Raw genomic sequence first — 57671 nt, 5'->3', positions numbered from 1 at the left:
ATAGCGATGATGTCACAGAAATTGCCGTCTCGAGCTCCATCGTCTTTCACCTGTTTTTTGGATTTTACGGTATTCAGAGTTTCGTGACGACAATGCTTCAGTCGATGGGGAGAGCGCGCCTTAGCGCGGTGGTCTCTTTCGCCAGGCAGGGGTATCTCTTCATACCGGCCGTACTCCTATTCCCTGTTATATCGGGGTTCAGTGGATTGTTGGTCAGTCAAGCCGTTGCTGAGCTCGGCGCTGGAATGATCGCGCTATTCGTCATGTTGCGCCTGTTCGCTGAGTTCAGGCGAGGGGAATTAGCGCATTCCGCCAGGAATCGAGAGTGCTCCTTGGTCTCATCAGGCATCATCCCGACCAAGTGATACAATCCAAAGCGAGCGCGGCGTGCGATCGTGGTGCCTGGATTGGCGGCAAGGTCAGCCCTTCAAAGATCCAATGTGCGATCAGCGAACGAGCAGAGTACGCTTGATGCTGTTACTCAAGCGCGTCTTGACGGCTTATCTGGATTGGTCATTTCGCTAACAAGCTCTTGATCTCCGCGACAGCGGCATCGCATGTAGTGATGCTTTTACGGGCATTAAGCGATTTGGAGCCACTGGCGGCTTCGCTGCTTCATTGCGCGGTAGGCGCGAGAGCTCTTGTGAGAATTTACCGTGTCATTGTGAAGCTCGAGACATCCTTAGCATCTCTACTTGCGGTGCCGCTTCCGCTGACGTCACGATCGTGGGGCATTCTCCTCCTCTACGAAGGGGCGATCATTGATGCTGAAGATGGCGTCAACGAAGTGCCGGCCTCAGTCAGTGCGAAACCTTGAAGCGGCCGTTGCACACGCAGAAAAAACTGGCAGTAATCCAGCGATCGGCGGCTGAAAAGCGCGTTCTTGACCTCTCTGGAAGCTACTCGTGGTCGCTCCAAACTTCGCGAGCATTGCGCGGCATCGATCTTAGGATCGCTCTTCTATCTTCAACTGCAAATTTTCGTACGGCCTCAGCATGGAAAATTGCTAGGAGGAAGTTTACCGCTGCTGTCATCTTGCGGAGACACGAAAGCTCGGCCGCGGCTGTCTGGTCGTCGTATTGAAGTTTCTTGAGCGCCGTTCGCATCTCGAGGTCTCGAACGCTGCGTCCATGCACTCCGCCGGAGAGATCCTTGTACAAGCTAATCAGTTGCTCGATTGCAGCAACTTTGCGTTCTGTCTTAACATATTCAGGGTGGCGCTTCGCGTAACTTGCCAATTCGTCAAAAGGCAGAAACCACTTTTTGTCGCTATTCATGTAGCCGAATTCAATTGGATGGTCTGCGAAGTAAATGTGTCGAAGGACATTTTCAATGATCCCTCGGATGAGCAATTTTGCTGTTTTGCTGTAGCCCATCATGATTTGAGGCAAGATCTGCAACGCATCTGAAGCAATTTCTTCAATAAAAACCTTCGAGTGCTCCGGAAGTCCTTTCAGCCTAAAGCGCCACAAGATGAGACTGTATGTCAATTCGTGAATATGCCGGGCATTTACGAGCAATGTTGCAGAGGGGGAGTGGCTCACGATCTGCTTTTGCTTAAGATAAGCGACAACGTCCTCGAAATCGCCGGCGATGACGTTGATAGGGCCCTTCGCCATCTACAGCTCCAGACCTTTGATTATTCTCTCCCATCTGGACAAGAAGCTTGCGCGATCACCTCGCGCGGGAGGCCGGCTGTTTATGTGTGCGAGCGCTTCTCGCATCGATTGCTCTAGAGCGCGCTGTGCACGTGGATCGCTTTTTTCAACGTACTCAACAATCCGGGCGGCGATGTCGCTACGCGCCATCTTTTCGAAGCTATATGACCGCATATCCGGGAGCACGCGGGCTGCAAACCGGGCCAGGTCTGAGTTGCGAGGGAAGAACTTCTTCTCCCGCAGCAAATCAAACAGATGCATCTGCGCGATGCGGCTGTGCTTGAACGAAAGCGGGGACGCTGACCGTTCGCCGGCTCCTGTCTCTGCCCTCCGGGCAAGGTGCAAATATTCTTCGATGATCCGCGACAACGACGGGTTTTGATCTCTTGAGAGGCTCCGAAATTCTCGCAGGTCGTCGATCGTATAGTTCGCGGGAACATCGAGAATTTTACGTTGAAAATCGAGCCAAGCCTTATGTCTGTTCCGCGGTGCCACTCACTTCTCCGTTCTGCGGACAAACTCGGCGGTTATGTCCAGCACTTGCATTCGCAGTTTTGAGGACGCTTTCTTATACAAAAACACCGGTTGGTGCTCAGTAACAGATTTCGAAACATTGGTTGAGTGGCTTAAGTAATCCATGAAGACGTCGCCCTTCCGCTCTCGGCGGATTTGATCCATGACGGATTTCATAGCTTGAGGGACGTTGCCGGTCACCATCGTGAAAACCATGCCGACTTGCGCCAGCTTGATGCCATTGTCGTCGGTGAAGTCCTCGATATACCGCTCAAGCAGAGGGAGCCCGACGACAGACAGCCAATCTGGCTTTAGCGGAACAAGGTATTTGTCACTGGCGAGCATGGCAGCCTGTGTGAAAAGGAAATTGTCGGAGGGCAGTCGATAATTACGTAGTCATACCTCGACGCTCTCTCTTTCAAATAAGCCTTCAGTCGCTTCTCGGCGCCGCGCGGCGTCATTTCGGCTTCAATGATTGAGAGGTGGTTGGGCAACAAATCGAGACGTCCTCCCTTTCCGTGTTTTCCCGTGAAGATCTCGACTGTACAATCCGCGAGATTCATTTTTGCTTTGCTGATCGGTTTCGCAAGACCGGTTGTGGTGCTTACGTTGCCCGGGGCCGCGGTATGAAAATGTCCTTCAGTGTTCCTTTGTTGGCCTTTATGTGGGCGAGGTAATGTATCCCTCCATTGAGGGCCGCCTTGTTTGACGGGCGCGATGGCTGCAGGTCCTAGGGGTAATCCTAGGAGAAGCGCTATGACGATTTCGAGGGCGGAGGTGATCACATCGGTCGAGCGGCGGCGCCGGTGGTCGCAAGACGAGAAGGAGCGGCTTGTTGCGGCGTCGCTCGCGCCCGGCGCCAGCGTTTCCGAGGTAGCTCGCCTGGCCGGACTTCATGTGAGCCAGCTGTTCAGGTGGCGCAAGGAGCTTTGCAGGCACGGCGAAGCGAGCATAGCTCCGTTTGTTCCGGTCGAGATTGGGCCGTCTGCGTCACCGCAGGAGGTGGCCGAAGCGCCGTTGACGACGACGGCGCGGCGACGCAAGAGCCATGGCATCATCGAGATCGATCTTGGTAGCGGGCATCGCATCCGGGTCGATGGCGAAGTTGATGGAGACGCGCTACGTCGGGTTCTCGATGCTTTGGCCCGCCGATGATCCCGATTCCGACGAGCGCGCGAGTGTGGCTCGCGACAGGCTACACGGACATGCGCCGAGGCTTTCCGTCGTTGGCACTTCAGGTGCAGGAGGTGCTGCGCAAGGACCCGCTCAGCGGTCATTTGTTCGTCTTCCGGGGGCGCCGCAGCGATCTTGTGAAGGTGATCTGGCACGATGGCCAGGGGGCCTGCCTGTTCACCAAGAGACTGGAGAGAGGAAAGTTTATATGGCCATCCGTTGCGGGTGAAGCTGTGACGATCTCGCCTGCGCAGATGAGCTATCTGTTGTCCGGAATTGATTGGCGCAACCCGCAAGAAACCCAGCGTCCGACGCGGGTCGGATAGGTGTTTTGGGTTTGAGTTTGCGGCCTGATCTGATTCAATGGCTTCATGATATCGAAGCCGGACGATCTTCCATCGGACCTTGCGAGCGCCTACCTTGCGCTGCTGGCCGAGCGTGAGGCCTTGCAGGTCGAGCGCGATGTCGCCGTCGCGGATGCCGCCAGTGCGCGGGCGGAGCTGTCGGACAATGAGGCGCTCATCGCGCATCTTGAGCTGCGGATTGAGAAACTCAAACGCGAACTGCACGGGCAGCGATCCGAGCGCTCGGCACGGCTGCTCGAGCAGTTGGAGTTGGAGCTCGAGGAACTCGTCACTACGGCGAGTGAGGATGAGCTCGCCGCGCAGGTGGCGGCAGCGAAGACGCAGAACGTCCGTCCGTTCACGCGTAAGCGGCCGGTTCGCAAGCCTTGGCCGGACGATATCGAACACGAGCGCGTCGTCGTTGAAGCTCCAACGACCTGCGCCTGCTGCGGTGGATCGCGGCTGGCGAAGGTCGGCGAGGATGTGACCAAGACCCTGGAGGAGATTCCCCGCCGCTTCAAGGTCATCGAGACGGTACGCGAGAAGTTCACCTGCCGCGATTGCGAGAAGATCAGTCAGCCGCCCGCGCCGTTCCATGCCACGCCGCGCGGCTTCATCGGCCCGCAATTGCTGGCGACGATCCTGTTCGACAAGTTCGGCATGCATATCCCGCTCAACCGCCAGAGCGTGCGCTTCAGGGCTGAAAGGATCGATTTGCCGCTGTCGACGTTGGCCGACCAGGTCGGCCACGGGACCTTCGCCGTCATGCCGCTGTTCCGGCTGATCGAGCACCATGTGCTCACGGCCGAGCGCCTGCATGGCGACGACACCACCATCCGCATCCTGGCGAAGGGCAAATGCACGACTGGGCGGATCTGGACGTATGTGCGGGATGATCAGCCGTTCGCCGGGCCTGCACCGCCGGCGGCGGTTTATTACGCTTCGGGTGACCGTCGCGGCGCGCACCCCCAGAAGCATCTGGCCACCTTCAGCGGTATCCTGCAGGCGGATTGCTATAGCGGCTTCGAGCCGTTGTTCGACCCGCAAAGGAAAGCGGTGCCGATCACGCCCGCATTTTGCCTGGCGCATGCGCGGCGGGGCTTCTTCGAGCTGGCTGACATCGAGAAAACTGCCCGCGACGGACAGAAAGGCAAACCGATCTCCCCGATCGCGCTGGAGGCGGTCAGGCGTCTAGACGCTCTGTTCGAGATCGAGCGCGCCATCAATGGCCGCAGTGCCGACGACCGACGCGCCGTGCGCCAAGAACAGAGCAAGCCGCTTCTCGACGACATGCACGACTGGCTGCTCCGCGAGCGAGAGACCCTGTCGAGCTCCTCCGAGGTCCTGAAGCCCATGAATTACATGCTCAGGCGCTGGGACGACTTTGCCCGCTTCCTCCACGACGGCAGGATCTGCTTGACCAACAATTGCGCTGAACGCGCATTGAGAGGTATCGCCTTGGGTCGGCGCAACTGGACCTTCGCTGGCAGCCAGCGTGGCGCGGACCGTGCCGCCATCATGCTGACGATGATCACAACCTGCCGCCTCAACGACGTTGATCCTAAGGCCTGGCTCGCCGATGTCCTCGCCCGTATCGCCGATCTCCCTAGCTCGCGCCTGCACGAACTGCTGCCTTGGGAATGGAAGCTCCTGCACCAAACCGACAAGCCCGCCAGTCAGCAGGCCGCTTGACCTTCACCCAACCGATCATAGAGCTCGCTCTGCCCGCGCGCATGCGTCAATCTGGCGGTCTTCATCGTATGCGTACGTGTCATTCACCATCGCTGGAATACTGATCGGCTCTGAGTCGGAGGCAACCAGAGCCTATTGCGCGTGATCTGTAATAGTTGAGGCCCTCGACGATATGCGACTCGAACCGAGAAGATCGCCGCCCATCCGGGAGAATGACAGGCTGGTCGTTGTGGCGCTGGGCGGTGCGGGAATTATCAGCTACGGCACGCTTTACTATTGCGTGGCGTCCATTGCAAAAGAGGCTTCCCGTGACCTCGCAGTCACAGAGGAGTGGCTACTCGCTTGTTTCTCCTTTGCCTTGCTTGCTAGCGCGCTGATGTCGCTGGTTGCCGGTCGCTTCATGGACCGATACGGCGCAGGCAAGACAATGAAAGTCGCCTCTTTCGTTGGAGCTGCTAGCCTGGGAATTGCAGCAACTTCTTGGAACGCGGTCGTTTTTGCAATTGCCCTATTCGGTATGCAACTTGCGTCGGCATTTCTCTTTTACGAGGCTGCGTTCGTGTTTTTGGTACAGCGAGATGCGGTTCATGCGAAACGGCAAATGGCTGCCTTGACATTGATCGTGGGTTTCTCGTCAACGCTGTTTTGGCCGTTAACCTCGCTGTTGCTCACGTCGATATGTTGGAGGCAAGTCTGTTGGATCTATGGAGGTTGCAATGTTCTCCTCGCCTTCCCTTTAATACAATTGGCTCTTGGGAAGTCCTCCGCAACGCTTGGGGAGCAGAACACGGTCTGTGGCTCGCAAGACCAGTCCTCTTCCAAGCCGATTGACCTCGTCCTCATAACGGTAGGCTTCTCACTGACGACATTTGCTTTTTCTGCATTACTCGGTCGAATGATTCCCATCCTTTCGTCAATCGGCTTAGACCTGCAGGAGACAGCCTTGGTTTCCACACTCTTCGGCCCGTCACAGCTCGCAGTACGGTTGTTTGCAGGATGGTTTAGCGAGAGGATATCTCCCATTCAACTCACCATTTTCTCATGCCTTATGCTTTCGGCGGCCACAATCGTCATTGTGCCGGCGTCTCACTCTCTCGTCGGAATTGCAATCTTCGTTGCCTTGGTTGGGTTTAGCTCTGGTCTAAACAGCATCTGTCGAGGAAGCTTGCCGCTGTCAGTCTTCGGGCCGGGCGGGTATGGAACACGAGTCGGGTTGATCACGACTTTCCGATTGTCGACGGCGTCGTTTGCGCCGTTCTTCTTCAGCTTCATCCAAAACAACTATGGAATTGGGCTTGCCTTGGGTTCACTAACCGTCTGCGCAGTAGGAAGCACGCTTTCATTCGCATTCGTGGGTGTCCGATCAAAGGCGGAGCCAGGCCAATGAAAAGTGGGCTGATCGGCCTGGTTGCGAGCCCGACGTGAACCGGATCGTCAATAAGTGTTCGCCACCTTAGATCAACGATCGCAAGTGTCTGAGTCTAGGCCATCACGCGGAGCTCGACGTTCGCGCGCATTCTGGAAGCGTGGTGCGGGCGAGGGGGGATCAACTGAGCGGTCCAACTGCAGCCCCGAATGGGAGACGTATCTCGGCTTCGCCGGGCCAGAGCTCAAAATGACAGATGTCGCCCCGCTGAGGAGTTGCACGTTGGGAATATCTGGACGCTAGACTTGGTCATCGCGATCGCGACCGCCATTTGCCGCGGTGTTCGGCCCCATTTTGCGTCCTGCCTTGGGCATGTCAACAAGCGCCCGCTGGCGGTCCTTTCGAGGCGATTGAACAGCAGCGGCTATGGGAGAGAACGTCAAGCTGGCCGACCACAGCTCGAGTCCGCCTCGCCCCACATTTGCATGAAGGGAAGAGCTGCCGTCTTCGCTCGCGGAACCACTAAGCTGACCCACTAGAACCGGTAGTTTGCGGACATTTCGGGCCCCGCCCAATTTAAGTTGCGGCCGCCAACCAGCCGCTTGGGCTCAGGTTTCGATCGCTCTCGGCAGAAAGAGCAACATCGGGGTTCGATGATCGCATATTTATCTGACCGCGCAAATGCCGTTACTGCCGTGGGGCTCCTGTGCTGCGGTGCAGCGATGGGGCTCGTGGTGAAAGGGCAGTATGAGGCGGGAGTAGCGCTCGGGCTCTGGGCGATCATCGCTGATGATGTGGATGGCGAAATTGCCCGGCGCACCAAAGGTCGAACAGTGGCTACCAAGGCCATTGGTAAAGCTCTCGATGCTTTCTCTGACCTCTCGTTTGGATCAGTCATCCCGGCGATTGTCATCGCATCTTTTATCGAGTTTCCAGCATCTGCGGTGTTCACAGCGTTCGTGATGCTGATCGGAGCTCTTCGTCTGGCATATTTTGACTATTTCGGATTGGACGAGCGTGGTCGTTCGACCGGTCTACCTCTCTCTTACGCTCTGCCGATACTTGCCGCGATCTTGCTGGTTGACCACACTATCGCGCCGCTTGAGTTGGGTTTGGTTCTTCCCGCATTCTTTGTACCGCTATCGTTGCTGCACATCGCCCCGTTCAAGATCAAAGCCTCTGGCAGTCTTGTGCATGTGATAACCATCGGCGTGGCGGCCACTGCGTCTGCCGGATTATTGATGACGAGTAGAGCGCTTCAATAAGCGGGCTTGCAATGTCGTAAGGACGAGAAAATGTCGAGCTCAATCAACCGCGTGGTATTTGCCGGCACCAGGGGGCTTGCGACCCGCTGTCTTTCGTTCGTTATCGAGACGAGCGGCAAAGACCACATCGCCGGCATTCTCGGCGCTTCCCGGTACGAGAGAACTTGGTGGAGGCACGAAACCAGTGAGGAGCTTTGGGAAGTCGCAGACCGCTTCGGAGTACCCTTTTTCGAGTCGATAGATGATGTTCCTCCTCTCGGAACGTTTCTCGTAAGCGTCATGTGGAATAAGATTTTCCCGCCCCATATCCTCGCACGGTTCGATGGAGGGGGTATCAATCTTCATCCAGGCCCACTCCCTGAATATCGCGGCAGTTTTGCGCGGACACATGCCATACTAAATGGCGAGAAGAGCTTTGGGGTAACGGTCCACTATCTCTCAGAGCGGGTCGATAGGGGGGATATTATCGGCGAATTGCGGTTCCCCGTGCTGCCGTCCGAGACAGCCCTCTCTTTAGACACCAGAGCGCAACTTTATGGCTACGCTCTCTTCTGCCAAGTGTGGCTGCGTTTCTTGGACGGATCGGCGACCTGTCGCTCGCAAGACGAGTTGATAGCTCAAGAAAAGCGCAAGGCTTGCTTCTATCCCATGCGCATGATGACCGCACTTTTGGATTCGTCAGACGTTCCGCGCAGCGCCGAAGAGCTCGATCGGCTCTACCGCGCTCTATACCTTCCACCACGCATTGAGCCTCCAAAGTGGCTTGTCGAACGAGTCATGACCAATGAAGTTCGGACCCTCGCTCGGGATGTTCACCTCCAGGGTACGGGATGTTCACCTCCAGGGTAAGGTTTGACTCGGCTCGCACTGCGGAAGCTAGCCCGGAATATGAGATCGCGCTTCTCGAGGCCGTCCGCGAAGCCAAAGTGTTGCCTGCGAACTTCCGCTCATTGACTGAACGTGGTCTTAGCTCTGAAGGTTGTTTTTGTAGCTTCCAGCCTATCGAGAGGCGCCGGCGCCCCCAACCGCGTGTGAGCCGGCTAAGCACGCAGGAGGCTAGCTGTGTGTGGGATTTGCGGATTCATCGGACGGGTTACTGATCTGTCAGTGACCGAGCGGAACCTCGCGCGTTGCGCTCAGACCCTGGCCCATCGGGGCCCTGACGCGAGTGGTAGTTGCGTGACCCCTTCCTTTGCCTTTGCGCATCGAAGGCTCGCGATCATCGATCCGGATCCTAGGTCAAACCAACCGTTTCTCGATGAGGAATTCGGCTTGGCCCTCACGTATAACGGGGAGATCTACAATTACCGTGACCTAAGGCGGGACCTGCTCCGGCGCGGATACCGATTTCGCACTGAGTCGGACACGGAAGTACTTTGCAAGGCATTTGCTTGTTGGGGGATTGATAGCGTCAAACGTCTGCGGGGAATGTTTGCTTTCGCAATCTACGATCAAAAGACCGCGACAGCGTTCCTTGTCAGAGATCGGCTCGGCGTCAAGCCGCTATACTACGCTTTCGCGGATAATGGCCTCGTCTTTGCTTCACAGCCGTCAGCCATCCTGAAGTGGCCAAGGGTCCGCTCGAAGCTCGATCCGGTTGGGTTATCAGGCTTTCTCTCCTACCGCGCCGTTTTCGGCGAGAGGACGCTATTTGCAGAAATTCGAAAGCTGCAACCTGGCACCTGGCTGAAGATCACGGCTCAATCGCACGAGCATAGACGTTGGTGGGATCCTGCCTGCCTCGATGAGAGCAGTGATTGCAGTTCTCTTGAAACGTTGATCGGCGGCGCCGTGGAGGAACATTTGCTGCCCCACACTCCAGTCGCGGCGCTGCTTTCCGGCGGGCTCGATTCCAGTATCTTGGCTTTCGAGCTTTCAAGGCGCTCGTCGCAAAATCCGAATGCTTTACCGGAATCGTAAGCGGCGATGTGTACGATGAAAGCCCTTATGCTGTTGAGGTTGCGAAATCTCTCAAGCTTGCCCACGTCTTGGTCCAGCTGCCTGGGGCAACGAGCCTGGATGTCGTTAAGCAGCCTTACTGCATTGCGTGGGCATCCAATTGGCATGCACAACGAAGTGGCGATGTATTTGCTTGCGCGGGCGGTCAGCCGCTCTCACAAGGTGGTCCTTACCGGCGAAGGTGCCGACGAGATATTCCTCGGGTATAGCCGGATCTTCAGGTTGTCCTTCGACCTTCGTCGACAGGCGCTGTTGGCCGCGTTGCCAGATGTCATTGGCCGCCCGGCGCGACGTCATCTCGGCCTTCCCAAGTTCAAAGCGAGCGACTTCGAGTTCTTTCTTGCGCGGTACACTTACTTTCCGCAAGCCGAGAAGCTTGGGCTGGCGACACCGGCATGGAGAAAGGACATCGGTCACGATGCTGGGCTCATCGATTGGATGAACAATGCCTACCATTCAGGCGGCGCCACCCCGGTCGAGCGCATAAGGCAATTCTTTGTACGGCATCATCTACCGGCGCTGCTTGAAATGGTCGACAACACCACAATGGCGGCGGGTGTGGAGTCTCGCGTTCCCTTCACAGACCACCGAATCGTTGCGCTAGCTCTGCGCATGTCGTTCTCAGAACATCTGCGTTGGAAACATGCCCTCGCCCCGTTTCAGGCGGCCTTCGCTCCGATTGAAAAATTTAGCGAAACGCTTGACGTCTCCAAGGCCGCGCTGCGCACCCTTTACCGAGATCGTCTACCCGCAAGTGTGCTCACGAGAAAGAAGCTCGGATTTCCGTTGCCGTTAGGTAAGTGGGCGACAGACCAGAGCTCGATGCCGTTTCGGGATTTAGTCTTCAAAGAATCTCCCGCGATCGCTGATTATCTCGATATTGGTGCTCTCCGCCGATGGTATGCACGCCGCTCTCAAGCGGCGAACGATGCATTCGGAAAACAACTCTGGCTGATCTGCAATCTGGAGATCTTCCTTCGTCAACTTTCTTCATAGCTGTTGGTAGGACGGGATGCGGGGTAGCCAAGGCAATCCGGAATGCGGCACCGCTTAGCGGGAAGACGAGCCGATCGGTGTAGAAACAGGAGAATGCCGGCCGCCACAGATGTCTGGATGCGTGATCGCGCTATCCAGTGCGCATGGCGCGTTCTGAAGGGGACTGGAACTGCGCTGAATTACGCCAATGGATTAGGACGCGAGAACGACGTTGACGTTGAGAGCGACCTGTCGTGTTCGCGCGCCCGCGAAAAGCTCGTTTTGACGGACACGCGCAAGAATGCAGGACCGGCCTCATGATGGCTGGTTATGCTGCTGTCGAACTCGGTGTATACCGGCGCTGCCGACCGCAGGCCGCTCGACGGCTCGAGACCGACCTATCCTGGCTATATGTTGGGTTTTTAGCGGCTACCGAATGCATCAGCGTTCGGGACCGGTAACGCCCGGCATGTCAGGCCGAGGTTGATGCTGAGCATAAATCCGGGGAAGCGGAAGCGCGACATTCGCCATTTTTGGAAGGCCCGCAAGAATGACGGCGGTTTCCCGGCTGGGACCAAACTTGGTCATGTTGGCAAAGCTTGCGCGATCCACGCGCGTGGAAGCATCTTCCTGGGCGGGATCTTTGAGCGGATCATTGAAGAACACGTAATCGGCGTCCGTCCCAGTCACCACCACCCAATGAGTGATCATTTTAGCTTCGAACTCAAGGCTGACCATCACGATAGGGTACCACCCCACCGCCATCCATTTCGAGAGATCATCGAGGCTGTAGGTGCCAAGATGGACGGGGATGCAGCGCTGGTATGCCTCGGCTAGATCTCGCTCCTGGAGAATCTGCATCACCTCCACCTCGCCGCCTTGCGAAGCGCGAGACTTAAGAAAGAGCCCATCATGGCTCACGACAACAAGCGCTGCGAAGCCGCGGCGTTTGAGGGCCAATGCCAGACCAACCGGTCCGCAGCCGCCGTGAATGGTTGTTGCCTCTCGCCAGATCTCGAGCTCAGCTGTTTCATTCGGCTGATATCGCTCGTCGAGAGCGGACATGACCATCATCAGGGAAGATGGTCCACAGGTGAACTTCCTCTTTTGTCGATACAGAGGAACGTTCCTGACCATGTGATTTGTTGAGCTTTCGAAGTCGGGACGCGACATGGCGTCATCTCAGGTGAATGTGAAGGAAGCTGAGCGAGATCCCGTCTGGCGCAGCGCCTCGCTGATTGTCATGAGAGCAACCGCTGTCGCTGCGATGACGAGCCCGGGCGCGAGGGCGATCCACCATGCGGTCATCAAATAGTCTCTGCCCAATCCCACCATATTGCCCAAGCTGGACATCGGCGGCTGTATCCCCAGCCCCAGAAAGCTCAGGGTGCTTTCCAGGAGAACCGTCTCGGTGAGGCCAAGGGTCATGCCGACCACGATGGTCGGTGCACAGGCTGGGAGAATATGCCTTGCGTAGATATGGACCCGCGAAGCGTTATAGGTCCGCGCCGCCGTTACATGGAGCCGGTTGCGGGCCGTCAAAGCAAGCCCCCTCGCGATGCGGGCGTGGCGCTCCCAACCGTGCAGGCCCACAAGACAGACAAAGAGTGCCAGCGAATTGCCAAAGATCGTTATGACAAGAAGTGCGGTCATCATGAACGGCACGGCAGCCTGCATATCGACCAGTGCCATGACTCCCTCGTCGATCAGTCCGCCAAGCTCGGCAGCGAGGAAGCCAAAGGAGACGCCCAGCAGGGTGCTAATGAAGGTGCCGCCCACCGCGACGAGCATGCTGATCTGGATCGAATATATCAAGCGAGCCAGCACGTCGCGACCGAGCTCGTCGGTGCCCAACAAATGGTCCAGCGCGCCCCCGAAGAATAGTGGAGGCGAAAGCCGTGCATCCAAGGAGATCTGTGCCGGATGATAGGGGGAGATCACCTGGGCCAGTACGGCAATCAACAGACATGCGATAATCCATATTGAGGCACTATAGAGTCCAATTTGGGATGGCTTACGCAGATCGCGACGGTCTTTCGAAGAACGAAAAATATTCCGGATCCATTCATGCGCCAAGGCGGTGCTCATCTATGTCTCCGAGGATTTCGACCGCGGATCGAGCCAGGTGTAACCGAGATCGACGGCCAGGTTGGTCATGATCATCGCAGTGCCAGCAAGCAGGACTATTGCCTGCACCACTGGAACATCCCTGTTTCCGACGGATGTGACGAAGAGGTTTCCGATACCCGGCCATGAGAAGACCGTCTCGACCACAGTCGAACCGGTTACCGCTCCGCCGATGAGCAGGCCAAGTATGGTCAGGATCGGCACCGCCGCATTGGGCAGTACGTGGTGGATCAATATCCGCCAGAACGGAATGTCGCGCGCAAACGCAGCCAACACATAGCGGCTGTCCAGCGATTCGCGAACCGCCACCCGGGTGTAGCGGGCAAGCACGGCGGAGCTTGCGGCAGCCATGGTTATTGCCGGCAAAACCAGGCTTCGCCAGCCCTCCGCACCGCCGGTCGGCAACCAATTGAGCTGTATTGAGAACGCCAGCATCAGCACGATCGCCAGGAAGAAGCTGGGAACGCACAGTCCCACGACGGTTCCGATCGTGCACGCACGGCCTATGAAGCTCGACGGAAACACCGCGGCAGTTATTCCTCCTGCAACGCCTGTGAGCGCCGCCAAAGTAAGAGCAGAGCAGGTGAGTATCAGCGTCAGTGGAAGGTGGCTGAGGACGACACCGAGTGCATCCTGTCGATAGACGTAAGAGACGCCTAAGCTTCCTCGGACGATGTTATGAAGATAGGTTAGGTATTGTGCCAGGATTGGGCGGTCGAGCCCCAATTCGCCGGAGTATGCGGCCCGCATGTCCGCCGTCGCGTCCGGCCCGAGTAAGACGGTGACCGGATCGCCCGCGCAGCGCATAAGAACGAATACGCTTGTTACCATCAAAACGAGCGTGACCAATGCGCGAGCAATTTTGCTCGCAAATATCTTCTGCGTGTTGCGCCTCATGCCGCTACCACCCCTCCGCCGGCAAGTCGCGACGCCCTGCTGGCTGCGAACAAGGGTTTGAAGGTGATGCCGTTTCAAGGCCGAGCCCAGAATTGGGTACCGCCTCGAGCAGGGACTTCATGTAATCCGTCTTTGGGTCGAGCAGCACCTCATCGCGTGAACCGCTCTCAACGATGCTTCCGCGCTTCAGGACGGTGATCTCTGAGCAGAGATAGGCAACGGATCTGATATCATGACTTATGAATAAGAGGGACAGGCCCCGGCTCTCGCGCAGATCCGACAGAAGGTTCAGGATCTGAGCTTGAACGGTCATGTCGAGTGCGGAGACGGGCTCGTCACAAATCAGAACCTCGGGATCGAGAATAAGCGCCCGCGCTATATTGACCCGCTGCGCCTGTCCGCCGCTTATCTGATGCGGCAATTTGCCAAGGATCTCGCCCGATAGGCCGACGGCCGAAATTGCTGCAGCGAGCCGAGCCTGACAATCGGAAGACTTCATGTTGAAGTTCACGAGCAGAGGCGCGATGATTTGTTTGCCGATCGGGGTAATTGGGTCCAGTGCGTCGAGAGGGCTCTGAAAGACAGGTTGGACACGGAGGCGGAACGCAGCCAATCGATCCGGCGTCAGCAGCTCGCCGTCAAAAAAGATCTGACCCGATTGTGGCGCTGTCAGCCCAAGCAGAAGCTTGGCGATGGTGCTTTTGCCGCTGCCGGACTCTCCGATCAGCCCATGGGCCTTGCCGCGACGGACGATCATGTTGATCTTATGCAGCCTCGAGCCGCCAAGGACCTCCGCAGCGGAGCGCCGAGCAGCCAGGTAGCAAAAATCGACATTGCGCAGCTCGAGAATGGGTTCGGAGGACGCGCGCGCTGTACGAACGTGAGAAGGCTCGATGGGCGACGTCATTCATGCCTCCGAGTTGTGGCATGCCACCATCTGTTGTGGAATGCCCTGCAAGGCGGGCCTTGTGTGCCGGCAAGTGTCCAGCGTTCCCGAGCACCGAGATGCGAAATTGCAGCCGGCCTGGCGCTGTGTAGGTTCAGGGAGGCTGCCTGCTGGGCTGTGGAGACGCCGGGGACGCCCTGAGAGTGGGGGGACAGCGGAGAATAGCGCGCGCGTATAGGGATGCAGGGGAGTTCGAGCGACGAGATCGGCGCGCCCGATTTCGACCAGCTGGCCGGCGTAGAGAACGCCGATACGGTCCGATCGTTGTAGGGCAACGCCCAGGTCGTGGGTCACAAAGAGGATTGCCATGTCTGAGCGGAGCTGTTCGAGCAAGTCAAGGATCTGCTTTTGCGTGGTAACGTCGAGGGCCGAGGTCGGCTCGTCAGCGATGAGAAGCTGCGGCTTCATCGCCACCGCCATTGCAATCATGACGCGCTGATTCATTCCGCCGGACATCTCGTGCGGGTATTTTCTCATCGTCTCATTGGGGTCATCGATTCCCACATCGCGGAGTAGATCTGCAGCCCTTTCACTCGCCTCTTTCTTGCTCAAGCCATCGATCACCTGGACCGTCTCGCGAAGCTGGAAACCAATGCGCCGAACAGGGTTAAGATATAGACTTGGCTGTTGGTAGATCATTGCACGCTGGCGCCGATCGACATCAGAAAGACGCCTGCCTTCGATATGGATGTCGCCGAGACATCTCAATTCGGAACTTGCTACTCCCATGATGGTCGAACACAGCACGCTCTTTCCGCTGCCGCTTTCGCCGACAAGCGCGAAAAACTCACCTTTGCGCAACTCGAGCTGAACGGCATCCAGCAGGCGCGTCTCGGGCCGGTCTGCAAGGACAACGGTCAATCCAGTAATGCTGAGGAGCGGCGGGCTGCCCGCCTCCATGGCTGTGCGCCCGACATTCCCTTGCTCAAAAGTTTGGACAAAAGGTGCTTCAAGCGCATGCGCTGTGGTTTGGTCCATAATTCCACCTTCCGAGCACCATAGTCTTGTGCGTCTGGCCCAAGGCGTTTTCTCAGCTAGACGTTGATTGCGCCTGGCCGAAAATCCATCAAACCGGTTGGCGTCGGTGTCCACTTGATGTTGGCGCGCTTTCCGAAAAACTCGCCGAGCGAATGGAGCACCGTTCCTGGTGGATCAATCTCGTCGAATATGTCGAGCATCTCTTGATAGGCGGCTCGCCTTTGGGCCGGTTCCTGCGCCGTCAACAAGGTGGTCTCCAGCACATTGAATCTATCGTTCCGCCAATACCCACCCCTCTGAAAATTGCTCTGAGACCCCCAGCGCGAGACCAATGATGCTGTGGGATCAGGGTAGTATGTGCCATCGGACGAGTTGTTCACGCCTCGGCCCAGACGGTCTTCGACTTGGGCCCAATTCTCTTTCATTTGGATATAGACGTTCAGGCCGACAGCCCTCCACATTGCCGCGATAGCTTGAGTTTCGATAAGCTCGGCCGTGTAGTAGTTGCCGACTGTTTTGAAAGGAATTGCTGCCCCTTTGTAACCAGCTTCGGCAAGAAGCCGCTTGGCCTCTTCCGGATTGTACCGTGGGATTGGCCGGTCAGGATTGTAGAGAGCGCCGTAAGCAAGGTGTTGATGGGAAGGCGGCACACTGATGCGCTTGCGCCAGATACTATTAACAACGGTCTGCCTGTCGATCGCAAGATTCATGGCGCGCCTCATGCGCGGATCCCGCAGCACCTCATTGGTCGTCGAATCATAGACCAGCGTGCGGAAGGACATCGTGTCGCCTCCAACCACGTCCAGCCGGTTGTCCGCGGCGAGGATATCGAACTGATCCGGCGCTACGGTTGTGATGATGTCGAAGTCGCCAGCGCGAAGGCCGGCGACGCGTGCTGCCGGCTCCCGCACCATCCGAAACTCGATCCCCTTCAGCGGCGGCCTTCCACCCCAGTACCCCTCGTGCGCCTCGAGGCGTATGTAGCGGTTTTCGACGGCCTCAACGACCCTGTAAGGCCCCGCCGCTATGGGAGCCCTGGCCCATTGATCGAATGTCGCCGCCTTCAGATAGGCCGATTTCGAGACGATGCCGGCTCCATAGGAGGTCAGGCGTTTGACAAAGACCGGATCGGGCGCCTTCGTGCTAAACTCGACAGTATGTCGACCGGTTGCCCGCACCCCGCTCATCGAGGGAAAGCTGATCTGGCCAACACCATAACCCGGACTATCCTTTGTGATCATGCGCTCCGCGCCGAACGTAAATGCGACGTCCTCTGCCGTTAACTCTTCACCATCGTGGAATTGAACCCCTTTCCGCAGGGACACGCGATATGTGGTGCTGTCGAGAGCCTCGATGCTTTCAGCCAACATCGGCCGAATCTGCCCGTCTCGTTGATAGTCGATCGCAAAGAGCTTGTCGTAAATGCTCTCGAGCACCCGAAAGCTCACGAGCGCCGTAGCACGGGGATGGAGCGGATCGAGCTCGACGCGCAGATCCTGCATTGCGATCCGCAGTGCCGTCCGGCCAGCGTCTTGGGCAAAGATAGAGGTCGATGGAAGCAAGCTCAGCCCACCGACCAATTTGAGAACCGTGCGTCGATCACAGGTCTTCATCACACATCTCTTCTTAGTTGCACAAACCATCGAGTGCCGAGGTTCTGAACCATGCAGCTTCGCGTGCTCACGCTCGGGCCGGGCGGACTCGGACAATGGTTTTCTGAGGAGCGGTTCGATTAGTGCGAGATATAATTCACACCATGTGACACCATCATGACAGGCCTAGGTGCCTAGGTAGCTGGACAAGGAGGCTGCCACTCCCGTAGGTTAAGTCTCGGAATCGGAGCTGAAAGGTGGCCGAATGAAATTTGTAATTGTCATGCTGGATGGTCTTCGTCCTGACCAGCTAGACGAAGCAGTTACGCCCAATCTCGCCGAGCTGTCCAAAATCGGCCTTCGACTTGCCCGCCATACCTCATCTTTTCCCAGTGAGACGCGGGTTTCATCGGCCGCGCTGGCCACGGGCGGACATAGCTCGGCGCATGGAATCATCGGCAACCGCTTTGTGGCGAACGGTCGGTCGATCGACGGATCTTCGCTCTCGGCGCTCCTGACACTCCGCAGCGAAAGCGGTGGCGTCCTCACCGCCACGACGATCGGCGAAGTCTTGGCGGCTCATGGAAAGGCGATGTTGTCGATCGGATCTCAGTCACAGGGCTCTTTTGGACTTTCCAGCTGGGGGAGTTGGCAGGCGGGGGCGCCGGCGTTCTGGGTCCATGACCCGTCAATGTTCGGTGGCAACGCTGCCGTTCGCCGGATTGCGCCGTCGTTTCCGATGCTCCCTCCCGACGAGCGACCGGCGCGTGCGACCATTGAACGCGTCGTCGATCTCTTCTTCTCGTTCCTGAAGAAAGAAACACTTCCGGAGGTCAGCCTGCTCTGGCTTTCCGAGCCGGACATTACATATCACATGTTCGGACTTCAGCATCCTAGAGCGCGTGAGGTGCTCCACGAGGTCGATCGCCAGTTTGGGCGTATTTTCGCTTGGTGGAACGAGAAAGGAGAGCGGGAAGGAGTACAGCTTATTGCTGCATCCGATCACGGACACGCCATCATTGGAGAAAAAGTCTCCGTATTGAAACACCTGCAGCGGTCGGGTTTCAAGGTCGGATACGAACTCACGCCCGACGTAGACGCTGCAATAACCGCTCAACGCGTTGTCAACCTTTGGGCCCGGGACAGAGAGGGTCATCTTCTGACAGAGCTGTATCACGCCATGTGCGAGGAGCCATGGTTTGGCGTTGCTTTCTCACGTCAGGCTCCCGATGGCTCTCCACTTATCGCGAGCACCCTTTTGCTTTCGGCTGTCATGGCCGACCACGAACGAAGTGCAGACCTGTCGTTTGTTCTCGCCGATTGCGGCGCGGCTAATCGGAGCGGTTCGCCCGACGCCGTGTACTACGATGGGACCTATCCAATCGGCGTTGGTATGCACGGAGGGCTTTCGGCGCACGAGCTGTCTTCATTATGCATCGTTGCTGGTAATGCCTTTAGAAGCGGAGTTGTTGCTGCCCCAACCAGCATCGTTGATCTGGTACCAACGATCCTTTCCAGCTTGGGACTGCCGCTACCGTCGACGGTGCACGGCCGTATCATCGATGAAGCTTTGCAAGATTGCGAGGACAGAGGCCCGTATGATGTCGAAGATGCGAGCGTCTCAATTGCCTCTTCAGCGCGCCGGTCAACTGTCTTCCGGGACCTTTACCGCCAACGTCTTTATCTGAGGGGGGCGGCCGTAACACGGCTGGCGCAGGTTAAGAATGATAAACCTGGCGCTAATCCGCGCAATTGAAAGCCTGAATTACGGACCATCGACCTATGTATCAAGGAAAGCGCTGGGAGTTTGTTCGGTCGAACATCGAAGAAGCCATTGCCTCGAGCCGATTTCGGCCAGGCGAAAAACTTCCGAACGACGTAGAGCTTGCTCTCGAATATGGTGTCAACCGGCACACCGTAAGATACGCCATTCGGGCCCTCGAGCAGGAGGGACTGCTCCGCGTCGAGCAGGGGAGGGGCACTTTCGTTGTCGAACATCCAACAGCCTATCTGCTCTCCCCACAAACCCGGCTGACCGATAATCTCATCTCGCAAGGCCGCTTGGCGCGTCGTAAGATCCTCTCTGCTGCAACGATAAAGGCAGACGAGCGGCTCGCCCGCCATCTCGACTTGCAAGCTCAAGACGATGTGCTGCGCATCGACACGCTGAGCTATCAGGACGAGATCCCAATCGTCATAGCGCATAGCTATTTTCCAGCGAAACGCACTCCCGGACTGCTGGACAAATTCTCTGGCGCCAACTCGATCTCGACAGCTCTCAGGCGCATTGGAATTGATGACTACGCGCAACAATGGGTGACGATAAGTGCACGTCTGCCCTCCGCGCAGGAGGCGCGCCTCCTTGAAATGTCGACATCAGCGCCGGTCTTCGTCAAAGAGAGCCTTGATTGCTCCGGCCGTATTCCGATCAAATTTGGCGAGAATGTACTTTGCGCACCGAGAATCAGCTTCAGGTTCGACTTTAAAGAGATGAGTTCCGCAGAGCAGTCGCCTGCAGGAAAGCCTCGATCCGGAAAAGCGCAAGCGACCAAATCGAAGTCACCTGCCTCTTTCAAGGTCTAGGTCCTATCCATTCCTGCGGTCAAAGCGGCTAGGCGCGAAAATAATTGTTTCGCTACCACCATTGCTTATGGCTGTGTGTTTCACGCGTCATGCCCGGACGAGCCGCTCGCGTTTTGCTGAGGCACTAGGGGGCCGCGTTGGTCGCGACCCCTTCAAGCTTGCGGATCTTGGCATTGTAACGCGGCCAGTGTCAGCGGCCGCGGCGCATGTCGTGAAGAGGCGCCGCGTCAAACCTTCCGTGATCCTGGGCCGTTGGATCAAACGTCGGCTTTTGCGAAGATGCGCTGGGCGGTACGCAGATCTTCCGCATCATCGATTTCGTACCACCGCAGATCGTCGCATCTCACCGCAGCAAGCAGCAGGCCTTGTCTTTCCACGAGATAGGAAAGAAGTTCCTCCGTATAGGCCTGGGTAGCTCCGGCCTTGATCATATTGTCTAGGGCCGGAACCACCTCTGTCCGCAGAGTAGACGCGGACAGACGTAACAGATTCATCGTCTTGTAAAGAGGCGGGCCATCCGTGATGAGATTTCTCGCTGTTTGTTTCAGGCGAAATTCTGAAATGAAGCCAAGATCCGACAACAGGACCGCTGGCCCCTGCATCAGCTCATCGAAGGGAGCGACAGCAGCCGCGTCGGGCGCTTTACTGATGAGCAGCCGCCGCAATACATTTTCCTCGAAGAAGACGTCGCCCTCAAGAAGGAAGTGGTCCCCGGAAACGAGCGTGTCACGCGCCAGCCAGAGCGAATAGGCGCTCCCAGTACGGTCGTAAACGGGGGATTCGACGTATTTGATTGCAACGCCACCAAACCGACTGCCGCAAGCTTCTTGGATCGCCTCTTTGCGATACCCGACAACAATCGTCACCTGTTCCACGCCGACACGCCCAAGGGTATGTAGCGCGTTGTGCAGGATGGGAGTGCCATGGATTCGGACTAGAGGTTTCGGGTTTAGATCCGTTAGAGGCCGCAGTCGAGTGCCCACTCCAGCGGCGAGAATGAGAGCATGCTTGGGAGCATTCAGCGGCATTTCATTCGCCTTCTTGATCCCGAGCGTCGCTCCGCAACCATCGTGAACGCCTCTGTTCAGTATTACGTGCCGCCGACTTGTCCGACCATCCCCGATATTGAAGGAGGTAGGTGCAAATTGTCATCAACGCACACACCTGCACCAGCCGGTGTGTGAGCTACCTTAAGTGGCAGGGACAGATGTTTAGCCATGTCCGAGCTGTCCAGGATGTTAGTTCGCGGCATCGGTGACACTGGAGCGAGACCGACGAGAGGCGAGGGGAGCATCGGCTTTTGAATTAAGGAAGCTTTGGGTGATAGACTCTGGTCACCGTCGACTAGCGGGGCTGCAGATATTGCTTTTCTGCCACGGCGAGTTCGTCATACCTCAGGAGCTCGAATATCTCGCTCAGCGGTGCGATATGAGTTTCAATGCTCGCAACGCTCTCTTGAGCTGCGATGCTATCGCAGATGCGCCGCATTGCAGCTGCCGCAGCCCGCATGGAGTGATTGGCCCAGACGACTGTGGAGATGCGCGCATCACGATAGGCAGAGACTGGCGTCCGAAAGTACGTTGTCGGAACGATCACGACAGGCAGCCGGTTCCGCCACTCGGCGACGAACGAAAGCATCTCGTCCGCGGTACTCTTTCGCGAGTGAATCAAGATTGCATCGGCTCCCGCGTCGGCATAAGCGTGAGCACGCAAGGTAGCTTCGTTCAACCCGTGCCCGGCGATCAGCGCTTCGATCCTGGCCACGAGAACCAAATTGTCGGCGACTGTATCCTTTACAGCCCGCAGACGACCGGAGAATTCATCGATATCGGCGAGCGGATGCCGCTCACCAATGAGCGAGTTCAGCTTCGGAAAGCAGCTGTCCTCAAGCGAGATGCCGGCGGCGCCCGCCTGACGAAGTTTGCGTGCGAGGAGGCGAGCATTGTTGAAATTACCGAAGCCGCCATCCCCGTCAACGAGCACAGGGAGCTCTGTCGAGTCCACGATGCGTTCTACGCTCTGGACGAGCTGGGTCCATGAGGCTTCATTGGCATCGCGATAGCCGAGCGAGCTGGCAATCGACAAACCAGAGGCCCAGAGCCCCTTGAATCCTGAGCGCTGGGCGATCGTGGCAGACAGGCCATCATGCGCTTCCATCAGAAACGAGAGCTCATCATTCGAGCAGACCTGGGCCCGAAGCATTTCGACAGGCGACTGGCGTGCACATTGACGGCCCGCCATAGGCCGAACGGCTTGTGGTTGATGCCTCATGCCTAAATCCTGCAAGCCGATCCTCGATTGGCGTCCACGTCACCGTTCTTATCTTTTTGGGGGAATGCCGATCAATGACCAGCATTGGTAGTTTTTTGAAACGCGCAGATTTGCATAATTGCGTCGGGGTGGCGCAAAACACAAGCGTTCGCTATTGGGGCCCCTAAAGGCTGGAAAGAGGGGCCTTGGTTACAAATGGATGACCTGGGTTCGCGAGCCTGGTCCTACAGCCCCTAGGGAAAAGTTTCCGACGTCTTGAAGGGGAGGAGGGCTTAGCGAAAGGGTGATATCCGGCTCACATAGAGTTGGACACAACATCGACAGCCACGATTGTCGTAATGCTGATGTCGTGTGTACGACACATGTCGTAAGCCCATCGACAGGGCTGTAGTGGGATGGCGGTTTCGCGCGAATGTCGCGGCAATCCCGAAGAATTCGTCCTGCCTCACCGATGCTTGCTGGCCGCCACTGAGTGGCATGGCACTTGCTGATGCCTCTCCTGTTCTCTCGAGTCCAGGAGAAATTCATGGCGGATGAGAAAGAGGTTGTGCTGTCGGAGCGGGAAAGACAGTGTTTGCGGTGGGTCGAGGAAGGGAAGTCATCCTGGGCTATCGGCGTCATTCTGAAAGTGAGCGAGAACACCGTCAACTTTCATATCAAGAATGCGATGCGAAAGCTGGAAACGTCCAGCCGGACTCAGTGCGTCGTCAAGGCGCGACGTTACCGTCTTATTGAGTAACGGCCGGGGTTGCGTTGCCGTTCATACAGATCTAGCCAAATGTAAGGGGCGACTGTGGCTTGCTCCGGCGGAATGCGAAGCGAATGGCGCGGCCGCGGCCGCAGAGCCATAATATAGGCGCTGTTACTATGAACCGGGGCGTGCTTCTATTTCGTCGCCGATTGTCAGGGGCTGCGTGGACCATTAGGCGAGGTGAGATCGCAGGAGCATGACGCTCTTGTAAGCTCGACGGCCGGTCGGACCTCTAGGTTAACCTTGTGATCGGTCCGTCCCCCAGCTGCGGCTGCGGCGGTTGTATGCGTGGCGCAAATTGAAGAGAGGTGATCGTAGCGGCTTACGTACTGAAGTCGTGGTCGTTCGGAAAGGCGGCGTAGACGGCTTGGGCCGGACACGAAGAGGGCAATGATAGTCCGTGAACCCATTTCCGAAACCGTGCTGCTGGTAGACGTTTCATCAAATTCTAGCGCTCTGCGCGCTCAACGATGTGCGCGCGATTCTCACGACGCGTAGCTAGCTTGATGAACGACCTTTCCGCGAACACACAGTGCGACTGCTGCGTTCTTTGATGTGGCGGATTCGAGATAAGCTGAAATTGTTTGCGGCGGACGGCGTGATCCCGGTGTTTCCCGAAAGGCGGGCGACTCCGAAGTCGATGTGGCTGAGTTGGGCCACGACTAGAGGGCGTCATTCATGATTTGGAGAATTGGCAGTACCGGGACGGCCGCCTCATCGGGCATCCGAATACGAGGTAGACACCTGCAGAGAAGCTTCCTTCAAGGTGCCGCGGCCCACTACCTTGGCTCTATGAGGTTGTGCCCCTGCGCGGTGCTCCGGCTCGTTGACTGCAAGCGCTGCCGAATCTGGCGAGCTTTTTCCTTGCGAAACAGACGAAGTCACGTCGTCAACTCTGTACGTTGACTGATCACGTCGATGAGACCACGGCTCGTGCGCCGTTCCAAACCAGGCGGATCAGGATCGTTTAAGCTGGACCATAGCTCCTCAATTGCTGCTGATGTCCAGCTTCACTTCGCCAATTTGTTGCGCAGAATAACTAGACCTGATGCTTGTTCCTTTGTTGATTGTTTGCTTACTCCCAAGGCGTGTTGCGACATAGGCCGTTTGTTGGGCATTGTTTTACTCTCCTCGTCTCAAGCGCAATCCTCTAGGCGATGCGCTGCTCTTTGTCGTGATGATACCCGTCGACAAGTCTGCCCCATGACGCCAGCCAGAAGGAGCAACCTCATATGCGAAGAAAAGTAGCATCGCCGCGTCCGGGTCTTTGCCAGTGAAGATCAAAAACGTTGGCGCTATCTGGCAGGCGGCCTCCGACACGCTGTGAGGTTCGCTTGGCAACCCAATGTCGGTAACCGAACATGGTCGTGCAGCCCCGAATGGCTGTAACTTGCGACTCTTTAGCCGGCACGCAGCTTGCGTTGAACGACCCGCGACATAGCCCAGCTGCGCAATGTCATGCGCTTGCGTGCTTTCTACCGCTTCTGCTTGACGCGCCAGGGCCCGCAAGCCTGGCCGCGTGACCTCAGCCGGAGCAAGAAGACATCCCTCCTCCACACCGCGCTGCTTTCGATTGGCTGCTTCACCTCCAGGCGCTTTCACAGGAGCGAACGGATGCAGTGCTAACTGGTGACCCATTCCTTTGGCTCGAGGAGATCAAAGCGGCAGCCGCAGTGGTTTGGGCTCGCGCCGAGAACGAGCTTGAGAAAGCATGTCAGGTAGCTTCAATGCAGGCATGCGTGGATTGATAATCCTGCTTCAGGCTATTGAACAACAGGGCGCTCGTGACTTCCTTTGCGGAGGGTCGCCGTGCATACCACCCTTAGCCAGTCGACTGGCTGCTGATCACGCTGCGCGCGGACCACGCCAGCAGCCCTATGATGCCTGTCCATATCGTACCGTCTGATACGATCCGCTTCCATGACATGCCCCTGTTCATACGCTGAGGAGGATACCTCCGGTGTGGTCGGCTTGATGTCTGCGTTGAGGAGGATTCGAGGCGCGCAACGCGACCACGAATCGGCGCGCAATGTTGAGCTCATATGCATTCTCCGGGTCGTGGGGACGACAAGTACGGAGCCTGTTAACGACGCACGCTCCTACCATCCTGGTCAAACATTCAAGCTGCAATTTCGTTTGCTCCCATAGTGGGAGTCGTCCGCATTGTTTGTGCCGCCGGCCTCTGGATGAGCGCGACATGTTCGAGGCTCCGCAGCTGTTTTGTAACCGGTCGCGCGCGGCGAGTGAAGCGAAGGTCAAAACGTCATCTGGGCAAAAACTTTGAGGCGAAGTGTCGTCGACGTCAGGATTGTTGTCGCTTGCACGATGCGGCTGCAGCTAGACCACGCGATAAGAAAAAGAGCACGTGACCTGCGCAGTGACGCTGGATTCTCTTACCGACCGTCTTGATGGCCGGAAGACTCTTCGCTAGATCACAACGGTTCACTATGGAGATGCCGCCGTGGCAATGGGTATTGTGAAGTGGTTCAACTCGACCAAAGGTTATGGGTTCATCAGGCCTGAGGACGGAAGTCCCGATGTCTTCGTGCACATCAGTGCCGTGGAAAAGGCCGGTTACACCACCCTCGAAGAGGGGGCCCGGGTAAGTTATCAGCTCAAGGCCGGGCGTTCGGGTAAGATGTCAGCCGAGGATCTGCGGGTTGGCTGATCTGACCCACTCCGGAAACTCCTCTCTGCAAAGCGTGTTCTCGCACCTGTCCGGCGATGCCTTGTCACGGCGCGCCGGGCGTTCGGCCTTTCGACCGTCTCTTCTAGGCATGGGGCTGTCTCGCAAACCGCTTGAGAGCCTCGATCGCCTGAAGCCAGTTGACCAATCGCTGTAGCCAGAGTTACAGGTGTTCCCAGCAAGATCGTAGTGCCGGTGTGGCAACATTTCGGCCAGCTGCCACAACGCTCTCAAGCCGTACGCTCGTGAACACGCCGGGAAGTGCACGTCGCGCATGCCTCGAGCGCATGAAACCATTGGCAGAACACGGGCGGATCTCGGCGGACTTTGTGTTTCGCGATGCTCTTGGCTGGGAAATACCCAAGACGGGCGGCAATTCCTGTCTGCACTCGAACGTAGACCAGGACGGCACCGCTACTCCGGCAACTTTTTGCGAGAAGCTGACGGGCTTCGCCCCTGGCTGAAAGAAAAACGGCCAATTGTTGCATCTGGTCTTGCCCCTGGGGCGCTACTATTGTCCTCAAGCAGTTCAGACCACTGGCCGGTAGCGTTGCGGACATTCGGCGGCGTACCGGAGGAAGTGCTGATGGACAATCTACGCCCGCTCGTGGTGCGCGACGACGTGGTGAGCCGGTCGGTTCAATTTAAGACGAGCTCATCGCTTCGCGAAGCACTGGGGCCTTCCGTCTTGCACCTGCGCACGGCAGCGGGCGCGCACGAAGGGGAAGACGGAGAATGGCGTCGAGTAGCTGAAGAAGAACGCGACCGCGGCGCGGCGAGCTGTAGACCTCAAGATGCTTTAAGGTCGAATGATGGTGACAGCTTCTCGCTGGACTGAGCGTGTAGATGCGACCCTCAGGAGACCAGCCTTCTCGTCTATGGTCATCGCTTCGAGCTCGCAGGCCTCGCCTATTAGCGCACAGAGATCTTTGGTGAATTCCTATCCGGCTGAACACAACAGGCTGTTCGAACCCGTTCGAGACCGCGGTGCTGCTACCCCAAATTGCCGGAGGGTTCTGTGCGCCTCGATCGCGGCTGGCGCAGCCGTGCATGCAAAATCGTCAACGACGGGCCGGTCCAGCCAGGGACACCACTGATTCGGAAAGTTCATTCTGAACCCTCGGTCAACCAAAGCTTGGAGGTGTCGGAAAGCGAAGGTCGTCAAAATCTTTCTCAATCATTAATGGAGATCATTTCGAACGATAGAACAGCACGCGTGCGGCTGGTATCAGCTGGAGTAGAATATCATAGTCGCCGACATTCGCAGTCAGGACGAGCAGGCCGAGCTTTTGCCCCTGCAGGAACAGCACGCAATCCTGAAGCGCGCGCAACTTGCCGTCCCTTTCATATCCCTGGAGGCGGCAGAGGATCCCTGATAGCAGCGCGGCTCGTCCCAACACGTCTATGTCCGGCGCAAAGATCCGATGCGGCGGCATCGCCTTGATCTGCTTCCCGATCACATCGACGACAGAAGCGGTTCGCGCGTCGGAAGGATTGAGCGCGCCGACCGTGTGCATCAATTCCTGGATCGCGACAGTCGAATGATTGACTTGTCGCTGCGTGATCAGGTCGTCCAGGATCGGAGGCGAACGATCTTGCATTTGATCAATATAGACGCAGGTATCGAGCAGTAGCCCCTGTCCGGCGGTCAGGCCGACGCTGACGAACGGAAGTTCATCGTCGCTGCGCCGTGCCAGCGTGTTTCCCGGATCGAACCGCGCCCAACGTCGCGCCGCGTCAAAGTCGAATTCCGCCACGTTAGAAACCGAGCTTTAACGCTGGGTCGACCTTGCCCCGAGACTTCTTGAACGCTTCTGCGAAGTTGTCCTCGAGTGCGACCGTCGCCAACGCAAACTCGATCAACTCCGTATCCGCCTCGATGCCCGTCTGGTGCTTGGCCTGCCGGACCAAGGCAGGACTCACCCGGCCACCGATGCGGCTGCCTTTTTCACTCAAAAGGCCAGATCGTTCCGCCGCCAGCATGACCGCTTCAAATCGTGCCTTGCTCCCGACAAGCCCGCTGGTCGCTAATTCACGCTTAAAGCTTTTTATCAGTACCGAGCCACCCTTGGATGCAGCTCTTCTCCGTTTGGCCCGGCGGGGCGTGGGCTTGCTAGCCGATCTTTTTGCCATAGAACTTTACCCGTTTGTCGAACAAAAACGGAATTTGTCTAACATAGTCCGTTTGCTGCTTCGACTTCAAGGCGTCTGATTGCTATGCCGGCCTCAAGGCCCAAGCGGACTATCAGTGGAAGGAGTTGTTGGCCGCAACTGCGCTGTCGGTGCTGCTCGTCGTCAGTGCAGAGTTGAACTCGCGCGCGGACAAGGAGGAAGGCTCCGCGATCTGGTTCAGCTGGCAATCAGGGGCACGCCCGATCACCTAGCGCCTCATGTTTTGACACGGTTTCGCCGCAGCGAGATCGTCCCCTATATCGCCATCCGCTGCCGGTTCGCGAGCCGCACAGGATCGCCGGAATCGTGCTGAGGCCGCAGCGCCGCTCGCCGGCGAACGGACGCTAAGGACCTGCTTCGCTCGACGGGGATGAGGGCGATTTCCCTGCCGATCGTGTCGATCTCTCTAATAACCCAGTTAATATTGGGAGCAGGTTTCCCGATCGGGAACTTTCTGGATCGCTCAGGCTCGCTTTTTGAGTAAAGTTCCCGATCGGTAACTTTTAGCCCTTCGATTTAATAACACACTGAAAGTTCCCGCTCGGTAACTTTAGGACGAGAAAGCTATGAACACGCCTCCAAAGAGCGCTCCCCTCTCAGGCGAAAATGAGGCTCCTGGCGAGACGGGTGTCGCGCGCCAAGCGGCCGAGTTTGCTGCAGCATTCGGTCGCATCATCCAGGAAGAACGCAAACGCCAGGGCCTCCGGCAGGACGAGCTGGCCATGGTGAGCGGGACAGGAAAGCGCTTCATCGTCGACCTCGAGGCCGGAAAAAGCACCTGTCAGCTCGGGCGAAGCCTGCACGTGGCAAACGTGCTCGGACTGCGCATCGAGGATGTTCTCAAGGATGCCCAAGCCCGCCGGGCCAACACTTCCGAGACACCGGACATTCCCGACAGCGACGAGGAGGACCCTCATGGACCGTCTTCCGGTCTACTTTGAGACGCGAGAGGTCGGCTGGATCATGGCCGCCGATGAAGCGTCAGGCTTCACCTATGCCGAATCCTGGCGCGGGCTGACCGGTGCCTTCCCTGTGTCGCTCACCATGCCGCTCTCGCGGGCGTCGCACGATGCCTCGGCAATTCTGCCATGGGCGGCAAATCTGCTGCCGGAGAACCCAACTCTCGGGACCGTAGGTCATATGCTCGGCAAGTCGCCGGCCGATGTCATCGGTCTTCTTGCCGAGATGGGCCGCGACACCGCCGGCGCGCTCTCCGTCGGACAACCTGGCACCGGGCTGATCGCCGGCAAATGGCGAGAGATCCCCGACAAGGCCTCGCTCGAGCGCATTCTCAATGAGCTACCCCACAAGCCCTTCCTCGTCGGCGAGGATGGCGTGTCGATGTCGCTTGCCGGTGTGCAGACGAAGCTCGCCGTCGCTCTGGAGGGCGACACCCTGTACATACCGATCGACGGCGCGCCATCGACCCACATCATCAAGCCCGATGGCGAGCGCTTGCCTGGCGCCGTCCAGAACGAGGCATTCTGCCTGACACTCGCGCGCATGATCGGAATCCCGACGCCGAAGGTGACGACCGGGACGGCAGGCGAACGTAGCTACCTGCTGGTTGAGCGCTATGACCGCCGTCATGAGGGCAAGAGGTGGCGGCGGCTGCATCAGGAGGACTTCTGCCAAGCCCTGGGCCGACCGCCAGCTGCCAAGTACCAGAACAACGATAGAGGCCTAAAAGGACCATCATTGGCCGACATGCTCGGCGTGCCCCAGCGCCATATGACAGCACAGCAGACCGCCCGCTTCGTCAATCTTGCCATCTTCAATCCGATGGTGTGGAACGCGGATTCACACGCCAAAAATTACTCGCTGATGCTATCGGCGCGCGGCGCCGCCATGGCGCCAGGCTACGACATCGTCTGCGCGGCGCCATATCCGAAGATCACCGTATCCCTCCATTGAGGGCCGCCTTGTTTGACGGGCGCGATGGCTGCAGGTCCTAGGGGTAATCCTAGGAGAAGCGCTATGACGATTTCGAGGGCGGAGGTGATCACATCGGTCGAGCGGCGGCGCCGGTGGTCGCAAGACGAGAAGGAGCGGCTTGTTGCGGCGTCGCTCGCGCCCGGCGCCAGCGTTTCCGAGGTAGCTCGCCTGGCCGGACTTCATGTGAGCCAGCTGTTCAGGTGGCGCAAGGAGCTTTGCAGGCACGGCGAAGCGAGCATAGCTCCGTTTGTTCCGGTCGAGATTGGGCCGTCTGCGTCACCGCAGGAGGTGGCCGAAGCGCCGTTGACGACGACGGCGCGGCGACGCAAGAGCCATGGCATCATCGAGATCGATCTTGGTAGCGGGCATCGCATCCGGGTCGATGGCGAAGTTGATGGAGACGCGCTACGTCGGGTTCTCGATGCTTTGGCCCGCCGATGATCCCGATTCCGACGAGCGCGCGAGTGTGGCTCGCGACAGGCTACACGGACATGCGCCGAGGCTTTCCGTCGTTGGCACTTCAGGTGCAGGAGGTGCTGCGCAAGGACCCGCTCAGCGGTCATTTGTTCGTCTTCCGGGGGCGCCGCAGCGATCTTGTGAAGGTGATCTGGCACGATGGCCAGGGGGCCTGCCTGTTCACCAAGAGACTGGAGAGAGGAAAGTTTATATGGCCATCCGTTGCGGGTGAAGCTGTGACGATCTCGCCTGCGCAGATGAGCTATCTGTTGTCCGGAATTGATTGGCGCAACCCGCAAGAAACCCAGCGTCCGACGCGGGTCGGATAGGTGTTTTGGGTTTGAGTTTGCGGCCTGATCTGATTCAATGGCTTCATGATATCGAAGCCGGACGATCTTCCATCGGACCTTGCGAGCGCCTACCTTGCGCTGCTGGCCGAGCGTGAGGCCTTGCAGGTCGAGCGCGATGTCGCCGTCGCGGATGCCGCCAGTGCGCGGGCGGAGCTGTCGGACAATGAGGCGCTCATCGCGCATCTTGAGCTGCGGATTGAGAAACTCAAACGCGAACTGCACGGGCAGCGATCCGAGCGCTCGGCACGGCTGCTCGAGCAGTTGGAGTTGGAGCTCGAGGAACTCGTCACTACGGCGAGTGAGGATGAGCTCGCCGCGCAGGTGGCGGCAGCGAAGACGCAGAACGTCCGTCCGTTCACGCGTAAGCGGCCGGTTCGCAAGCCTTGGCCGGACGATATCGAACACGAGCGCGTCGTCGTTGAAGCTCCAACGACCTGCGCCTGCTGCGGTGGATCGCGGCTGGCGAAGGTCGGCGAGGATGTGACCAAGACCCTGGAGGAGATTCCCCGCCGCTTCAAGGTCATCGAGACGGTACGCGAGAAGTTCACCTGCCGCGATTGCGAGAAGATCAGTCAGCCGCCCGCGCCGTTCCATGCCACGCCGCGCGGCTTCATCGGCCCGCAATTGCTGGCGACGATCCTGTTCGACAAGTTCGGCATGCATATCCCGCTCAACCGCCAGAGCGTGCGCTTCAGGGCTGAAAGGATCGATTTGCCGCTGTCGACGTTGGCCGACCAGGTCGGCCACGGGACCTTCGCCGTCATGCCGCTGTTCCGGCTGATCGAGCACCATGTGCTCACGGCCGAGCGCCTGCATGGCGACGACACCACCATCCGCATCCTGGCGAAGGGCAAATGCACGACTGGGCGGATCTGGACGTATGTGCGGGATGATCAGCCGTTCGCCGGGCCTGCACCGCCGGCGGCGGTTTATTACGCTTCGGGTGACCGTCGCGGCGCGCACCCCCAGAAGCATCTGGCCACCTTCAGCGGTATCCTGCAGGCGGATTGCTATAGCGGCTTCGAGCCGTTGTTCGACCCGCAAAGGAAAGCGGTGCCGATCACGCCCGCATTTTGCCTGGCGCATGCGCGGCGGGGCTTCTTCGAGCTGGCTGACATCGAGAAAACTGCCCGCGACGGACAGAAAGGCAAACCGATCTCCCCGATCGCGCTGGAGGCGGTCAGGCGTCTAGACGCTCTGTTCGAGATCGAGCGCGCCATCAATGGCCGCAGTGCCGACGACCGACGCGCCGTGCGCCAAGAACAGAGCAAGCCGCTTCTCGACGACATGCACGACTGGCTGCTCCGCGAGCGAGAGACCCTGTCGAGCTCCTCCGAGGTCCTGAAGCCCATGAATTACATGCTCAGGCGCTGGGACGACTTTGCCCGCTTCCTCCACGACGGCAGGATCTGCTTGACCAACAATTGCGCTGAACGCGCATTGAGAGGTATCGCCTTGGGTCGGCGCAACTGGACCTTCGCTGGCAGCCAGCGTGGCGCGGACCGTGCCGCCATCATGCTGACGATGATCACAACCTGCCGCCTCAACGACGTTGATCCTAAGGCCTGGCTCGCCGATGTCCTCGCCCGTATCGCCGATCTCCCTAGCTCGCGCCTGCACGAACTGCTGCCTTGGGAATGGAAGCTCCTGCACCAAACCGACAAGCCCGCCAGTCAGCAGGCCGCTTGACCTTCACCCAACCGATCATAGAGCTCGCTCTGCCCGCGCGCATGCGTCAATCTGGCGGTCTTCATCGTATGCGTACAGATCACCCGCAACATGGCGCAGAAGATCGGCGAGCAGAAGCAGGCTGACCAGCTCGGACGCAACCACTGGGAGCGCTTCGCCATCGACTGCAAACTCTCTCCAACGCAGACGATCCGGCGCGTCTCCGAGATTGCTCAGGCCGTGACGCACCATGCAATGGCGGCAAAAGCCGAGATCGAAGCCTTGCCTGCCGGCGGCGATCCCATCCTGGAAACGGTGGTCTAAGCGGTGATTTCGCGCGCGCGCGGCTACCTAGAGCGCCTGAAGCAAGCGGATCCAGCGCCGGAAGGCGCAGCAGCCCCATCGCCCTAGCACCGAGCCTGCCTGCCTCACCGCCTGAAACATGGCTGCACATCGTGCTCAAGGCTCATGGCACGCGAGGGCTGGGGTACTGGCCGAAATGGGCCACTCGGGATTTCAAAGTAGGCCACTGAAATTACACACCGTAGTTATACTGACTCCAACTACCATTGCGCGAACCTATCTCTGGACTCCACCAGAATGGAGGTAGGGGAATATGTCCCGAGTTACCGAAGCTGAAGTTGCCGAAGCGGCCATCAAAGTTCTTACCGATCGAGCTACAGGTCGTGCGACCATTAGAGAGTTGATTGAAGAAATTCCGAATTATCTAACGCTTTCAGCCGAAGACCTAGCGCCATCCCCGACCCGGCCAGGCGAGGCGTTATGGGAGCAGCAGGTGCGCAACATCGCCTCGCATAAAGCGTCGCCCGGAAACGCCATCTACGAAGGCAAGCTTGTCGCCATCCCCGGCGGCTTGGCGCTGCCGGGGTGCGAGGTTGCAGCCTAGTTAGGAGAACTTCGCCTTATAACCGGGTTTGAACCATTTCAGTTCGGTTCTGCCCGGCGCTTCTTTATCCCAAACAAACCATGCATAAGCCGTCGTTCCGCTGCCCTTGGGCTCCACGCCGCTAGGATAGAAAGTAATACGTTCACTGAAAACCCAGACCCGAGCGGGTGGTATCTTTGCGAAGATCGTATTAGCGCGGTTCGCGCCCTCTAAGAAGGCAAGCCGCAACAGCAGTGCGAACTTGCGGTTCGAATGCTTGACGCCGCTAGCGACAAAGCCCTCAGCGCAGTTGTAAGGCGGATTGGTTACGATGTTGTCGGCTGACCATTTCGGCTCAAGAAAGTCAAAGCCGATCTCGCCATAGCCGCGATCGTATAAATCAGAACTGCGAACGGGCTGCCCGGTCTGCTCTAGCACCCGGGACATCGTCCCATCACCACACGCGCTTTCCCAAATCTCGCCGGTGAATTTTTCATTGTCGATCAGAGCAAACGTTGCCCACGGTGGGGTGGGGAAAAAATCAGGCCCGCTGAGATCAGCGAACCTTTTCATTGTCGGCTTAAAGCCGCCGTTCAAATTGTAAGTTGGGTCTGCCATCCGAATCTCCTTGGATGGCAGAGTATCAGAATCATTGATTCAGCAAGGGTTTTTAATGAGTAATTATGACTGACCCCGCCTCCCTTCCTGAATTACCGTGAACTTCCGGCGACGATCTGGCGGCGTCTGAGTGGGCAGTGCAGGCGCCACGGAGAGTGCGGCGTCAAACAAGCTGAGCAACTCTCCACGCCTTGTCAGCCACGCCTAGCGCATTAGCTGGCGTCGTGCGCAAGGCCTCATGGACGCGGCACAGATTGTAGTGCGCGACGTACAGCGCGACCGCACGCAACGTGTTTGTCCAGCTTCTTGCTAAAGCCGTTGGTGAGGCGGGTGAACCAGCGCGAAGCCATGCGCAGCGAAAGGTTCTGACGCTCAACATAGCTGGCTGAAACGTACTGATCGGCATCGCCAGATACTACGTCACGGCTTACCGCTACTTCGGCGGCGGGCGAGAGCGGCCCTGCGCTCCTTCACCAGATGCATTACCGAGTAGGTCTTTACGATCACGCCATGAGAGGGGTTCGGGCCGAAGGCATTGCGGATCGCTCCGCCGTAGGGATGGAAGCCGTCCGTTGAAATCTCAGCCGGCCGATGACGCGGCTGCCGACGTCATGCAGGAAGTCCATGGTGCTTTCGGCGTTACGTTCGCCTTTGACCTTGATGTCGTGGCGCAGCACGTTCTTTTGCTTCTTGTCGAGGCGCTGCGGAACGCGATCGACGAGCCCTTGAGGACGAACCTGGAGACCAAGACGCCCGATCTCGCACTGGTGATGGCGAGAGCTAAAGCTCGACAACAGCTCTTTGCCAAGCTATACACGAACATACAGTGAACATATCCTTCCAGTTGCAGCAGAATTGCGATACATCTCGACTGGGGTATCTCCCAAGGCAGATTCTGAGTGTCGGGACGGCAAGCTGCATCCCTTTTTGGATGATGCCGATTCAAGGAGTGATAGCGATTGTCCTTGTTCCGCCATTTGCATGACGACGCGTTTTTGGCCTTCTCGCGCGATCACAAGCACCTGTACGCGGCCTGTCTGCTCGACCTCCACGAACGCTTCTTTTCAGGCGCGCCGTCCTTTCCGACCCCCCAGCAGGTCGTCCATGCCATCTATGACGTCATGCGCGCTAATCCCGGCCTCTGGAATGAAGGCGATGATTTCGGCAGCCTGCCAGAAATGATCTCCGCGGGACGCCGCCGGATCCGGAAGGCCGACGTCGCGCTCGCTTCCGAGAAGGGCGACAAGGCGCTCGGTCTTGCCCGACAATTGTACGCCCGGCTGCTCGCCTGGGGGTGGCTTGAAGAGGAGGAATACGGGCTTCGCGTTACCGTTGACATGGCTATGGGACCGCTGCTCGTGATCCAGCGGCTCGCGAGCCTCAACAAGGATCTCTCGCAGCGATTCGGCGGCTTGATCGTGCAAATCCGCCTCAACCTGGAGGCCGTCGAAAAACTGAGGCCCGAGATCACCGACCGCAAGCAGCGCGAAGCCGCGCTCGCCGTCCGCGAGGCGCGCAATCAGGCCGACCAGTTCACGAAGAGCCTGCGGGCCATTCTGGCCGACCTGAAGCGGATCCGGCGGACGGTCATGGAGTCGAAAACAGTAGCTACCCGGCTGGAAGCCTTTTTCGAGGAGTTTGTCGACCAGCTCCTGCTGAAGGATTTCGAGTCCATCCTCACCGTCAACCATCCGTACCGCTTTCGCGACGCTATCGTCGATCTCGCGCGGAGGATCTCCTACACCCCGGAAACCATGCAGGTCCTCGCCGAGGAGTACACAGCTTCCAGCATGGCAGCCGATATCGAGGACGGTCGAATGGCCGCGGCCGACGACCTGCTGGCCATCGAAAGCATCTTTGAACAGATCGGGGAGATGTTCGATAGGATCGAGGCCTTCCGCAGGCAGCTCGAAGCCCGGGTCCGCAACACCATTAAGTACGCCGAGCGGGGCGGGCAGGGACTCGTCAGCCGCGCCGGCGACCTGGTGCGGCGCCTGGACGCCCTAATGCGGGACGGCAGACACCACAAGGCGACTATCGAATGGAGCATCGAGCCGCTGCGGTCCCCCTGGTCCGAGCACCATCAGGCGCCGGCCAGGCAGCCCCGCCGTCCCGTCGAAGCAAGGGAGCTCGCCGAGCCGCCATCGGACCCGCTGTACGAACTGCGGAAGAAACTCCGCCTCGAGTACATCGCTCGCATCGCGCCCCGCCCCGAGGATGTCAGACGATTCCTCGAAGGCCAGGTGCCGCCATTCGCGACCAGGGAAGCCCGCTTCATGGAAATCGATACCGTGGACGACTTTCTCGCCTTCGATTGCGCCCGCCGATATGCGTTGACGGGCGAAGTTCCGGCGCAGGTCGCGGCCGGGTTCGATCTGGAGCCGCGCCCAGACACGCCGCCCCACGACAGCGAATGGCTTCGATGTGCGAACTTCGTGGTCAGGCGAGCCGGCGACTTCCGGAAAGCGGAGGCAGCCCGTGCTCAGTGAGTTCGAAAACGTCGAGCGCTCCTTCGGCGCGGAAAAGGCAGCCGACCTCCGCAAAGCGCTGCACTTCCTGCTACGGCGGCAGTTCGTGTTCGCGGGAGATCCCCGCACTGGGACAGTCTACAACACGATCATGGACGGCCGCTTCCGCGACCTGATCGACGGCTTCTTCGATAGTTGCGGATATCGCGTCCATCGCGATCCGGAAGCGCAGTGGGCCGGCATCGTCGCCATGGACGAGGACGTGCCGCTGCCTCGAATGAAGCTCGACGAAACCATTGTTGTGTTGGTGCTGGCGGCACACTGGCAACAAGAGGTGAACGTCGGAGCGGTCGAGGACCGGGCCGTCGTAGTGGCCACTTTGAACGATCTGTTCGATCGCTACCGCGAGATGGCGCAGCACGGCGGCGGAGGCGCGATCTCGCCCGCCCGCTTCCGGGACATCCTGCGCGAGGCCGCCCAACGCAGTTTGGTCGAGATCGGTGATTTTGACGACGAGCAGCAGGACTGCGAGATCAGGATCCGCCCGATGGTCAAGCTGATCAGTGGCGGCGATGCCCTCCAACGGCTTGAGCGCTACGTCCGTAGCGAGGAGGCGCGGTTTCCGCAGCCCGCAGGAGACGAGGCATGATGGAGCTACGCCACCTGACGATGGTGAACTGGCACCTGTTCGACGTCGCCGACATCGACGTGACAGGACACGTCGGGGTCCTGGGCGAGAACCGGTCCGGCAAATCGACAATACTCGACATGGCACAGGTCGTTCTCACCGGCGCGAGCCGGCGGTTCCTGCGCCTGAACGCCGTCGCCGGCGACAGCGGAAAATCGCGCAGCGGCTCGAAGCGCAGCGTCGTCGATTACTGCCTTGGGACGCTCGGCGAAGACCAGCGCCGGCGTGACGAGGCGCGCACCTACGTGGCGCTAGGGTTCGAAGACAAGGAAGGCGATCGACCGCCGGTCACGATCGGCATGGCGCTTGAGGCGCGCAAGTCCGACAGCAGGGAAACCGTGCTGGCACTGTTCGTCGCCGTCGGGACCGTTCTGCGCTCCAAGGACTTCATCGAGCAGCGAGGAAAGTCGCAATTCCCGGCCCAGTGGGAGGACGTGCGCGCCCGGATCGTCGCTGCGGTCGGCGAAGGCAACTTCGTCAATCATCGCGACCGGGCGAGCGACTACGTCCGCGAATACATGCGCCATCTTCTGCCGCATTCGCCCTATGGCGAGCAGAACGCCAGCGCCCTGCAGAAATCGATCGTCAACGCGATGACGCTCGACCACAACCAGACGGCCACACAGTTCGTGCGGAACTACATCCTCGAGGACAGTCCGATCGGCATCAAGGAGCTGCGCGAGTCGATCCAGACATACCGCAATATCAGCGAAACCATCAGAAAGATGCGCCTCAGGCTCGAAGCCCTGAGGGCGCTTCGCGTCGTCCTCGGCACCCTTGAAGAAGCGCTCGAGACCAAGTTCAGGGAGGAGTGGATCGCAAAACGCGCGACTTGGCTCGCGGCGCGCGCGACAAACCTGGACTTCAAGACCAAGCGGCGTACCGAGATGGCGCGCCGGGACGCGGCAGCAAAAGAACTCGAATTCATCGACGACGACGTCAAGGCCATCGATAACGAGATCGAACGCCTTACGGCCGCGATCGCCGAGCACGATGCCAAGAGCGGCAGAAAGTCCCTGCAGCAGACCGCCGATGTTGCCGGGCAGGCGGCGCACCGCGCCTCCGCGGACTTCAAGGCTCGTATGGAGAACATCCGTCGCCTGGAGCCGCTCCGCGCGATGTGCGCGGACGGTTTCGAGGACTTCGTTCCTGCGCTTGAGAGCCTTCTGACCGCCACCGCCGGGGTCGACATCGGGCATGTCTCCGACGAGCTCTCCGCGGCCGAGAAGTCCTTCGCGGCAAGCGGCGCGCAATGGCTGCCGAAGATCGACGAAGCGCGTCAAAGGATCATCGCGGAGCTTTCCGGCCTCCGAGGCCGCCGTGACGAGGTGCTCGAACGGATCCGACAGCACACCGCCGGAGGGGCCAGGGCCTATCTCGGCCACGACACTGAACTCCTCTGCCGCATTCTGCGGCAGAGCGGAATGGCCCCGCGCGTGCTCTGCGACATCATCGAGGTCGCCGAACCCGAATGGGTAGGAGCCGCCGAGGCGCTCCTCGGCCGCGACCGGGAAGCCGTGTTCGTGGACAGAGCGGATATCAGCGCTGCCACGTCAATCTTCAAGGAAGGTCGCCGCGAGTTTCGCCATGCATCGCTCGTGAGCCTAAACAAGCTCGAGCAGTTCAGGGCCAAGCCGGAGCGCGGTACTTTCCCCTCGATCTTCCGGAGCCAGGATCCGGACGCGATGGCCTTCATCATGCGCCGCTACGGCACAGTCCGCCTCGCGGACACGCTCGATCAGTTCAACAGGCCCGGCCGGGCTATCATGAAGGACGGCCTCTACGACGACGGCCTCGTAAGGACCCATCGCTGGATCGAAGCCTCGCAGCACAAGATTGGAAAGGCGGCCCAGGCGAACGCCCTGCGCTCCCTGCAGGATCAGGCCGAGGAACTGGATCTGCTCCACACTGAAAAGAGCAAGGAGGCCCAGGCGGCAGAGCAGGCCTTTGCCGCTCTGAAGAACATCTGCGAGGGACGTGACGATCTGAAGGCCTGCGCCGCTGCCTTCGCGGCCGCGCAGACCGAGATCGCCGAAGCCCAGGCGAGGCTCGAAGCGCTGGACGGGGCGGGCGACGGCGGACTTCGCGAGAAAAAACGAGCGCAGCAGAAGCTGAAGGAGAAGAGGCTCGACGAGCGAAAGATCCAGCAGAAGGCGTTCGGCGAGCATGACGGTGAGGTCAGATCGGCAGAAAGGAGGCTCGGAGAGGGCGAAAACGTACCCGGCTCCGAGCTTAACCTGCGGGTCGCCCGGTCGATCTATCGCAAGACCTTCCCGCTCTACTCCGCCGCGAAGGGCAGGATCGTGTACCGCGAGCGCCTCAATGCCGCGGCCCAGAAGGGCTTCGCGGAGAAACACCGCGCCATCGCCGACAGAGCGCTGAAGGATGCGGACGCCTCGGACGCCGAACGCCTCCGCATCGAGCGACGGGTCCGCGAGCTCCTTTACGATTACTTCGACCAGTTCGGGATGAGCTCGCAAGTCGGCGCGGAGAGCGAGCCGTTGCGGGAGGTGAAGCCCTGGATGGAACAGCTCATCTCGGACATCGAATCCAACGAGCTGCGCCAGTACGAACGGCAGGCGCGGGAAGCGGCGGAAAAGGCCTCCACCCTGCTGCGCGGCGAGTTCATCAACGCGCTCACGGCCCGGATCGGCAAGATGGAGCGGGAGCTGCAATCGTTAAACCGTAGCCTCTACGCACATCCCTTCCACAACGAGCGTTATTCATTCCACCGCACTCAGATGGTGGAATTCCAGCCCATCCTGAAGATCATCGAGATCGCCAAAACCTCTCCGGAGGCCCTCGATATGCTGTTCCGGGGCGACGTGCCCGATGACTTCCCGCACAAGGATACGATCCTTGCGCTCGAGGCATTGCTCGAAGATCCCGATAAGGACTTCACCCAGTTCGAGGACTACCGCAACTTTTACACTTTCGAGATTCACATGGAGGATGTCGCTACGGGCCGTTCAACCCGCTGGGAGCAGCGGCGCGGCACCGGATCCGGCGCCGAACAGCAGGTGCCCATCTACGTCGCCATCGGCGCTTCGCTGGCCGCCGTCTACGGCAGCGCGGAGCGTCGTGTCGGCAAGCCCGCCGGCTTCGCCTTGGCCATGTTCGACGAGGCCTTCTCCAAGATGGACGGCAAGAACCAGCGGCAGATGATGAGCTTTTACAAAAACCTCGGCCTGCAGTTCGTGATCGCGGCGCCGTTCGAGAAGCGGGTCGCCGTGCTCGAGCACATGGACACAATCGTGGAGGTGGACCGCATCGGCGAACAGTCCAGGGCCACAGTGGTGGAACTTAAAGAGAAGGCCAAGCGCGAACTGATGGCCATCGATCCCGACCTGATGTCCGAAGACGAGCTCGCCACCCGTCTGGCCGCTGAGTAGTCATGGCGCGACGTTTCACAGACGCGATCGGCCTGCTGAACGACCTGCTCGATCGCTTCGAGGCCGGGGCCACAAGCCCAATCGCCCACCCCGACTATGCCGCTTTCTCGTCGGTCGTCGCGGCGGACGCTTTTCTGAACCAGATCAGGAAAGCCGAAAGTGCCGGCGCGGTGTCCATTGGCTGGGGGCGCGGCGCGAAGCGGGACCAAGTGGCGCACGTGCGGTTGGCCTCGGCGGAGATCTTATACCCATACCTTGACCGCACGCCGGCGTCACGCATCGCGGAGGACGCCGCCGCGCGGCTTATAGCCGGAGTGGCGCTGCACGAGTACCTGAAGAACAGTGGCTCTCAAATCGCAGAGGTGTGGGCGCGGGGTAAGACATGGCACGGATTCGGTTCGTCAGACGTCGACACGCTGCGCCACGCATTCGTTCTCGCCCAGGCGATCCTGGATAATAAGCATCTGGACGTCGACTACAAAACTTTCTCGCGACGTACGGTGGGGCACAGCAAGATACTCGAGCGCATCGAGGGTGCCGTGGTCCGGCTTTTGAGCGGCATAATGGACTTTCCGCCTGGCGCCCGCCCGCGCGAGGCACTGCGAGCGATCGGACTGGAGCGCTTCGCCCCGCCGCTTCTGATCGCGGGCAAGATCGACCTCGATGGAGCCGACCTGTCCGGTATCTCTCCGCATTATCTCGGGATCAGTCCCAAGGAAGCAGATCGCGTCCGCTTCCGGGAGCCGCCGGCCTACATTCTGACAATCGAAAACTTCGCAAGCTTCAACCGGCACATCGCCGAGGCGGATCCCGGTCGATTAGGAACGACCATGTATGTCGGCGGATACCCCTCGCTTGCCACCCAGCAGGCGCTGCGGACGATCGCAAGATTGGTATCCGAAGAAACGCCGATCTTTCATTGGTCGGACATCGATCCGGACGGCACTTGGATCTTCCGCACCATCGAACGCGCGGTCGATCGACCGATCGGTCCTCACCTCATGAGCGTCGAAATTGCCGAGCGCTTGGGACAAGTGCCGTTCAAAAAATCGGCACCCGCTCGATGTCCGCCGGACTCCGGTATCGCGGCTCTGGCAGCGTACATGGCGGAAGATGGAGCCAAGACGCTCGAGCAGGAAGAACTCGATCCAGTCCTGCCAGAGCTTCATGAGAAAATGCGCGCGGATCAACGCGCTGTGGATCCCGATGAGCTTCCCAGGTCGACGATCTCCGTCGGCCTTTGTTGAACAACGTCTGCGTTCCTCAGAGCGAAGGCCATGAGTAGGGCGGCTCCTGCCTCGTGGCGTTGGCGTTGGTAGACGATTGGCCGACGAACAGCTTGGCGATTTCAAGCCGAGTGCCGACCACCGCAATCGTGGCAATCGCCGCGATCAGGATTCCGAGCAGCATGGCGGTAGCACCTGCTCGCCCAAGGCGGACAGATCGCTGCGGCCGAGTGCGTGTCCGTCAGGTACGCTCACCGCCATCCCGATGCAGAATGGAGTCATGAACAGAACCGTTGCGACCTGCAAGGGAATCACATGGCCTGCAACGGCAGTGGTGCTGATTACCACCCATCAGAAGCGCCGTCGCAGAAAAGGGCCCGATTCCGTTAAAATGGCAATCGAAACCGGCGTCCCGATCACGATGAGCTGCGGCATCAACGGCCAATCGAACCGCACAGATATCGGAGCTCCTGGTAGTCGCGAAACAGGCGACGTTGTGTGACGAACCAAAGCCCGCAAGGGAAGTCGCACTGTTCACGAGGCTGGTCGCGAGGGCGGCTCCGAACAAGTCGAGTTGCGGCAAGCCGAATTGGCGGGTGATCAACAGATAGGCCAGCAGTGCGTTGGTCGGATGGTGGCGAGCGTGATCAACAAGGCTGCCTTGGGCAGTTGACTGCTGGCATGAAACTACGGATCGCCAGGAACCACAATGCCGGCAAGATGCCCCAGGCCGGCCTGAACAGATATTGTTGAGCTAGCCGCGCGTTGGTTGGTTCGTCCCCGAGCACAATCACAATTTGCTCGCCCTGCTGCGGCAAAACCATGATCGGCGGCCGGTAGCCCCATGCGCACCGATCGCCGTACCAGAGCTCCGTCCACCGCCTCACATGCTTGGGCCGCGAGCGGACCCACCGCCGAGATCGCACCGGCTGCGAAGGTCAAGCCAATCGACAAGATTATGTCGGCAAGGGCTGCTGCCGCTGCGCCTAAGTGCCGATATGGCCGATCCAGGCCAGATCCGTCGCCATCATCGCGATCTGTCCGACCTGCGTGAAGGATCGGGGTGGCGAGTGTTGCAGTTGCGGCGAGTTCGCCGGTGAGTTGACGGCGAGCTACCCATTTCCCCAACGACGAGGCCGCGATGCGAGCTTCTTTCTGCTGTCTTCCTCATGAACACGCTGCCCCGGATTGCGCGCTCAGCTAACCCTTTGCCCTCGCTGACACGATCTTATCGCTGCGCTCGCGTTCGCATCATCGCGCCACGGCCAGCAATAGCATGTTCTCACACAACAACGCACCGCTCAAAATGGTGAGAGCATTCTGGCCGACGTCCGCAAAATCTTCTCTCAATATCGACCGATGCCATAGTGAGCGCTGCTATGGCTGTCGTGGTTACGGCTTTGGCTGTCTCGTTCAAGACGTCGTTTGTTTCAATCGCGACAATAGTGCCGCCTGCAACTACGTGCTGCGGGAAAACCGACATCGTTTCTTCATAAAAACACTCAACCGGAATTGGCATGCCGGTTGCCTCAAGATGTGACGAAACCAATTGCGACTATGATGCTCGTTCACCATCCGGCCGAGGTATTCAGATGAACTTGCCCGCTTGATCGATAGCAGAGGTCTCCTGATGCGCTTTTCAAACCGTGCACCTACGTCACGAACTCTGCCATCTTCGTATCGCGCGCTCCGGTTTGCCGGGCCGAATCCGATCATGTTGTAAAGGGCTGGGGACGAATGGCGGTCCTCAACAAGATGGTGCACACCGCTGCAAATGCGTTATACCCCAGGGCGATTGTTTGCTTCACTTTTGGCCGGTGGCTCAGCGCCGGGCATCTGCGAGATACCGAGCCTGTGTTCGTGAAGCTAAGCGGCGGCCTTAAATCGGTGCTTTGCAGATGGTCAATGAGCTGATGCAGCACGATTGGGATCCTGAGAAAATACTCAGGCAACGGGACGAGCTCAAGGTCAAGCTGCTTCGCGCCCAATCGGTTGTCGAGGAATGTAAGGCCGGATTGGCGGATCTGGAGCGGAGGCTTGAGCGTCGAGCAGTCTCATCGCCGATCGATGAACGCCAGCGCAACTCTGTGGCAACGAATTCAATACGTCACGCGCGATCGCAAGAATCCCGCAGCGTCGACGATGCTGTTGATGCCGGTGTGGCGTTTTCGAGTCGATCATGGGATTGCTGAAAGATGCTGCCGCGCACGTTAGCGGCGAAGCTTTCGTTGCGGAGTTGGTGAAGATCTCGAGACGCATGGGGGGGCGAACCCGGCGGGCGAATCGGACAACTGGGTGCGGCCCTGTCGATAGGGCTCGGCTTTTTGGTTGAGCGCGGTGCGTTGGCCAGGGGATGCGCGCAGGGTAGCACCACATACTGGACGTATCGCCGCGTCTTTGGCTAGAGCGTCTTGTTTCGGGGGCTGCTCACATAGATGTTCTGTTTTTCACAGAGTGCTGTCGCGCTGTTACGGACCTCGCGGTTGCGAGACTGTCGCTGTCTTGCTCAAAACATCGATTGTTTCAGGCGCAACAAATAGGGCGCCAGTAACGAGATGGCGCGGGAACGCCTACGTCGTGTTCTCTATAGAAATGCTCGAGTGCATTGGCACGCCAGTTGCTATCTTTGACGACACCACTTTCACCACGATGCTGATGCAGCACCCGACCCGAGTATTGAGATCAACCGTGCCGACTTCATCAAGGCCGGTCTCCTGATGCATTACCCAAACCGCCAGCTAGCATCGCGAACGCGCGGTTATGTTCGGATCGCGTTTTGCATTGGCAGCCAGAACCCGGGTCCTGCAACGGACTCGCGACGAATGGCTTTCTCATCAATATGATACCCACGAAGGTTGGACGTTATGCTTTGGGACGATCGTTTGCATCAGTTTTAAGCCGTGACTCAAGCGTTGGAAGCGGCGAGGTGCCGAGCGGAAGTCTGGGAGCTAAGCGCCGGCTTTGCATTGGCGTTTGCAGATGGTCGTGAGCTGATGCAGGACGATTGGGATCCAGAGAAAATAGTCAGGCAAATGGACGAGCTCAGAGTCAAGCTGCTTTGTGCCCGATCAGTTATCGCCGAATGTAAGGCAGGATTGGCGGAGTTGGAGCGGAGGCTGGAGCGTCGAGCAATTTCACCGTCGATTGATGAACGCAACCGCGACCTTGCGGCAACCAATCCAATGTGTAGAGCGCGATCGCCGGAATCGCGAAACGTCGATGATGCCATTGACAAGGAGGGTCCCGTGGCGTTTTTCAGTCGATTATGGGACCGTTGAAAGCCACGCACGTTTACCCTGGCAGGTTTCGCCACCAACAAACTGAGACGCATCGCTTTACGGTCCGAACGGGCGAAGTGGAGGCCATGCGATGCGCTGGGCGTTTTGGTGATTGTGGTGCGTTGGCCGGCGTATGGGTGCGGAGTAACACCACATGAGGGAGGTAAGCTGCGTTTTTGACCCGAGCTTCCTATCTCGGCTGCTGCTCACGCACATGTCCTAGATGAATGTTAAGAGCTCTCTACATTTGTTCAGGGCCGGTCCGGTCGGTTTGTCCGTCTTCCAGGCGTCCAAAATGCCGGTAGACCTTTCTGGTCGCGCGTCATCGTGACGCTCCGCTATAGCCTCCGCGCAAGGTATGCGACGGCCTTTGCCGTCGTGATTGCGGATACATCGCCTGATCCGCAATTGCATGGATGGTGACGAGAACTGGCTGACTATGTCCCGCACATTGTGGTTCGGCGGAAGTCGACAAACAGCAGTCACTTAGTCCGTGAGGCATTCAGGCAGAGCATTCCCGGTGCGAATGTAAGTCAGGTGCTGGCCGGAACCTCGTCAGCTTCTCGAAAGCTTTTCCGTATACCGACTAATCAAACTGCTCTTGGACGATAGGTTGTTGTGGACTCGCACAATTTCGACATATCCAATGCTCTCGGTACAGGATGCCGTTTTAGACGATCAGCAGCCGAACCTGCCTGAACAAGACGCCTTTGAGCAACAATTGGACGCAGCGCGCGTGGCCGTTCCCACCGGCCTTGCCCAACTCTTCGGCCGCAAACCGCCGAAGAATGTGTCTCGCGCGGATCATGATTACATTCTCGCGATGGTGAAGGCGGGCAGTGCTCGCCGGAAATTAAAGCCGGCGACAGCTCGATGATGATGGCGCCGAGGCGTCTACCACGGCAGTGATCCCGAACTTGTGCGAATGCGCTAGCCCCTAGCGCTCGTTTCTTGTTGCCTTTCGGCGAGCCGATGTCGAGTCCATCGCTTGCTGAGCGAGCAACACACGGTACGGCCTTCGTAGCCGAACGGTAGCTGCCTGTCGAGGACTGCAGGCGCTCCTATCTGTGCTTGTGGCTAGGAATCGGCCGAACGCAGATGCAAGGGATCGCGCGAGTAATGACGCAGTACATATGCAAAAAGCTGAATCACGGCTGATGCCGCGCTTGATGGATGTGAGCAGGCTGACCGTTGACGAAGCGGTTAGACCATGAGCCATCCGACAACGCCACGTTCTTCCGTAAATGCAAGATGCAACTGCGCGGGTGCCCGGTCCGGCCGATGTTGCGTCTTATAAATGTCATCTTGCGCGGGCCAGTGGCGCGCGCGGCGGCTCGCTTGAGCCTGCGCTCCCTAACAGACAGCAACGCGCAGAGATGCGCGTGACAAAGCAAGAAGAGGTCGATGACAAAGCGTTTTCGTAACTGGGCCATATTGTCCCTACTCACCTCCATGCTTGGCGTCCCCGCCGCGAACGCGCAAGACCGCCGGGTTATCAGTGAACCTGTTGCACCTCATACAGTGTGCGACCGTCCCGTGCCGTCTGGGAAACAAGATACGGCCATGTTGCAAGATGCCATCGATCAATGCCCTTCCGGAGCCGCCGTGTATTTAGGAAGTGGCGAGTACCGGTCGGGCCCACTCGAGATGAAGTCAGGCGTGACCTTATGGGTCGGACGTGGTGCGAAGCTGATCGCCATCCCAGAACCTGCTGCTTACGACAAGGGTCTCGGACAATGTGGGCGCATTGCGGAGAAGGGCGATGGTTGCCGGCCATTCATCAGCTTCTCTAAGACGCGTGGCGGCGGCATCTACGGAGAGGGCATCATCGATGGTCAGGGCGGCGCATTGATTGCCGGCAGTGCTGAAACATGGTGGCAGCTAGCCCGGCGCGCTCAAGCCGAGGGCGGCAACCAGAACGCCCCGCGCTTGATCCAGATCGATCATGCGCAGGGCATCACGTTCTCTGGTGTCACCTTGCGCAACGCTCCTAATTTTCATGTCGCAATGAACCGGGGCGAAGGTGCCACGTTTTGGGGCCTTACAATCGATTCGCCGGCGGATGCCCGCAACACTGATGGCATCGACCTTGGCGCGAGTCAGGACGTGACCATCACCCACAGCCTAATCCGTACGGGGGACGACAACGTCGCGATCAAGGCCGGCGGCAATGGCCCAAGCAGCCATATCTCGATCATTGATAATTATTTTGGCTGGGGGCATGGGATGTCGATCGGCAGTGAGGTGAATTCCGGTGCCAGAGACATATTGGTGCGTAATCTGACGTTGGATGGAACGACGTCGGGTCTGCGCATCAAGAGCGACGTTAGTCGAGGCGGTCTGGTCGAAGGTGTGACTTATGAGTACGTGTGCCTGCGGGGCAACCGGTGGCCGGTGTCTTTCGACGCGAAGTATGATCCGCACGCTCAAGGCACTAAGATTCCGGTCTATCGGCAAATCGTTCTCCGTCATGTGCATGGTGACACTGGTGTGTTGCTGATGCGTGGCCTAGACGAGGGGCATGCACTTGACGTGACACTCGAAGACGTCCGATTTTCCAAGACCGCGACTTGGCAAGTTGAGCATGCGAAAGTCACCGCAGATCACTCCGACGTATCGCCGCCGCTGCCGCGGCGAGCTGCCGGACCGCTGCTGCGCGGGTCGGAGGTATGTTCCAGCGCATTCCGCGACGGCAAACGGTAAGCACGACATCAACCGCCGAGTTCGGGTGACGAGTTCTGCATGTGGTCCAAAACTACCGGTTGTTGATGAAAGTGAGCCTCATGCCGCGACTTCGTTGCGATTGTCCGACGGCTTGCAAGCCTCGGAATGCGAAGGTGACGTGCAGGGTCTGATTTGGAGTGAAAATGTGTTGGCTGGCGCGGCGGCTGTCGCGCTGAGATAAGCCCTATCAACTGCGTCGAAGATGCTGCTAACTCAACGAATGCAAGATCACATGAGGGTTGTCGTTCGCCGCGCTGTACTTCTGGCCGGATGTTTCTGCATCCCGTCGGCGTACGCCAAGCCACTGTTGGTGTCGCATGCCGAAAATGCGGACTATCACTCCGTGCAGCAAGCCATCGATGCATTACCGCCGGAAGGCGGAGATGTCCGGATCGCGCCGGGTATCTATCGTGAGAAGGTCAAAATCTCCAGATCGGGCGTTCATCTCTCAGGGACTGGTAGCAATCCGGAGGATACCGTCATTGTTTACGGCGACGGCGCCATCAATGTAGGAGGAACCGTCCGCTCGGCGACGTTGAGTGCCGCTGGCGATGACTTCCGGCTCGAGAATCTGACTATACAGAACGACTACGCCCTCAATCCGGCCAATCCATCCTCGCAAGCGGTTGCACTGTCTCTTACCGGAGACAAGGACGTCGTTGCGCGTGTCCGCCTGCTCGGGGCCCAGGACACGCTGTTTGCTGGCAAGGGTCCGAACGGCACAATGTCACGCCAATACTTCTCGAACTGCTACATCGAAGGGCATGTCGATTTCGTGTTTGGCAACGCTAAGGCCTGGTTCCGGCGATGCGAGTTGCACGGCATCGCCAATCAAGCGGTCATCTTTACCGCACAGAGCAAGGCTGCTCCCGATGAGGACAGCGGCTATGTTTTTGATCATTGCAGCCTAAGTGCCGACCCTGCCGCGCGCGACATCGCGCTTGGGCGCCCTTGGCGGCCTTACGCCACAGTGGTTTTTCTGTCGACAAAGATAGATGCGCAGGTCGTTGCGGAAGGCTGGCGAGAATGGGCTCCCGGCAAGACCAATTCCTTGAGCACGAGCTATTATGCCGAATATAGATCCTTCGGGGCAGGGGCTAACCCCTCAGGCCGCGAACCTCACTCCCATCAACTGACCGATAGCGAAGCCTCGAGATGGTCGTTGAGAGTGTTCTTCGGCGGTGCCACAGATTGGCTGCCAACGGAACGAGATCGAGCTAACACAAAGCGGAACTGACGGTGAGGAAACGACGATGCTCCTGGGATTAAATGACGGAGGAGAGCAGATAGACGGCGGCGCGGGCTGTCACGCTTCACCGACATCGTTGGGCTCCGTCGTCGGGGACAATTTGTGGGAAATCGAAACCCATCAAGCAGCTACTCACGACAGGGGAAGCCCCCCTCTAGCACCGTGCGATAGCCGTGTGCTTGATCAACGCGATGCACGTTGAAAGCGCTCAAGTTCACGATGCCTACCTTGCCTCGCGGCGATCGGCAGAGCCCTCGAGATAGGTGAGTAGCTCTGGCGCCGTAGCCCGGAGCTACGTCAGAACCCGGCCCTCAACCCTGCGATCGATCGGGCTCTCGTGATCGATCGTTGATCCGGCACCACCGCGCAAATAGGTCTGGACGGAGCGCCTCTGCGCAGTAACCCTTTCCAGACAGCCAACGCGTGTCCACGGAAAGGTTTGTACTTTCGTGTTGCCGCTCGAACAACGAGGGATCGATCGTGCGCAAGTCCTGCTGAAGCGTCGAAAATCGAACCGCGCCCAGTAGCGACTCAGCCGTCAGGACTGGACAGAACCGTTTGGCATTTCCACAAACTGACCGCTGGCCCGAGGCGGCCGCCATTTGCGCACGGTTCTTGCCGCATCCTTTATCCGGCCCTTTTTCCCGATCGCTGCGCGCAACGAAACGAACCGCTCATCATGGTCGATTGTTCGCCATGCTCGGCCGATAGCGTTAGCCAGGGAAGCCAAACTGCCAGCGTAGCCAGAGCAAGGCGCTGGGTGGTTCCGTACTCCACTTCCGAAGCGCCGTTTGCGGCCCACTGAGATGTTCGGGCTAGCGCTCGCGCACCACGGTCTTCAGGTACTGGTAGGCCTTGATGATCTCGACCAGGCGATCCTCCCTGGAGCGGTCGCCGCCATTGGCATCGGGATGGTGCTGCTTGACCAGCGCCTTGTATTTCGCCTTGATCTCGCCGAGCGTCGCATCGGCATTCAGGCCCATCAGCTGCAACGCTTTGCCTTGGGCATTGAAAATCGTGCGCGCCTCGAGCTTGGCCTTCGCGCGCGGGCGGGCACCGGCGCGTCCGTTCAGCTCGGCGAGCGTGCAGAGGGCATGCCAGTCGTCCTCGAAATTGGCAGTGCTGTTTTTGTCTGCGCTGATGCTCTCGCCCATCCTCCAAGTCGGACGATGGCCGGTCAGCGCGTCCCTCTCGTAGCGCGCGACCGCTTCCGCGTCCATTCCCGAGAAGAAATTGTAGGACTGATTGTATTGGCGAACATGCTCGATGCAGAAGCGCCAATAGGCGCGCGCATTGTCGCGGCCCTTGGGCGCGGGATGGGTAGCCTTGTTCTGGCAGCCAGGCCATTCGCATAGCGCCGCGGGCTGGCGCTCCTGCGCCTCCTGCTTATTGATGCGAATGGAGTCGAAGATTTCGGATGTGTCGATCAACATGACCTGGCTCCGTTGGCGCAGCGGCAGTTAACAGCGCCGCTTCTATGCTAGAGACTTGGTTTGGACGGCACGTCGGGTCTGACTCGGCCTTTGCATCCAGTCAGTCGCATGATGTAACAGGCACTTCCTAGCAATGGACATGCCAGGACGCGCGAGCTTGGTTCAGACCATCATCTCCTTGCGATCTCAGATCAGTTCAATCGCAATTTGCTGTCGGGTTCAGCACACGGTCGTCATTAATGTGACCGGTGCAAATACTCTCAAAGATCCAGCTAAGGGCAATGCGGAAATCTGCGCAACGAGGAACGCGAGCGGCGTCTTCTCATTCTTGTTTAGAAGCTCGGAAAGTCTTCCGTCTTCGTAGCGAAACAGAAGCGAAATGTCGCGATCTGAAGGCAATTCGACCCCGCTCGTTCACGGATCAATGCAAGTACAGCGCCCGTCCGCCGCTGACAAAGTCCCCCTGCTCACCAGCCTACCCAGCAAAATCTCGAACGATTCGTACTGTTGGAGCGGGTGGATGCTGGCACTGGCACGGCTGCCGGGATTGTAGGAGGTGCTTGTCTAGGCGCTGGTCCACGTCCCGGACGCAGCTCTAAATGGTTATGTCGAGGTAATTCGTTTTCCGGGCCGTGCCGGTGTAGCCGGATCCTATGAAAGACCAGCTTATCGCCAATTGCCTCAGAGCATCGTGTGCCGAAGCGTCACCCAGCGTGGCGATGTCGACTTTGCGCCACCGTTTTCGAGCCCGGGCGCTTTTGGCGGTTTGGCGACGACGGGACATGCACCGTGAATCAGAAATTGTATCTCGAATATGCCGTTGGTGGGTACTGGAATGCATGACCCAAACAAGCGAGACGAAATAATCGTGTCGATCAGTCAGCGAATATCCGTCCTGAATGATCGGGCAGAAGAGCATTTCAGACATCGTGCATGAGTAAAACCCGCCTGTTATCGGAGTTGCAGCCCTATGCGCATTCGGCGCTGCCGGCCCGCGGTGGCGGCGATGGCTTTCGGCAGCGCAACTGTATTTGCCCGAAAAGTTGCAGAGCCTGGACCTCACGCTTTTGTAAGAAACAGCTCTACCAATCTAGAGAGCGACCGCGCTCAAGACGTGAAACTGCAATCGGGCGAGTCCGTCATTAGGTCGAAGCCCATGATCGGTTCAAACTCTCCTCCAGCCTGCGCACCTCCTCCGTGGCTTGACGGCGACAATCATCGTTGCCACCGCTAGCCCTGCCCAATAGAAGGTCACCTTGATCCCAGGGCGTCGCGTTCGCTTGTGGCACCGTCCGCCCGCATTCTATTTGCAGATCAGTATCTGCGGTGATCCGGCGGTCCAGAGGAGGAACACAATAGAGGATGGCGCAGCTACCGGCCTGCGAGGCGCTTTCGGCCAGCAACCCGTCAAAACAGCTGCTTTGCATCCGGAGAGACCGGTGCGCAGCGATCCCCGGGACCTTTCCGTCCGTTATGTACAAGTGCCCCATTGCCTACAGGTCAGCTTGCACCGGCTCATCATCGGAATGCCGAAACGCCCAGCTTCCCCGCAGTAAGAAGTCATATCGAGAGACATAGGGTTGGATGCCGCGCGGTATGCGGCGCGGGCGCCGACCATGAGGGGCAGCCGGGCCGTCGGATCTCGCTCAACTCACTGCCTTCGTCGACTGCCTGTCGGCAACGCAATAATTTTTTGCGCGGTCGTCGGTGGCTGGATTAACCGCTCGAACCCACGTGGTACATGCTCGGAGAGACTCTAATGCTTTTTGAGTGCATTTTGTCGCCGGCCACGAAGATTTTCTGCGCAGCTCAGGTGGCGGGCGCGGTAATTCAACGTTCGTGTTGCCAGTGGACCCTGCAAATTTAAAACGAAGTATGCGGTAGTCGTCGACGCGCGCAAAGCGGACGACCTGCATTTAAAGAAATTTGTTAACTTCGGCCGACATACAACCGGAGCGAACACGCAGCCGCTGCGCATGTAGTCGAGTTAGCCGCAGAACCATTCGCATGACTGCGACGCTCGTATTTTTGAGGCACTTTGGTCGAGGTTCAAAATGCTCAATGTCGTAAAGTTTCGTCGACCTGGTGCGCCCATGCGGCGCGCTGAGCCAATGCGAACGATGGCGATTGCTAAGCGTGAGGCGCCATTAGCGCCGTTCGCAATAGCATGTGATTCCGGTCGAGGTGCAAATCAGCGGCTCAAAGCCGCCCGCGCCAACGCCAAGCTCACGATCGCGAGTGCGATTGCCACGCTGAAGGAGAACCATCGTCAGATACGAGCGCTCATACACAAGATCGCCGATTCGTCAGCTGGGGCCAGGCTGGAAGCGGATCTCGATCTAATCGAGCGAGAGCTTGCTCTCGCCAAACGGAAATCTGCCACTTTAGAGCTGACGTTCCTCGTTTTCCGATGGGATCGCTGAAGTATATTCGAGGTAAGACGACCACCCTTTAGCAGAGAGGCACAACAAGCGTTCGCAAACATCAAAATCACCGGTCGATTGATGCTGGGTTTGGATCGCTTCTTCTGATGTCCGTTGCAAATTGTCGGTTACTCGATCCGTAACTCCCGGAGCGCGAACGGATTGTTGCCGACTGTGGTTCGCCAAAAAGACCACGTAGCCGAAGATGAGCGCATCGAAAAGCAAGTATTTGAAGCTCGGATGCATGTATGGATGGCCTTGACAACCGATGATCCGTCGCATTGGAAGGCCGCAGACACCTATAGGCGTACATTTGCGCGGCTTGAGGATCTCGCTGCCGACACCAAGGACTTCGGACGCCGGTGCGAGTGCTGGATCTCAAAAGAGCTATCGAGGACGATGAAACGAAGGCGCTCGGACTGAAGGAATTTAGAGGAAGAAATAGCGCGCTAGATACGCCCGCGGCGAAATCGGCCGTAAGTTCAGCACTCGCCGCCGGTGGTCGGGTTGACGAACTCTCAGAGCCGCTCGCAATTGATTGCGAGAAGGCTTCGAGAGCCACTGCGTGAAAGGCGGAAGATGACCTTGGATTGGGCGTGATGATAGCCTTGATCCTTGGCGCTCTTAGTTTGCTGCTGGGTTTCCTCCTCGCGGTGTTTACCTCGCGCAGCATTAGCAGCCCGATCCGGAATCTGACAGCATCGATGCTCGAGCCGGCCGAGGGCAATTTCGATGTTGTACTCCAAGGTCTTGGTCGCAAGGACGAAATTGGGGAAATCGCGAATGCCGTCGAGAGGTTCAAGGTGAGGTCGGCCGAGAAGGCGGAGGCGGAAACCCGATCGTAGACGACATCGAAGTCTACCTGGCCTATCAACATCGGCTGCGCGAGCCGCTGGAGCTCAGTCATGTCGCCCCTGACATGCGCTTCCTGGCGGTCTCTCACGTAAGCGAGGACGATGTAACGGAGGCGCTCGAGCTGGTTCGGCAGCGGGAAGCAAGCCAGTTCACCGACTACATGGCAATCCGCTGGCAACCCTGGGAGACGGTGCTGAGGCGCATCGCTCCGGACGAACATGCAGCGGTGCAAGACCGGCTGGTCGAGGCCATGGGCGAAGAGTTTCAAACCCGCTTGGATCAGCGCCTCGCCGAGTATGGTCTTCGAGGCGATCCGGATGCCGAGCGGGTGCTCGGAGCCCAAGTCCGAAACGAGATCGCTGGCGAGATCAAAGGCGAGGTCATGCAACGTGTGCTCGCCGAGCGTGGCCTCGAACTATGAGGCTCCCCAAACCGCCGCAGCGATATCTATTATTGCTCCGCGCCGGTACCTAAAGATCGATCGTGAAGGCTCGACCATCGCTGCCAAAGTGCTTTTGCGCCTTGGCAATGCGCTCCGGAAGATGAGGGTCTTTCGGTCTTGCCGAGTGACGAAAATTCCCGCCTGCCAGGCGAGGGCGTATCTACGTCCATCCGCCACGTCGGTCTTAGTGTCGTTTGACGTAAGGCTTTACGTAGGCGGGCGGCATCATGCGAACAACGTTGCCCAGTGCCGCGATCTCGCGCGCCCAGTGATGGGCACTCGCACAGGCCTCCATACCTACCAAGCAAGTTGGAGGTTCCGAAAGAAGGGCAGAACCTGCGATCGCCGCAATGTGCGACGAACCAAGACTTTCCCGTTTTCGGCGATGCCGTGAACTTGAAAGGTCGACTTGGCCAAATCCAAACCCACTGTGATAATCTTCTCCATGGAACGGTCCTTCCTTTGTGGCGCCTCTCTACGCGACCACGTTAGGCACTTTTGATGCCGGTTCGAAGGGGCCGTTCCACACCATCACTTTTGATGCAGTTTGCGGGATGTCTGGCGCTTTGATTGGAGGAGAATCAGCGCCATGCAGCAGGCACTCCACCGCTCCAGTTTGGTGCCGCTTGGATTTATTGTAGAGAGTGCGTGCTATGAGGTGATAAAGCCGTCATCACGGTCCGGACGTCCGGAAGCGTCGGCCTGTGTCCATCGTGCGGAACGGCTTCCCGACGTGTCCATAGCCGCTATCGAGCCGCGTTACCCATCTGCCGCGCTCGGGGCGGATCGTCCAGCTCCTGGTGATCGCCCGCCGCTCCCGCTGTGACGCCGTCCTATGCGGGCGCCAAATGCTTCGCCGAAGGCGTACTGGCGCCATCGGCGCGACGCACGGCAAGGCTGGACTCCATCGTCCATCACCTCGGCCTGGCGCTTGGCGGTCGACCGGCAGCAGGCTTTGCAAAGCGGCTGATGCTGCCGGTAAGCAAGGACACGCTTCTGCGGGTGGTTCGGCGCCAAAGCCGTCCCCCAACTGACCCGCTCAGGGTTATCGGCATTGATGACTGGGCCTGGCGGCGCAATCACCGATACGCCAGCATTGTCTGCAACCTGGAGAGGCGTCGGGTGGTCACCCTGCTGCCGGATCGTGAACCAACAACTGCACAAGCGTGGCTCGCTGCGCATCCCACGATCGCAATCGTCGCCCGTGATCGTGGTGGCGGATACGGCGAAGCCGCGGCCAAGGCCCTGCCGCATGCAGTACAGGTCGCCGATCGTTGGCATCTGATGGAGAACGCCAGTCGGGCTTTCCTCGAGGCCGTGCGCAAGTCGATGCGCCAGATCCGCACCGTGATCGGTGCGACCACGATCGACCCCAAGCTGCTCACAGCCGCCGAGCGTCTTCAGTATGAAGGCTATTTGCGCCGTGAGGAGACCAACGCGGCCATCCTGGCTCTGTCGAAGAACGGCATACCTATCAAGCAGATCGTGCGTCAGACCGGCCACAGCAGGAAGCTGGTGCGACAGGTGGTCCGCGACGAACGCCACGACGTCTTCCGAACCCGACAAAGTTCGTTGGATCTGCATTTACCATGGCTGGACGAGCAGTGGGCGTCCGGCTGCCGTAACGGGGCTGAACTTTGGCGGCGTTAAAGGGCGGGGCTTCCGCGGCTCGCTCCGAGTCGTCAGCGAGTGGGCAACCCGCAGACGACGGGCGGAAAGAACCGACACACAAAACCTTCAGAGGATTCCGTCGGCCAGAACGATCGCGCGCCTCATGATAATCGGGCGGGACTTGCTCACGAAAGCAGAGACCGTGACGATCGCGGCGATCGAAGCTGGCGTGCCAACCTTGGTCGAGGCACGCGAGATCATTGCCGAATTGCATCTGATGATCCGGCGCAAGACGGAGGCGGGTCTCATGACGTGGATAGAGCGCGCCCGCGCTAGTCTCGTCGCCTCGTTCGCCAGCGGCGTCGCAAGGGACAAGCAGCGGTCCGTGCAGCAATCACTTTGCCCTGGTCTAATGGCCAGACCGAAGGTCAGATCACGCGCCTCAAGCTCGTCAGACGTCAGATGTACGGCCGCGGCAAACTCGATCTGCTTCAAGCGAGACTAATCGGCGCTGAGTAATCGGAGCTGCACCAAGATTGCGTCAGAGCCCCAGTCGAACGCCGATTGACACCGCGGATGTTGGCATGCAGGATCGGCGCGTCGTCCGCGGAGCGGGACGCCGATCAAGATTGTTGGCGAGGATCGACTTGACCGAGCCGTAGGTGCGCGCGCCGATGTCGATCGCCCGCGCCGTCCAGCCGTTCGCGACCATAGGAGGCGGCAAGCCTGAGGATGCCGAGGCAGGCGCGGAAGCCTTGCTCGGGATGCGAGGGCTCGTCGAGAATGAGGTCGCACAACGCGCTGGTCGCCGGCCCGATCGCGGCGGCGTCCTGGCGGATGCGCGCGATGGTCCAGCCGGCGTAGCGCCGATGACTGGAGGCCATGTGCTCCGGCTCGGTGATGTGTTTGTGATTGCCGGTCATGCGCTGATGTGCGGCAATCCGCTCGCCCTTGTGGAAGATCTCGACGGTGCGGGCAGTGAACCGCACCTCGACCTCGGCACGCGCGAAGCGATTCGGGACGCTGTAGTATGCTTCTCAACCTCGACGTGGTAATCCAGGCTGACGCGGCGAATCCGCCACTCCGCGAGCACATACGGGCTTACGGGCAAGGGCTTGAGCGCCGGCCGGTCGATCTCCTCGAGGAGCCTGCGGCGCGTCACGCCGAGCCGCCGGATCGACCGCTCCTCGTTCAGCCGCGTAAGCAGCTCGCCAATCGCCGCATTGACCTCGGCAAGGCTGTAGAAGGTGCGATGGCGCAGGCGGCCGGGGAGCCAGCGCTCCACAACGAGGACGGCTTGCTCGACCTTGGCCTTGTCGCGCGGCTTGCGCGGCCGCGCCGGCAATATGGCAGCGCCGTAATGCGCCGCCATTTCCGCATAGGTTCGATTGATCTGCGGATCGTAGAGGCACGCCTTTATAACCGCGGCGTTCGGGACCAGTTTCTCCTGAACACTCCGCTTCACCTTGCTTGGGGTCCAACGACATCTTTTCTCTATAAGCTCTTACAGCTGGCGCACCCCTAGACGGTTCGTCTCGCGCAGATGCAGCCGGTCTCCTCAACAAGATCGCGAAGCTCAAGTCCCATGCGGCTCGAGAAGGTGGAACCAGAATGGCACTTGCGATGATCAGAAGAGTATCAACGTAGATACCAACAGATTGAGCGCGTGTTCAGTTTGGGGCGTGTGCGTGATGCTTGTGGGGTTATGAATGTATGATAATCCCACGCCTGCATAAATTCCCGGAGCAAGACGGGCGGTATATGTTCCGGTGATTGCCGTGGTATCACGATGCGCAAGCCGGCCTTTAGCCAAGGCAGCATCCACTGCAAATTTGCTCCAGCTCGTCTTGCTAGCAACGATTGCAATCATATCACTGGGCCGGCTGTCAAAAGGCCCTTTCGCATAAAGACGAAGCTCGCAATATTGGCTGATCCTGTTGAGGTCTGAGCTGGTCCCGCAAATCTGAACAGCGCGATAAGTGGAGTTTCTGCCTGACGGCGGGCAAGATTGACCCGCGAAT

At 58.8% G+C, this 57671-nt stretch carries 50 protein-coding genes and 5 pseudogenes (1 of these 55 running past the window's edge); 35 read left to right on the top strand and 20 right to left on the bottom strand.

Annotated features, from left to right (window positions below; all coding sequences use genetic code 11):
* A protein-coding gene (locus D6B98_RS34190; RefSeq protein ID WP_126261406.1) for an MATE family efflux transporter crosses the window boundary here: on the top strand, positions 1–365 show its end. It extends 1090 nt beyond the left edge of the window; only the last 365 of its 1455 coding nucleotides appear in the window; its start codon lies beyond the left edge, outside the window; the stop codon is at positions 363–365.
* A 534-nt stretch (positions 366–899) separates the two neighbouring features.
* Here D6B98_RS34190 and D6B98_RS34185 read toward each other — a convergent pair.
* Genes D6B98_RS34185 through D6B98_RS42020 form a run of 4 tightly spaced genes read right to left on the bottom strand, consistent with a single transcriptional unit; the run spans position 900 to position 2734 of the window.
* Positions 900–1619 carry a hypothetical protein gene (locus D6B98_RS34185; protein WP_126261405.1) on the bottom strand — a complete coding sequence of 240 codons (720 nt, stop codon included), beginning with the start codon at positions 1617–1619 and terminating at the stop codon, positions 900–902.
* Complete coding sequence (locus D6B98_RS34180; protein WP_126261404.1) at positions 1620–2153, bottom strand: hypothetical protein; 534 nt, start codon at positions 2151–2153, stop codon at positions 1620–1622. It abuts the gene before it with no gap.
* Entirely contained in the window at positions 2154–2516 is a 363-nt protein-coding gene (locus D6B98_RS34175; protein ID WP_126261403.1) for a ParA family protein, read from the bottom strand. It lies immediately after the preceding gene.
* The gene (locus D6B98_RS42020) at positions 2483–2734 is read right to left on the bottom strand and encodes a ParA family protein (protein WP_126261402.1); all 252 of its coding nucleotides are present in this window, start codon (positions 2732–2734) and stop codon (positions 2483–2485) included. The genes D6B98_RS34175 and D6B98_RS42020 overlap by 34 nt, the downstream gene beginning before the upstream one ends.
* A 193-nt stretch (positions 2735–2927) precedes the next feature.
* Here D6B98_RS42020 and tnpA (D6B98_RS34165) point away from each other — a divergent pair, with 193 nt between their 5' ends.
* The 5 genes from tnpA (D6B98_RS34165) (at position 2928) to D6B98_RS34145 (ending at position 8011) form a co-directional block, all read left to right on the top strand.
* Positions 2928–3326: an IS66-like element accessory protein TnpA gene (gene tnpA / locus D6B98_RS34165; protein ID WP_164719052.1), complete on the top strand. Its 399-nt coding sequence runs from the start codon at positions 2928–2930 to the stop codon at positions 3324–3326.
* Positions 3327–3349: 23 nt separating this feature from the next.
* Positions 3350–3670 (top strand): IS66 family insertion sequence element accessory protein TnpB, encoded by a 321-nt coding sequence (gene tnpB / locus D6B98_RS34160; RefSeq protein WP_430642570.1) that lies wholly within the window; start codon positions 3350–3352, stop codon positions 3668–3670.
* Positions 3671–3715: 45 nt separating this feature from the next.
* Positions 3716–5380 (top strand): IS66 family transposase, encoded by a 1665-nt coding sequence (tnpC, locus tag D6B98_RS34155; protein ID WP_126261383.1) that lies wholly within the window; start codon positions 3716–3718, stop codon positions 5378–5380.
* Between the two features lie 172 nt (positions 5381–5552).
* Positions 5553–6767 carry an MFS transporter gene (locus D6B98_RS34150; protein WP_126261401.1) on the top strand — a complete coding sequence of 405 codons (1215 nt, stop codon included), beginning with the start codon at positions 5553–5555 and terminating at the stop codon, positions 6765–6767.
* A 632-nt stretch (positions 6768–7399) separates the two neighbouring features.
* Entirely contained in the window at positions 7400–8011 is a 612-nt protein-coding gene (locus D6B98_RS34145; protein WP_126261400.1) for a CDP-alcohol phosphatidyltransferase family protein, read from the top strand.
* Between the two features lie 39 nt (positions 8012–8050).
* On the opposite strand, the gene D6B98_RS41035 is transcribed toward D6B98_RS34145, so the two are convergent.
* Positions 8051–8356: a hypothetical protein gene (locus D6B98_RS41035; RefSeq protein ID WP_235884924.1), complete on the bottom strand. Its 306-nt coding sequence runs from the start codon at positions 8354–8356 to the stop codon at positions 8051–8053.
* Here D6B98_RS41035 and D6B98_RS34140 point away from each other — a divergent pair.
* Both D6B98_RS34140 and asnB read left to right on the top strand, forming a co-directional pair.
* Entirely contained in the window at positions 8291–8860 is a 570-nt protein-coding gene (locus D6B98_RS34140; protein WP_235885268.1) for a formyl transferase, read from the top strand. The two genes, D6B98_RS41035 and D6B98_RS34140, sit on opposite strands and share 66 nt — an antisense overlap.
* 213 nt (positions 8861–9073) lie before the next feature.
* A pseudogene (gene asnB / locus D6B98_RS41735) lies at positions 9074–10966 on the top strand (asparagine synthase (glutamine-hydrolyzing)).
* Positions 10967–11386: 420 nt separating this feature from the next.
* Here asnB and D6B98_RS34130 read toward each other — a convergent pair.
* The 6 genes from D6B98_RS34130 to D6B98_RS34105 are packed head-to-tail and all read right to left on the bottom strand — an operon-like array spanning position 11387 to position 17506.
* Positions 11387–12118, bottom strand: a complete 732-nt coding sequence (locus D6B98_RS34130) for a peptidase C39 family protein (protein ID WP_126261398.1) — start codon at positions 12116–12118, stop codon at positions 11387–11389.
* 9 nt (positions 12119–12127) lie between these two features.
* Positions 12128–13033 (bottom strand): ABC transporter permease, encoded by a 906-nt coding sequence (locus D6B98_RS34125; protein ID WP_126261397.1) that lies wholly within the window; start codon positions 13031–13033, stop codon positions 12128–12130.
* Positions 13034–13969, bottom strand: a complete 936-nt coding sequence (locus tag D6B98_RS34120; RefSeq protein ID WP_126261396.1) for an ABC transporter permease — start codon at positions 13967–13969, stop codon at positions 13034–13036.
* A 4-nt stretch (positions 13970–13973) separates the two neighbouring features.
* Positions 13974–14876, bottom strand: a complete 903-nt coding sequence (locus D6B98_RS34115) for an ABC transporter ATP-binding protein (protein WP_126261395.1) — start codon at positions 14874–14876, stop codon at positions 13974–13976.
* Positions 14877–15893, bottom strand: a complete 1017-nt coding sequence (locus D6B98_RS34110; RefSeq protein ID WP_126261394.1) for an ABC transporter ATP-binding protein — start codon at positions 15891–15893, stop codon at positions 14877–14879.
* Positions 15894–15949: 56 nt separating this feature from the next.
* Positions 15950–17506, bottom strand: coding sequence for an ABC transporter substrate-binding protein (locus D6B98_RS34105; RefSeq protein WP_235884921.1), 1557 nt, complete (start codon positions 17504–17506; stop codon positions 15950–15952).
* Positions 17507–17750: 244 nt separating this feature from the next.
* Here D6B98_RS34105 and D6B98_RS34100 point away from each other — a divergent pair, with 244 nt between their 5' ends.
* Together D6B98_RS34100 and phnF are read left to right on the top strand one after the other, a co-directional pair.
* Positions 17751–19241, top strand: coding sequence for an alkaline phosphatase family protein (locus tag D6B98_RS34100; protein ID WP_126261393.1), 1491 nt, complete (start codon positions 17751–17753; stop codon positions 19239–19241).
* A gap of 26 nt (positions 19242–19267) precedes the next feature.
* Positions 19268–20068 carry a phosphonate metabolism transcriptional regulator PhnF gene (phnF, locus tag D6B98_RS34095; RefSeq protein ID WP_126261392.1) on the top strand — a complete coding sequence of 267 codons (801 nt, stop codon included), beginning with the start codon at positions 19268–19270 and terminating at the stop codon, positions 20066–20068.
* 257 nt (positions 20069–20325) lie between these two features.
* Here the strand turns inward: phnF and D6B98_RS34090 are convergent, their stop codons facing one another.
* Both D6B98_RS34090 and aepX read right to left on the bottom strand, forming a co-directional pair.
* Positions 20326–21096: a phosphocholine cytidylyltransferase family protein gene (locus D6B98_RS34090; RefSeq protein ID WP_126261391.1), complete on the bottom strand. Its 771-nt coding sequence runs from the start codon at positions 21094–21096 to the stop codon at positions 20326–20328.
* A 316-nt stretch (positions 21097–21412) separates the two neighbouring features.
* Positions 21413–22270 (bottom strand): phosphoenolpyruvate mutase, encoded by an 858-nt coding sequence (gene aepX, locus D6B98_RS34085; RefSeq protein ID WP_126261428.1) that lies wholly within the window; start codon positions 22268–22270, stop codon positions 21413–21415.
* A gap of 595 nt (positions 22271–22865) precedes the next feature.
* Here aepX and D6B98_RS34080 point away from each other — a divergent pair.
* From D6B98_RS34080 to D6B98_RS34070, 3 genes are all read left to right on the top strand, one after another.
* Positions 22866–23078 (top strand): response regulator transcription factor, encoded by a 213-nt coding sequence (locus D6B98_RS34080; protein ID WP_027562785.1) that lies wholly within the window; start codon positions 22866–22868, stop codon positions 23076–23078.
* 2473 nt (positions 23079–25551) lie between these two features.
* Complete coding sequence (locus tag D6B98_RS34075) at positions 25552–25758, top strand: cold-shock protein (RefSeq protein ID WP_122406874.1); 207 nt, start codon at positions 25552–25554, stop codon at positions 25756–25758.
* 604 nt (positions 25759–26362) lie between these two features.
* Positions 26363–26614 carry a hypothetical protein gene (locus D6B98_RS34070; protein ID WP_126261390.1) on the top strand — a complete coding sequence of 84 codons (252 nt, stop codon included), beginning with the start codon at positions 26363–26365 and terminating at the stop codon, positions 26612–26614.
* Between the two features lie 352 nt (positions 26615–26966).
* Here D6B98_RS34070 and D6B98_RS34065 read toward each other — a convergent pair whose 3' ends face one another.
* Both D6B98_RS34065 and D6B98_RS34060 read right to left on the bottom strand, forming a co-directional pair.
* Positions 26967–27533 carry a type II toxin-antitoxin system VapC family toxin gene (locus tag D6B98_RS34065; protein WP_126261389.1) on the bottom strand — a complete coding sequence of 189 codons (567 nt, stop codon included), beginning with the start codon at positions 27531–27533 and terminating at the stop codon, positions 26967–26969.
* 1 nt (position 27534) lies between these two features.
* Positions 27535–27759, bottom strand: coding sequence for a hypothetical protein (locus D6B98_RS34060; RefSeq protein ID WP_126261388.1), 225 nt, complete (start codon positions 27757–27759; stop codon positions 27535–27537).
* A 278-nt stretch (positions 27760–28037) separates the two neighbouring features.
* Between D6B98_RS34060 and D6B98_RS41540 the strand changes: the two genes are divergently transcribed.
* From D6B98_RS41540 to D6B98_RS34025, 8 genes are all read left to right on the top strand, one after another.
* Positions 28038–28160 carry a hypothetical protein gene (locus D6B98_RS41540; RefSeq protein ID WP_283810178.1) on the top strand — a complete coding sequence of 41 codons (123 nt, stop codon included), beginning with the start codon at positions 28038–28040 and terminating at the stop codon, positions 28158–28160.
* A 354-nt stretch (positions 28161–28514) separates the two neighbouring features.
* Positions 28515–28889 carry a helix-turn-helix domain-containing protein gene (locus tag D6B98_RS34055; protein WP_126261387.1) on the top strand — a complete coding sequence of 125 codons (375 nt, stop codon included), beginning with the start codon at positions 28515–28517 and terminating at the stop codon, positions 28887–28889.
* The gene (locus D6B98_RS34050) at positions 28864–29862 is read left to right on the top strand and encodes a HipA domain-containing protein (RefSeq protein ID WP_164719053.1); all 999 of its coding nucleotides are present in this window, start codon (positions 28864–28866) and stop codon (positions 29860–29862) included. The genes D6B98_RS34055 and D6B98_RS34050 overlap by 26 nt, the downstream gene beginning before the upstream one ends.
* Before the next feature lie 63 nt (positions 29863–29925).
* Entirely contained in the window at positions 29926–30324 is a 399-nt protein-coding gene (tnpA, locus tag D6B98_RS34045) for an IS66-like element accessory protein TnpA (RefSeq protein WP_164719052.1), read from the top strand.
* A gap of 23 nt (positions 30325–30347) precedes the next feature.
* Positions 30348–30668: an IS66 family insertion sequence element accessory protein TnpB gene (gene tnpB, locus D6B98_RS34040; RefSeq protein ID WP_430642570.1), complete on the top strand. Its 321-nt coding sequence runs from the start codon at positions 30348–30350 to the stop codon at positions 30666–30668.
* A gap of 45 nt (positions 30669–30713) precedes the next feature.
* The gene (tnpC, locus tag D6B98_RS34035) at positions 30714–32378 is read left to right on the top strand and encodes an IS66 family transposase (protein ID WP_126261383.1); all 1665 of its coding nucleotides are present in this window, start codon (positions 30714–30716) and stop codon (positions 32376–32378) included.
* Between the two features lie 90 nt (positions 32379–32468).
* Positions 32469–32681 (top strand): hypothetical protein, encoded by a 213-nt coding sequence (locus D6B98_RS34030; RefSeq protein WP_126261382.1) that lies wholly within the window; start codon positions 32469–32471, stop codon positions 32679–32681.
* A gap of 292 nt (positions 32682–32973) precedes the next feature.
* The gene (locus D6B98_RS34025) at positions 32974–33264 is read left to right on the top strand and encodes a hypothetical protein (RefSeq protein WP_126261381.1); all 291 of its coding nucleotides are present in this window, start codon (positions 32974–32976) and stop codon (positions 33262–33264) included.
* Here the strand turns inward: D6B98_RS34025 and D6B98_RS34020 are convergent, their stop codons facing one another.
* Positions 33265–33861: a hypothetical protein gene (locus D6B98_RS34020; protein WP_122405223.1), complete on the bottom strand. Its 597-nt coding sequence runs from the start codon at positions 33859–33861 to the stop codon at positions 33265–33267.
* A 572-nt stretch (positions 33862–34433) separates the two neighbouring features.
* Between D6B98_RS34020 and D6B98_RS40240 the strand changes: the two genes are divergently transcribed.
* The 10 genes from D6B98_RS40240 to D6B98_RS33965 all read left to right on the top strand — a co-directional run bounded on the left by D6B98_RS40240 (position 34434) and on the right by D6B98_RS33965 (position 48874).
* Positions 34434–34691: a hypothetical protein gene (locus tag D6B98_RS40240; RefSeq protein ID WP_164719051.1), complete on the top strand. Its 258-nt coding sequence runs from the start codon at positions 34434–34436 to the stop codon at positions 34689–34691.
* A gap of 129 nt (positions 34692–34820) precedes the next feature.
* The gene (locus D6B98_RS34010; RefSeq protein ID WP_126261380.1) at positions 34821–36350 is read left to right on the top strand and encodes a Wadjet anti-phage system protein JetA family protein; all 1530 of its coding nucleotides are present in this window, start codon (positions 34821–34823) and stop codon (positions 36348–36350) included.
* Positions 36340–36978, top strand: coding sequence for a DUF4194 domain-containing protein (locus tag D6B98_RS34005; RefSeq protein ID WP_126261379.1), 639 nt, complete (start codon positions 36340–36342; stop codon positions 36976–36978). The genes D6B98_RS34010 and D6B98_RS34005 overlap by 11 nt, the downstream gene beginning before the upstream one ends.
* Complete coding sequence (locus D6B98_RS34000; RefSeq protein WP_126261378.1) at positions 36975–40409, top strand: SbcC/MukB-like Walker B domain-containing protein; 3435 nt, start codon at positions 36975–36977, stop codon at positions 40407–40409. The genes D6B98_RS34005 and D6B98_RS34000 overlap by 4 nt, the downstream gene beginning before the upstream one ends.
* A gap of 2 nt (positions 40410–40411) precedes the next feature.
* Positions 40412–41656, top strand: coding sequence for a Wadjet anti-phage system protein JetD domain-containing protein (locus D6B98_RS33995; protein WP_126261377.1), 1245 nt, complete (start codon positions 40412–40414; stop codon positions 41654–41656).
* Positions 41657–41732: 76 nt separating this feature from the next.
* The gene (locus tag D6B98_RS40235) at positions 41733–42137 is read left to right on the top strand and encodes a hypothetical protein (RefSeq protein ID WP_135171736.1); all 405 of its coding nucleotides are present in this window, start codon (positions 41733–41735) and stop codon (positions 42135–42137) included.
* Between the two features lie 1396 nt (positions 42138–43533).
* Positions 43534–43827, top strand: a complete 294-nt coding sequence (locus D6B98_RS33985; protein WP_126261375.1) for a hypothetical protein — start codon at positions 43534–43536, stop codon at positions 43825–43827.
* A 1732-nt stretch (positions 43828–45559) separates the two neighbouring features.
* Positions 45560–45790, top strand: a complete 231-nt coding sequence (locus tag D6B98_RS33975) for a hypothetical protein (RefSeq protein WP_126261374.1) — start codon at positions 45560–45562, stop codon at positions 45788–45790.
* Between the two features lie 686 nt (positions 45791–46476).
* Positions 46477–47616, top strand: a complete 1140-nt coding sequence (locus D6B98_RS33970) for a glycoside hydrolase family 28 protein (protein WP_235884918.1) — start codon at positions 46477–46479, stop codon at positions 47614–47616.
* Positions 47617–47869: 253 nt separating this feature from the next.
* Entirely contained in the window at positions 47870–48874 is a 1005-nt protein-coding gene (locus D6B98_RS33965) for a pectinesterase family protein (RefSeq protein WP_126261372.1), read from the top strand.
* 827 nt (positions 48875–49701) lie between these two features.
* Here D6B98_RS33965 and D6B98_RS33960 read toward each other — a convergent pair.
* Positions 49702–50319: a J domain-containing protein gene (locus tag D6B98_RS33960; protein WP_126261371.1), complete on the bottom strand. Its 618-nt coding sequence runs from the start codon at positions 50317–50319 to the stop codon at positions 49702–49704.
* 2054 nt (positions 50320–52373) lie between these two features.
* Here D6B98_RS33960 and D6B98_RS33955 point away from each other — a divergent pair.
* The 3 genes and pseudogenes from D6B98_RS33955 to D6B98_RS33945 form a co-directional block, all read left to right on the top strand.
* Positions 52374–52742 carry a hypothetical protein gene (locus tag D6B98_RS33955; protein ID WP_126261370.1) on the top strand — a complete coding sequence of 123 codons (369 nt, stop codon included), beginning with the start codon at positions 52374–52376 and terminating at the stop codon, positions 52740–52742.
* 599 nt (positions 52743–53341) lie between these two features.
* Positions 53342–53587 carry a HAMP domain-containing protein gene (locus tag D6B98_RS41535; RefSeq protein ID WP_126261369.1) on the top strand — a complete coding sequence of 82 codons (246 nt, stop codon included), beginning with the start codon at positions 53342–53344 and terminating at the stop codon, positions 53585–53587.
* Positions 53569–54018: pseudogene (locus D6B98_RS33945) on the top strand (NEL-type E3 ubiquitin ligase domain-containing protein); the annotation flags it as partial. The gene D6B98_RS41535 and the pseudogene D6B98_RS33945, both read left to right, overlap by 19 nt.
* Before the next feature lie 211 nt (positions 54019–54229).
* On the opposite strand, the pseudogene D6B98_RS40570 reads toward D6B98_RS33945, so the two are convergent.
* A pseudogene (locus tag D6B98_RS40570) lies at positions 54230–54486 on the bottom strand (IS110 family transposase); the annotation flags it as partial.
* Positions 54487–54628: 142 nt separating this feature from the next.
* Here D6B98_RS40570 and D6B98_RS33935 point away from each other — a divergent pair.
* A pseudogene (locus D6B98_RS33935) lies at positions 54629–56169 on the top strand (ISL3 family transposase).
* A gap of 50 nt (positions 56170–56219) precedes the next feature.
* Here the strand turns inward: D6B98_RS33935 and D6B98_RS33930 are convergent.
* Together D6B98_RS33930 and D6B98_RS33925 are read right to left on the bottom strand one after the other, a co-directional pair.
* Positions 56220–57091, bottom strand: a pseudogene (locus D6B98_RS33930) (Mu transposase domain-containing protein); the annotation flags it as partial.
* Between the two features lie 186 nt (positions 57092–57277).
* Positions 57278–57671 (bottom strand): carbohydrate porin (locus tag D6B98_RS33925; RefSeq protein WP_164719050.1); only part of this gene is annotated, 394 nt, incomplete at its 5' end.

This window comes from Bradyrhizobium sp. LVM 105, assembly GCF_003957705.1.
Classification (GTDB): domain Bacteria; phylum Pseudomonadota; class Alphaproteobacteria; order Rhizobiales; family Xanthobacteraceae; genus Bradyrhizobium; species Bradyrhizobium frederickii.
Note: the sequence above shows the minus strand (reverse complement) of the source record. Positions and strands in the feature narration are given on the sequence as shown.

Bases quoted from the DNA above. Each gene is read 5' to 3' on its own strand.
- D6B98_RS34185 (WP_126261405.1), bottom strand. From the start codon at position 1,619: ATGGCGAAGGGCCCTATCAACGTCATCGCCGGCGATTTCGAGGACGTT.
- D6B98_RS34175 (WP_126261403.1), bottom strand. From the start codon at position 2,516: ATGCTCGCCAGTGACAAATACCTTGTTCCGCTAAAGCCAGATTGGCTG.
- D6B98_RS42020 (WP_126261402.1), bottom strand. From the start codon at position 2,734: ATGAATCTCGCGGATTGTACAGTCGAGATCTTCACGGGAAAACACGGA.
- tnpA (WP_164719052.1), top strand. From the start codon at position 2,928: ATGACGATTTCGAGGGCGGAGGTGATCACATCGGTCGAGCGGCGGCGC.
- tnpC (WP_126261383.1), top strand. From the start codon at position 3,716: ATGATATCGAAGCCGGACGATCTTCCATCGGACCTTGCGAGCGCCTAC.
- D6B98_RS34150 (WP_126261401.1), top strand. From the start codon at position 5,553: ATGCGACTCGAACCGAGAAGATCGCCGCCCATCCGGGAGAATGACAGG.
- D6B98_RS34145 (WP_126261400.1), top strand. From the start codon at position 7,400: ATGATCGCATATTTATCTGACCGCGCAAATGCCGTTACTGCCGTGGGG.
- D6B98_RS34140 (WP_235885268.1), top strand. From the start codon at position 8,291: ATGTGGAATAAGATTTTCCCGCCCCATATCCTCGCACGGTTCGATGGA.
- D6B98_RS41035 (WP_235884924.1), bottom strand. From the start codon at position 8,356: ATGAAGATTGATACCCCCTCCATCGAACCGTGCGAGGATATGGGGCGG.
- D6B98_RS34130 (WP_126261398.1), bottom strand. From the start codon at position 12,118: ATGTCGCGTCCCGACTTCGAAAGCTCAACAAATCACATGGTCAGGAAC.
- D6B98_RS34125 (WP_126261397.1), bottom strand. From the start codon at position 13,033: ATGAGCACCGCCTTGGCGCATGAATGGATCCGGAATATTTTTCGTTCT.
- D6B98_RS34120 (WP_126261396.1), bottom strand. From the start codon at position 13,969: ATGAGGCGCAACACGCAGAAGATATTTGCGAGCAAAATTGCTCGCGCA.
- D6B98_RS34115 (WP_126261395.1), bottom strand. From the start codon at position 14,876: ATGACGTCGCCCATCGAGCCTTCTCACGTTCGTACAGCGCGCGCGTCC.
- D6B98_RS34110 (WP_126261394.1), bottom strand. From the start codon at position 15,893: ATGGACCAAACCACAGCGCATGCGCTTGAAGCACCTTTTGTCCAAACT.
- D6B98_RS34105 (WP_235884921.1), bottom strand. From the start codon at position 17,506: ATGAAGACCTGTGATCGACGCACGGTTCTCAAATTGGTCGGTGGGCTG.
- D6B98_RS34100 (WP_126261393.1), top strand. From the start codon at position 17,751: ATGAAATTTGTAATTGTCATGCTGGATGGTCTTCGTCCTGACCAGCTA.
- phnF (WP_126261392.1), top strand. From the start codon at position 19,268: ATGTATCAAGGAAAGCGCTGGGAGTTTGTTCGGTCGAACATCGAAGAA.
- D6B98_RS34090 (WP_126261391.1), bottom strand. From the start codon at position 21,096: ATGCCGCTGAATGCTCCCAAGCATGCTCTCATTCTCGCCGCTGGAGTG.
- aepX (WP_126261428.1), bottom strand. From the start codon at position 22,270: ATGCTTCGGGCCCAGGTCTGCTCGAATGATGAGCTCTCGTTTCTGATG.
- D6B98_RS34080 (WP_027562785.1), top strand. From the start codon at position 22,866: ATGGCGGATGAGAAAGAGGTTGTGCTGTCGGAGCGGGAAAGACAGTGT.
- D6B98_RS34070 (WP_126261390.1), top strand. From the start codon at position 26,363: ATGGACAATCTACGCCCGCTCGTGGTGCGCGACGACGTGGTGAGCCGG.
- D6B98_RS34060 (WP_126261388.1), bottom strand. From the start codon at position 27,759: ATGCTGGCGGCGGAACGATCTGGCCTTTTGAGTGAAAAAGGCAGCCGC.
- D6B98_RS34055 (WP_126261387.1), top strand. From the start codon at position 28,515: ATGAACACGCCTCCAAAGAGCGCTCCCCTCTCAGGCGAAAATGAGGCT.
- D6B98_RS34050 (WP_164719053.1), top strand. From the start codon at position 28,864: ATGGACCGTCTTCCGGTCTACTTTGAGACGCGAGAGGTCGGCTGGATC.
- tnpA (WP_164719052.1), top strand. From the start codon at position 29,926: ATGACGATTTCGAGGGCGGAGGTGATCACATCGGTCGAGCGGCGGCGC.
- tnpC (WP_126261383.1), top strand. From the start codon at position 30,714: ATGATATCGAAGCCGGACGATCTTCCATCGGACCTTGCGAGCGCCTAC.
- D6B98_RS34030 (WP_126261382.1), top strand. From the start codon at position 32,469: ATGGCGCAGAAGATCGGCGAGCAGAAGCAGGCTGACCAGCTCGGACGC.
- D6B98_RS34025 (WP_126261381.1), top strand. From the start codon at position 32,974: ATGTCCCGAGTTACCGAAGCTGAAGTTGCCGAAGCGGCCATCAAAGTT.
- D6B98_RS34020 (WP_122405223.1), bottom strand. From the start codon at position 33,861: ATGGCAGACCCAACTTACAATTTGAACGGCGGCTTTAAGCCGACAATG.
- D6B98_RS34000 (WP_126261378.1), top strand. From the start codon at position 36,975: ATGATGGAGCTACGCCACCTGACGATGGTGAACTGGCACCTGTTCGAC.
- D6B98_RS33995 (WP_126261377.1), top strand. From the start codon at position 40,412: ATGGCGCGACGTTTCACAGACGCGATCGGCCTGCTGAACGACCTGCTC.
- D6B98_RS33985 (WP_126261375.1), top strand. From the start codon at position 43,534: ATGGTCAATGAGCTGATGCAGCACGATTGGGATCCTGAGAAAATACTC.
- D6B98_RS33975 (WP_126261374.1), top strand. From the start codon at position 45,560: ATGCTCTCGGTACAGGATGCCGTTTTAGACGATCAGCAGCCGAACCTG.
- D6B98_RS33970 (WP_235884918.1), top strand. From the start codon at position 46,477: ATGTTGCAAGATGCCATCGATCAATGCCCTTCCGGAGCCGCCGTGTAT.
- D6B98_RS33965 (WP_126261372.1), top strand. From the start codon at position 47,870: ATGAGGGTTGTCGTTCGCCGCGCTGTACTTCTGGCCGGATGTTTCTGC.
- D6B98_RS33960 (WP_126261371.1), bottom strand. From the start codon at position 50,319: ATGTTGATCGACACATCCGAAATCTTCGACTCCATTCGCATCAATAAG.
- D6B98_RS33955 (WP_126261370.1), top strand. From the start codon at position 52,374: ATGCTCAATGTCGTAAAGTTTCGTCGACCTGGTGCGCCCATGCGGCGC.
- D6B98_RS41535 (WP_126261369.1), top strand. From the start codon at position 53,342: ATGATAGCCTTGATCCTTGGCGCTCTTAGTTTGCTGCTGGGTTTCCTC.